This is a genomic window from Actinomadura livida, from assembly GCF_014648675.1.
GTDB lineage: Bacteria > Actinomycetota > Actinomycetes > Streptosporangiales > Streptosporangiaceae > Spirillospora > Spirillospora livida.
Map to the genome: position 1 here is coordinate 56,057 of NZ_BMRO01000021.1, position 55,298 is coordinate 111,354.

A 55,298-nucleotide genomic window follows, 5' to 3' on the forward strand; every position below is an offset into this window, starting at 1 on the left:
CTCCCGCCACCGGGCGCCGCCCGGGGGCCTCCTCCCCGCCGCCGGAGCCGCCGTTCCGCACCGGCCGCGCCGCCAGCGTAACCCCGCCGGGTTCACGTCACCAGCCGCGGCCCGCGAACTTCTGGTCCTCGCCGAGGCCGGCGGCGCTGATGCCGACCATGGCCTCCCCGAGGCCGCGGGAGACCTTGGCGATCACCCCGGGGTCGTCGTGGAAGGTGGTGGCCTTGACGATGGCCTCGGCGCGCTGGGCCGGGTTCCCGGACTTGAAGATCCCGGAGCCGACGAAGACGCCCTCGGCGCCGAGCTGCATCATCATGGCCGCGTCGGCGGGGGTCGCGATGCCGCCCGCGGTGAACAGCACGACCGGCAGCTTGCCGGCGACCGCGACCTCCTTGACGAGCTCGTAGGGGGCCTGGAGCTCCTTCGCGGCGACGTACAGCTCGTCCTCCGGGAGGTTCTGGAGGCGGCGGATCTGCTGCCGGATCTGGCGCATGTGGGTGGTGGCGTTGGACACGTCGCCGGTCCCGGCCTCGCCCTTGGAGCGGATCATGGCCGCGCCCTCGGTGATGCGGCGCAGCGCCTCGCCGAGGTTGGTGGCGCCGCAGACGAACGGGACGGTGAAGGCCCACTTGTCGATGTGGTTGTCGTAGTCGGCCGGGGTGAGGACCTCGGACTCGTCGACGTAGTCGACGCCCAGTGCCTGCAGCACCTGCGCCTCGACGAAGTGGCCGATGCGGGCCTTGGCCATGACCGGGATGGACACCGCGCTGATGATCCCGTCGATCATGTCGGGGTCGCTCATCCGGGAGATGCCGCCCTCGGCGCGGATGTCGGCGGGCACCCGCTCCAGGGCCATGACGGCGACCGCGCCCGCGTCTTCGGCGATCTTCGCCTGCTCGGGCGTGACGACGTCCATGATCACGCCGCCCTTGAGCATCTCCGCCATGCCGCGCTTGACGCGGGCGGTCCCGGTCTCGGGAGTGGCGTTCTCAGGGGCGGGACTGGAAGTGGACACGGGTTTTCCTCACATGGAAGTACGACAAGTCCGTTCCATGGTATTGCCTGCTAGGGCGCCCGCTCGACACGCCATAGTGTCAACGCGGGCGGGCCTTCACTTACAGAGTGGTGGTTGACGCGGCACCGGGCCGCCGCGGCGCCGTGCCGCCCCCCGCCTCTAGGGCGTGTAGGGCTTGCCGTCGTTGACGAGCACGACCCAGACCTGGCCCCGCGCGAACGTCATCGGCTCGCCCTCGGCCGTCGTGAAGGTGGTCCCCTTCTTCTCCGACGACCTCGACCACTTGGCCCTGTACGACTTGCCGTCGCGGAGGACGAGGGCGCGGCCCGTCCCGGTGGTGTGGATCAGCGGCGTGTAGCTGCCGAGGAAGTCGTGGAACTTCGAGCGGGTGGTCTTGGCGTACTGGATGACGACCGTCTGGCCGCCCAGGCGCCCGCCCTCGGCGGCGCGGTCCGGGCTGCCGCCGAAGCTGGCGAGCCACCGCTTCTGCTTCTTCGACCAGGTGAACCCCATGCTGGCCGACGGCCACCGCGCGGTGAAGCTCCTCGTGGCCTTGCCGCCCGCCGGGGCGTCCCCGAACCGGAAGCCGATGTCGCGCGGGCCGCCGGCCTTCGGCGCCCTCTTCAGCAGGACCTTCGGGTCGGCGTAGAGGTTGTACGGGATCGGCTTGCCTCCGGCCCGGAAGTAGGCGTTCCCGGCGTTCTCCTGGGAGATGTCGTACACCGGCGCCTTGCGGACGTGCTTCTTCATCTTGCTCTGGACGCCGGAGAACGCGAAGGCGGGCCTGCCGAACTGCGGCAGGATGTGCAGGTCGGAGATGCGGGCGCTGCGGACGGGCCCGACCCGCTTCGGCAGCTCGGTCGAGTAGACCGCCATCAGCCGGGTCTCGCCGCCCTCGACCTGCTCGACGTAGACGATGTCGGCCGCCTTCACCCCGCTCTGCGGCAGCGCGGGCCGGGTGTTCTCGATCTTGACGGCGAGGACCGGGTTGTCCAGCCCCTTCCGCTCGCCGGTGAACGGGTGCGTCGCGGGCGTGGGCGTCGCGCTCGGCGACGGCGTGCCCGTGCTGCGCGGCGGCGGCGCCGTTCGCGGCGCGTCGGAGTCGGAGCAGGACACCAGCCCGGCGCCGAGGACGAGGGCACCGAGCACCGCGGCCGCACGGCCGCCGGCGCCGGTGTCCCTGGCGGATCGCACGATGGGCCCTCCCTTGACGGCTCTGCCCGAGGGTAGCGAACACGACCGGATGCGCCCGCCCGTCCAGCGGTACGGCCGACGGGCCCGGATGTGATCAATCCGCGGGACCCGCTCGCGGCCGACGGGGCCCCGGCGGCCGGTCAGATTTCGGGCGGGTCGTCGTCGATCTCGAAGAAGTCGGGCAGCGGGGCGCGCCCGGCGAGCGGCAGGACGCGGATGAGCAGCTTGCGGCGGGCGATCCGCGCCTGCGAGACGGCGTCGTTGTAGAAGCGCCGGGCGTAGGCGACCTTCGCCGCGGCGGCGGACAGCTCGTCCAGCACCCCCTCGCCGGCTCCGCTGTCGGCGAGCGCGCCCGCGAAGCCGGGCTGGTCGAAGACCGCGCGCAGCGCCCGCGACAGGTCGCTCTCGGCGAACTCGCGGTGGTCGGCGCCGGCGGTCCGGGCCTCGTGGGCGGCGGTGGCCAGCACCAGGCTGGTGGCCGGGTCCAGCAGGCGGGAGGCGGCGAGCTCCAGTGTCGCCGCGGCCCGCCGGACCAGCGCCGCGTCCAGCGCGGCGCGGGCGGTCTCCACGCGGACGTGCAGCCGGTCGAGCCTGGTGGCGCGCCATGACACGTACACGCCGACCAGGAAGACGACGGCGACCCAGAACAGGACGTCGATGATCCAGTCGTACATCCGGCGGTCTCCTAGGCCCCGTCGCGGAACACGGCCGGGCCGGACTCGACGACGCCGGCGCTCTCGAACGCGACCGTCTCGTACACGCGGAGCACGTCGCGGGCCACGGACGACCAGTCGTAGGCGCGGACGGCGGCGCGGGCCTCCGCGGACAGCTGCTTGCGGCGCGCCGGGTCGTCGAGCAGCTCTGCGGCCGCCGCCGCGAGGGCCTCGTGGTCGCCGACGGGGAACAGCGCGCCGGCGCGTCCCCCGCGCAGCACCCGGTCGAACGCCTCGATGTCGCTGGCCAGGATGGGCGCGCCCGCCGCCATGGCCTCGGCGAGCACGATGCCGAAGCTCTCGCCGCCGAGGTTGGGCGCGACGAACACGTCCACCGAGTGGTAGGCGCGGACCTTGTCCTCCTCGCTGACCATGCCGAGGGCGACGACCCGGTCGCGCAGGTCCCGGGAGACGCGGGACACCACGTCGTCGGCGTCGCCGGGCCCGGCCAGCAGCAGCCGGAGGCCGGGGCGCCGCCGCCCGAGGACCTCGAACGCGCGCAGCAGCACGTGCAGGCCCTTGCGGGGCTCGTCCATCCGGCCGAGGAAACCGAGCGCCTCCCCGCCGGCGGGCCCCTGCGGGACTCCCCCGGCCGGGGCGCCGCGGCCGGGCCAGCCGGGCAGCGGGTCGGCCATCGCGTACCGCTCGGTCGCGACCCCGTTGGGGATCAGCACGGCGTCGCCGCCGAGGTGCTCGACCAGGGTGGTGCGCGCCGCCTCCGACACCGCGATCCGGCCGGTGATCTTCTCCAGCGCGCTCTGCAGGATCGGCGCGGTCACCGACACCACGCGCGACTTCTCGTAGGACGCGTGGAAGGTGCCGACGATCGGGCCGTCCGCGGCCCAGCAGGCCAGCAGGCCGAGCGACGGCGCGGCGGGCTCGTGGACGTGCAGGACGTCGAAGCGGCCGTCGTTGATCCAGCGGCGGACGCGCCCGGCCGACAGGAACCCGAACGCCAGCCGCGCCACCGAGCCGTTGTAGGGCACGGGGACGGCGCGTCCGGCGGACACGACGTAGGGCGGCAGCTCGGCGTCGTCGTCCGCGGGCGTGATCACCGACACGTGGTGGCCGAGGGCGATCAGCGCCTCGGCGAGGTCGCCGATGTGCTGCTGGACGCCCCCGGGGACGTCCCACGTGTAGGGGCAGACGATGCCGATCCTCATCCGGTGCCGTCCGCGATGTCGTCCACCCAGACCTTCTGCAGCATGTGCCAGTCCTCCGGGTGCGCGGCGATGCCCGCCTCGAAGACGCGTGCGAGCTCCTGGGTCATGGCCTGGATCTTCTCCTGTCTGCCGCCCTCACCAGGAACCGGTACCTCCTCGTGGACGCGCGCCGCCCAGTACTCCCCCTCGTACCAGAGTGTCACGGGGATGAGGGCGGCGCCGGTCTGCAGGGCCAGCGCGGCGGACACCGCGGGCATCCGGGCGGTGGCCCCGAAGAACTCCACGTCGATGCCGCTCTCGGTCAGGTCGCGGTCGACGACGAGGCACACCGGCCGGCCGGCGCGGAGGCGCTGCGCCATCCGCCCGTACGCGGAGGCGCCCTTGTGGGCGAGGACCTCCATGCCGAGCCCTTCCCGGAATTCGACGAACCGGTCGAAGAGCGACTCGGGCTTGAGCCGCTCGGCGACGGTGGTGAACGGGTACCCGCGGTGGACGAGCCATGCGCCCGCGTGCTCGTAGTTGCCCATGTGGGGCAGGGCCAGGATGACGCCGCGCCCGGCATCGAGGTTGGTGAAGATCTTCTTCTCGCCGGTCACCCGCATCCGGCCGAGGATCCGCGCCCGGCTGTACTCGGGCAGCCGGAACACCTCCAGCCAGTAGCGGAAGTACGACCGCAGGACCTTCTTGCTGAGGACGCGGACCTCGTCGTCGACGGCGTCCTTGCCGAGGACGCGGCAGAGGTTCTTCTCCAACTGCCGCACACCGGTGCCGTGGCGGTGCCAGGTGCGGTCGGCGAGGGCGGTGAACGCGAGCCGCGCGGCGGGCTCGGGCATCTTGCGGACGATCGTCCAGCCCGCGCCGTACGCGGCGTCCATCACCTCGTCCCGCAGGCCCGTGCGGTCCGCGCCGCGCGGGGACCGGCCGCCCGCGCGGCGCCCGGGCGCGGCGGGGTCGCTCATGGAGCCGGCTCCGGCGCGGCCTCGGCTCCGTCCTTCGCCTGGGCGTAGACGGCGGCGAACCGCTGCGCGACCGTGACCGTGCTCAGCGCGGCGAGGACCCACAGCGCGATGGCGAGGATGTAGGGGACGCCGAGCCCGTGGAACCCGGCGGCCACCAGCGCGACGATCAGCCGTTCGGCGCGTTCGGCGATGCCCACGTCGCAGGTGTAGCCGAGCCCCTCGGCGCGGGCCTTGGCGTAGGACACCACGACCCCGGCGACGAGGCAGTACAGGGCGACGCCGGCGAGCGGCTCCTGCCCGTCCCGGGACAGCCCGATCATCAGCCCGGCGAAGATCGCGGCGTCGGCGACCCGGTCCATCGTGGAGTCCAGGAACGCGCCGAACTTCGAGATCTTCCCGGTGACGCGGGCGACCGCGCCGTCCAGCATGTCGAACAGCACGAACGCGGTGATGACCAGCGTGCCCCAGAAGAACTCGCCGCGGGGGAACAGCGCGAGCGCGCCGGTTGCGACGCCCAGCGTCCCGATGACCGTGATGGCGTTGGGCGAGAGCCTGGTCCGCGCGACCACGTGTCCGACCGGGGTGAGGACGCGCCCCAGCGCGGGCCTGATTCTGTTGAGCATCGCCGTCCGTTCTCGTGAATCTTCGGGGAGTGGGCTTCCGCGGGCCGCCGCGCAGCGCGCCCATCGTAGTGCGGAGGCGTCCCGTGCAGGGTCCTCGGCGTGGTCAGGGCCGGTCCGGCCGCCGTGCGCCGCGCACCGATCGCGGTTGTTTGCCCTTCACCCCTTGTGATCCCGCCCATCCCGGGAAAAGGTGGTGATACGGGTGTGACGTCGGTCACGCACGTTGGACGAGGTCGGACGCCGCACTCGGACGCAGGGCCGGGCCGCCCGCATGGCCGGGCCCCAACGCACGCGGGCCTCCGCGCGGAGACCCGTCCGAGGAGGTAGTCATGGCGGACAAGGGAGGCCACCCGGGAGGCCACGGCAGGGCACCGGAGGCCGGCGGGTGCGACAGGGTGCGCAACGTCGCGCTGGTCGGCCATTCCGGAGCCGGGAAGACCACGCTGGTGGAGGCGCTGCTCGCCGCCACCGGCACGGTGCAGCGGGCGGGACGCGTCGAGGACGGGACGACCGTCAGCGACTACGACGAGGTCGAGGTGCGCCAGCAGCGCTCGGTGAACCTGTCCCTCGCCCCGTTCGCCCACGACGGCATGAAGATCAACCTCATCGACACCCCGGGGTACGCCGACTTCGTCGGCGACCTGCGCGCCGGGCTGCGCGGCGCCGACGCGGCGCTGTTCGTGATCTCGGCGGTGGACGGCATCGACGGCCTGACCCGGATGCTCTGGGACGAGTGCGCCGCCGTGCGGATGCCCCGCGCGGTCGTCATCACCAAGATCGACCAGCAGCGCGGCGACTTCGACGACGTGGTCATGACCTGCCAGGACGTCTTCGGAGAGGGCGTCGCGCCGCTGTACTTCCCGGCGGGCGGCGGGGACGGGCCGCACGGCCTCATCGGGCTGCTGACCCAGCGCTGCTTCGACTACTCCACCGGGCGGCGGACGGAGTGCGACCCAGACCCGCAGTACCTGGACCAGATCGCCGAGCAGCGCGCCACGCTGATCGAGGGCATCATCCAGGAGAGCGAGGACGAGACCCTCATGGAGAGGTACCTCTCCGGCGAGGACCTCGACGTCAAGGCCCTCATCGGGGACCTGGAGACCGCGGTGGCGCGCGGCAGCTTCTACCCCGTCCTGGCGACATCGGTCCCGCACGGCGACCATCCGGGCCCGGTCATCGGCATGCCGGAGCTCCTCGAGGTCATCACCCAGGCGTTCCCCTCGCCCCTCGAACACGGCATCCCGACCGTGACCCCGGTCAAGGGCGGGCCGCCGAGGGAGGTCGCCTGCGACCCGGACGGGCCGCTGGTCGCCGAGGTGATCAAGACGATGTCCGACCCGTACGTCGGACGGATCTCGCTGGTGCGGGTGTTCTCCGGGACGCTCCGCCCGGACATGACGGTGCACGTCTCCGGGCACGGCCTGGAGGACCGCGGGCACGAGGACCACGACGTCGACGAGCGGGTCGGCGCGCTGACCTCGCCGCTGGGCAAGGCGCAGCGCACCGCGTCGTCCTGCATCGCCGGCGACATCTGCGCGGTGGCGAAGCTGACCCGCGCCGAGACCGGCGACACCCTGTCCGACCCGTCCGCGCCGGTGGTGATGACGCCCTGGACGATGCCGGACCCGCTGCTCCCGGTGGCGATCCGCGCCAAGTCCAAGGCCGACGAGGACAAGCTCGGCCAGGCGCTCGGCCGGCTCGTCGCCGAGGACCCGACGCTGCGGCTGGAGAACAACTCCGAGACGCGTCAGCTGGTGCTGTGGTGCATGGGCGAGGCCCACGCCGACGTGCTGATCGAGCGGCTCCGGACCCGGTACGGCGTCGAGGTCGAGCGGATCGAGATGCGGGTCCCGCTGCGGGAGACGTTCGGCGGCAGGGCCAAGGGGCTCGGGCGCCACGTCAAGCAGAGCGGCGGCCACGGCCAGTACGGCATCTGCCACATCGACGTCGAGCCGCTGCCGTCCGGTGAGGGCTTCGACTTCGTCGACAAGATCGTCGGCGGGGTGGTGCCGCGGCAGTTCATCCCGTCGGTCGAGAAGGGCGTCCGGCAGCAGATGGCGCGCGGCGTGTCCGCCGGGTACCCGCTGGTCGACATCAGGGTCACCCTGCACGACGGCAAGGCCCACTCGGTCGACTCGTCCGACATGGCGTTCCAGGCCGCCGGTGCGCTCGCGCTCAAGGACGCGGCTGGCCAGGTGCCGATCCTGCTGCTGGAGCCGGTCGACGAGGTGGACGTGCTGATCGCCGACGAGTACGTGGGCCCGATCATGTCCGATCTGACGTCGCGGCGCGGCCGGGTGCAGGGCTCCCAGGCGGTGCCCGGCGGCCGCACCATGATCAAGGCGGAGGTCCCGCAGCTGGAGATCATCCGGTACGCGATCGACCTGCGCTCCATGTCGCAGGGCACGGGCACGTTCAGCCGCTCGTTCCTGCGCTACGAGCCGCTCCCGACCCATCTGGCCGACAAGGTCGCCGCCGAGTCCAGGGAGACCTGACGGCTGCCTCCGGCGCGTTCAGGGCCCCGTCCGCTCGCCGGGCGGGGCCCTCGCGCGTCAGCCGTGGCCGCCGGGGCGGCCCGCGGGCGGGAGCGCGCACGCCGCCGTCCCGCCCGGCAGCCGGTGCCGGTTCCGCGCGATCAGCCGGTAGGCGGCCTGCGCGGCCCAGCTGGCCGGCGCCACCCGCATGACCACCCCGAGCGCCCGCCAGGGGCCGCCTGCGGCGGTGAGCAGCCGCCCCACGGCCTCAGCGCCGCCGCTGACCCGCCCGGCGCGGTCGATCCACAGGACCTCGTGCTCGGCCCGCTCGGCCGTGGTGCCCAACTCGCCGAGGTCGGCGTACTGGAAGGCGACGATCTCCGCGCGTGCGGGCACGTACCGCTCGATGAAGCGGACCGAGGACGTGCAGAAGCCGCAGTCGCCGTCGTACACGAGCACCGGCCGCCCTCCCGCCGCCCTCTTCGCCGGGGGGCCGGTCATGAGGCCGGCCAGGCGTCGGCGAGCATCTGCCGGGTGTCGCGCAGCAGCTGCGGCAGCACCTTGGTGTGCCCGACGACCGGCATGAAGTTGGTGTCGCCGCCCCAGCGGGGGACGACGTGCTGGTGCAGGTGCGCCGCGATCCCGGCGCCGGCGACCAGCCCGAGGTTCATCCCGACGTTGAAGCCCTGCGCGCCGCTGCACTTGCGCAGCGCCGTGAGGGCGCGCTGGGTGAACGTGGCCAGCTCCAGGTACTCGGCCTCGTCCAGGTCGCCGTAGTCGGCGACGTGCCGGTACGGGACGACCATCAGGTGCCCGGAGTTGTACGGGTAGAGGTTCAGCACCGTGAACACCGACGTGCCGCGGGACACGACGAGCCCCTCCTCGTCGGGCATCCGCGGGATCTCGCAGAACGGGCAGCCGTCGTCCTCGCCCGCTCCCGTCGGCCTGCCCTCGCCCTTGATGTACGCCATCCGGTGCGGGGTCCACAGCCGCTGGAAGTTGTCGGGCGTGCCGGCGCCGCCCCTCTCCTCCTCGTAGCGGGGCGTGCGCTCGCTCCCGGTCGCGGACGCGCCCTCGTCGCGCCCCTGCTGCACCACGGACTCCTCCGGCTCTGCGCTCAAGGCGGCGGTCTCCTTTTGTTCACGTCCTGACCAGCAGCATAGAGAGAGTTTCCCGGCGGCCCGAAGCCGGGATCCCGCCTCGCGCCCGGACGGCGCGGTCCGCGGGACGCGCCCGCCGGCCGGGCCATGCGTGACGTCCCGCGGGTCGCTCCGACACCATGGTCCCGAACCTCACCCCAGGGAGCGATCATGACCGGGCTCGACGAAGGCCGCACCGGGAACGGCGAGCCGGGGCCGGAGGCCGGATCCGCGCCGTTCTTCCCCGGGCCGACCGCCCGCCGCGCGGCGCACTCGGCCGCCCACCGCGGCACGGTGCCGCCGCCGGGGACGCCGCTCCCCGCGCCGCCCGCCGCCGGGCCGGCCGCGGTGCCGATGACGCTGCGGGGCTCGCCGTCCGACATCACCACCGGGGTGGAGGGGCGCGTCACGATCGCGGACGAGGTGGTCGGGAAGATCGCCGCGCTGGCCGCGCTGGAGGTGGCCGGCGTCGCCGCCCTGATCGCCCGGCCCGGCCCGGCCGGCGAGGGCGGCCCAGCGCCCGGTGGAGGACCGGGTGCAGGACAGGCCGCAGGCCGGGGCGGCACGGGCGTCCACGTCGATCCGGACGAGGACGAGGTGACGCTCGACCTCGCCATCGCGGTCGAGTACGGCTGCGTGATCCGCGACGTGGCCGACGCGGTCAAGGCCAACGTGGCCAGGGTCGCGGGCCTGATGCTGGGGTCGCGGGTCGCGGCGGTCAACGTGTCGGTCGGCGACGTCCGCAAGCCCGCCGGCCCGCACCGCTGATCCGCGTCACCCGACGCGTGCGTAGCACGTCTGCATGTTCACCCCGACGGAGACGGTGGTGACCTTGACGCGCTCGACGAGGGCCGGTGACACGCCCCGGAAGTGGAACGTGTGGGGCCGCCCGCCCGGGACGGTGGCCTGCTGGGACTCCGGCGCCCGCCCCTGCAGCACGAGCTCGGCCCGGATCGCTCCACTGGAGGCCACGGTGATGACGACGTCGATACCGGTTCCCGTGGCGCGGTAGGACGCCGTGCCGTCCGGGCACCACGTCAATTCCCCCGTGCCGCCCTGGCCGGGAAGCGCGGGCCCGCCGCCCTGGCCGCCGCCGTCCTGCGGCCCGCCCGGAGCGGGCAGGCCGCTCCCGTCCTGCTGTGGCGCCGGCCCGGTCGGCGCCCCGGGCAGGACCGGGTCCCCCGGGACACCGGCCGGCCCGCCGGGCGATGCGGTCTGGCTGGGCGAGCTCTGGGCGCCCGCGCCGTCGGCGCCCTTCCCGTCGTCGATCAGCGGAATGAGCAGGACGACCACGGCCGCGGCCACCAGCAGCACCGTGCCGGCATAGCCGGCGATCCGGGCCGGGAGGGAGCGGGAATGCCGCGCCGGTCTTCTGGCCCTCATGTCCGCCGTCTCCCCGTTCGTGGCACGTGAGCGTTGAGGTTACCAACTCCGGGCATGTCCGACTCACGTCCCGCAGACGTCGGCCGGGGCCACGAGGCGCCGGGTCAGGGCACCGAGGTCGCGGGCGACCGCCTCCGGCTCCTGCAGGGGGGCGACGACGTGGCTGATCGTCACCCGCAACAGCGTCTCCACCAGCACGCTCCTGACACCGGCGGGGACGGCGGGCCAGGTCCGGTCCGCGTAGGAACCGAACATGGCGATCACCTCCGTGAGGAAGACGAACCCCAGCGCGGACTGCACCGCCGCCGGGAGGTCGTCCAGGTGCTGGTCCAGGCGTTCCTGGACCCCGCCCACGAGCATGTCGATCTCGCGCTCGACGAGGGCGCGGCCCAGCCCGATCTTGTTGCCGAACTCGTTGTAGGCGGGGCGTCTCGTGGCGGTCCTCCCTCTGGTGGCCGACGACGTGTGGGTCACCGGGTACGTCGAGGAGAACGGCGTTCGCAAGGACACTTCGTACCACTGGGACGAATCCACCTGGCGGGAGGACGTCCTGCCCCCGGGCGGCCGCTTCGGAGGCGGGCGGCACCACACCTTCGGCCCGGACGCCGACACCGGCTACTACGCGCCCGACGGCCTCATCGAAGACGGTGCGGGCGGGCTCTGGGCCGTCCCGTCGGCGAACGGCGCCTACAGCGATCCGCGCATCCTGCACTACACGAACGGCTCCTGGCGGCTGGAGCAGACCCTCCCCCACGTGAAGGGCGCGGTCCAGGGGATCACGCGCGTCCCCGGTACGGACTCCGTCTGGGCCGTCGGGTTCAGGGACGGCGGGAACCCGCTGGTCATCTCCGCGGACTGACCGGCCGGGGGTCCCGGCGCCGGGCGCCGGAGCGACCCGGGGCCACGCCACACGGGGGTGGCGTGGCCCCACCGGCGTCCGGCCAGGCCGGTCAGGGCGGTCGGGGCGGTCGGGGGCGGTCAGATCTGCACGCGGGCCTCGATCGCCTGCACGATCTCCTCGACCGCCTCGGCGATCGGGATGCCGTTCCGCTGCTCGCCGCCGCGGTACCGGAACGACACCGCGTCCTTGGCGACGTCGTCGTCCCCCGCGAGCAGCATGTACGGGATCTTCTGCTTCTGCGCGTTGCGGATCTTCTTCTGCATCCGGTCGGCGGAGGTGTCGACCTCGACGCGGACGCCGCGTTCGCGGAGCATCGCGGCGACCTTGTCCAGGTGCGGGACGTGCGCGTCCGCGATGGGGATGCCGACGGCCTGCACCGGCGACAGCCACGGCGGCATCGCGCCCGCGTAGTGCTCCAGCAGCACGCCGAAGAACCGCTCGATCGACCCGAACAGCGCCCGGTGGATCATGACGGGGCGCTGCCGGCTCCCGTCGGCGGCCTGGTACTCCAGCTCGAAGCGCTTGGGCTGGTTGAAGTCGACCTGGATGGTGGACAGCTGCCAGGTGCGGCCGATGGCGTCCCTGGCCTGCACGGAGATCTTCGGGCCGTAGAACGCCGCGCCGCCGGGGTCGGCGACGAGGTCGAGCCCCGACTCGTCCGCGGCCCGGCGCAGCGCCTCGGTCGCCTCCTCCCAGTCGGCGGCGTCGCCGATGAACTTCGGCGAGTCGTCGCGGGTGGACAGCTCCAGGTAGAACTCGCTGAGCCCGTAGTCGCGCAGCAGGTCGAGGACGAAGCCGAGCAGGTTCTTGAGCTCGTCGCCCATCTGCTCCTTGGTGCAGTAGATGTGCGCGTCGTCCTGGGTCATGCCGCGGACGCGGGTGAGGCCGTGCACCACGCCCGACTTCTCGAACCGGTACACCGAGCCGAACTCGAACAGCCGCAGCGGCAGCTCGCGGTAGGATCGCCCGCGCGCCCCGAAGATCAGGTTGTGCATGGGGCAGTTCATCGGCTTGAGGTAGTAGTCGCCGCCGTCGACCTGCATCGGCGGGAACATGTCGTCCTTGTACCAGCCGAGGTGCCCGGAGACCTCGAACAGGTCGCCCTTGGTGATGTGCGGGGTGTTGACGAACTCGTACCCGCCCTCCTCGTGGCGCCTGCGGGAGTAGTCCTCCATCACGCGGCGGACGACGCCGCCCTTGGGGTGGAAGACGGCGAGGCCGCTGCCGATCTCGCTCGGGAACGAGAACAGGTCGAGCTCGGCGCCGAGTCGGCGGTGGTCGCGCTTTTCGGCCTCCTCCAGGAAGCGCAGGTACTCGTCCTGCCGCTCCCGGGACTCCCATGCGGTGCCGTAGATGCGCTGGAGCTGCGGGTTCTTCTCGCTGCCGCGCCAGTACGCGCCGCCGGTGCGCATCAGCTTGAACGCGGGGATGACCCGGGTGGACGGCAGGTGCGGGCCGCGGCACAGGTCCTTCCAGCGCAGCTCGCCGGACTTGGCGTCGAGGTTGTCGTAGATGGTCAGCTCGCCGCCGCCGACCTCGACGCTCGCGCCCTCGGCCGCGTCCTCGGCGGACCCGGAGCCCTTGAGGCCGATCAGCTCCAGCTTGTACGGCTCGCCGGCCAGCTCGGCGCGCGCGTCGTCGTCGGAGACGGGCCGCCGGGAGAACCGCTGCCCCTGCTTGACGATCTCCCGCATCCGCTTCTCGATGCGCTTGAGGTCGTCGGGGGTGAAGGGCTCGGCGACGTCGAAGTCGTAGTAGAAGCCGTTCTCCACCGGCGGGCCGATGCCGAGCTTCGCGTCGGGGAACAGCTCCTGGACGGCCTGCGCCAGCACGTGCGCGGCGGAGTGCCGCATGATCGCCCGGCCGTCGTCGGAGCCGATCTCCACGGGTTCGACGGCGTCCCCGTCGCGCAGCTCGCCGGCGAGGTCGCGCAGCTCGCCGTTCACCCGGGCCGCGATCACGGTGCGGCCGTCGGCGTCGAGGGCCTGACCCGCGGTGGTGCCCGCCGGCACCGCCCGCTCGCTCCCGTCGAGGGTGATGCGCAGCTCCGACACGGTGGACACGGGTACTCCTCGCAGTATTCGGTCAGGACTCGATGGGCTTGGATCAGCGGTTCCCGATGCTATCGACTCGGGATGTGCTCCGGACGCATCCTGCTTCATCGGCCGCTCCTCTCGTCGTGGAGGGCCCGGCGCGGTCCCGGAACGCGGCCTGACATGCGGCAGGGCCCCGGGATCGCTCCCGGGGCCCTGCCGCGTGCAATGTTCAGGACATGCCGCGATCGCGCCGGGAACGACCCGGCGTCGTCGTCTCGAAGACGTGCGGCATGCGTCCATGCTATGCGACCGGCGCGGGCGTCGCACGGATTTACGCGCGGGCCCTCGGCGAGGTGAGCGAGTCCATGTCCTCCAGTTCCCGCCCCTTGGTCTCGGGCACGGCGCGGAGGACGAAGATGATCGCCAGCACGGAGAACGCGGTGTACATCCCGTAGGCGAGGCCGAGGGACACGCCCGAGACGGCCGGGAACGTGGTGGTGATCACGAAGTTCGCGATCCACTGCGCGGAGGCGGCGACGGCGAGGGCGGAGGCGCGGATGAAGTTGTTGAACATCTCGCCGAGCATCACCCAGACGACCGGTCCCCACGTCGCGGCGAACGAGGCGACGAACGTGTTGGCCGCCACCAGCGCGACCGGGCCGGCGACGTCGCCGAGGGCGGGCTCGCCGTCCACGACGGGCGCCGTGGCGAAGCAGACGGCGAGGGTGCCGAGGGAGAGCGCCATGCCGGCCGCGCCGCCGAGCAGCAGGGGGCGCCGCCCGATCCGGTCGATGAGCGCGATCGCGACCAGCGTGAACGCGACGTTGACCAGCGAGTTGATCACCGAGGTGAGCATCGCGTCGCCCTCGGAGAACCCGACCGACTGCCAGAGCGACGTCGAGTAGTAGAAGATCACGTTGATCCCGACGAACTGCTGGAACACCGACAGCAGGAGCCCGACCCAGACGATCGGCAGCAGGCCGAGCCGGGGGCCGCGCAGGTCGCCCAGGCGGACCGGGCGGTCCTCGGCGAGGGAGCGGGAGATCTCCTCGACCTTGGCGTCCACCTCGGAGGGGTCCATGACCCGCCGCAGCACTTCCCGGGCCCGCTCCGGCTGCCGCTTCTTCACCAGGTAGCGGGGCGACTCGGGGATGACCAGGGCGATCACGCCGTAGAGCACGGCGGGGACCAGCTCGCTGGCGAACATCCACCGCCAGGCGGTGCCGCCCAGGGGGAACTCGCCGGAGGCGCCGCCGTCGGACACGCGGGCGATGAGGTAGTCGGCGACCAGCGCCGCGAAGATGCCGAGGACGATCGCCATCTGCTGCAGCGACCCGAGCCGCCCGCGCATCCGGGCGGGGGCGATCTCGGCGATGTAGGCGGGCGCGATCACCGACGCCGCGCCGATGGCGAGCCCGCCGACCAGCCGCCAGACGATGAGGTCGGCGGCGCCGAAGGAGAGGGCGGAGCCGATCGCGCTGATCAGGAAGAGCGCCGACGTGATCAGCATCACCCGCACGCGGCCGATGCGGTCGCCGAGCGGCCCGGCGAACCACGCGCCGGCGGCGCAGCCGAGCAGCGCCGACGACACGACGAACCCGACGACGAAGGCGCTGAGCCCGAAGTCCCCCTCGATCGCGTCGACCGCACCGTTGATGACCGAGGAGTCGAAGCCGAACAGGAAGCCGCCGACGGCGGCGGCGGTGGCGAGGAGGGCGGCGATGGCGGTCGGGTTGGCGGGGCCCCTGCCCGCCGGTTCGCCCTGGGGGTGCGGGGTCCCACCGGCTGCGGTCATGCCCCACCGCTTCCCGGGAGAAAGGGGCTTATGCGGCTTCGCGGTCGCGCGGTGGATCAGTCGCGGACGGCGATCCCGATGACGTGCGGCGACGCCGGGTTGCCGCGGGTATCCGGGAACTCGAAGCGCCGCTCGGTCCGCACGGTGAAGCCGGATCCGGCGATCCACTCGTCCGTCCGGCGGGACACGTGGCATCCGCCGGCGAGGTACGGCCACACGACGTCGGTCCAGCGCTGGAAACGCACCTTCCCGGGCGTGCTCCCGCGGACGTGCTCGTAGTAGCGCAGCTCGCCGCCGGGCCGCAGGACGCGCCTCAGCTCGGCCAGCGCGCGGACCGGGTCGCGCACCGAGCACAGCACGAGCGAGGCCACCGCCACGTCGAAGGACGCGTCGTCGGCGTCGAGGTCCTCCGCGACGCCGGGCCGCACGGTGACGGGGACCGGCGCGCGGGCGGCGAGGGCGGCGGCCCTGGCGCGCAGCCGCGGCTCGGGCTCGACCGCGACGACCTCGGTGACCTCCGGCGGGTAGTGCGCGAAGTTGGCCCCGTACCCCGCGCCCACCTCCAGCACGCGGCCGGACGCCTCGGCGAGCAGCTCGGCGCGGTGCTCGGACCCGCCCGCCTTGGCGGTGGCGGCGTCCAGCCGCGGGTAGAGCCGGGCGAAGATCGGATGCCTCAGGTCGGTCATCAACGCAGTGTCCGCCGCCCCGGGCGATCACCGCAAGATCGCCGCCCGGCGGGGCGCGCCGGGCGGCCTGATACCAGCGGACCGGGCCGGATCTCCCCCGCCGGGGTCAGGCGGTCCGTCACCGGCGCGTTCTAGGCTCCGAGTCAAATGAACGAACCAGACCGCTTCGCGCCGGGGGGCCGCCCCCGGCTGCTCGCCGGGGTCCGCTCGGCGCTCATGCCCGGCGGGGACGACCCCGCCGTCACCCTGCTGCCCGAGCGCAAGGCGCTGCGCATCCCGATCCTGCTGCTCCTGCTCGGGCTCACGATCGGCTTCACGGCCGGGTCCATCGCGATCTCCATCACGCAGGACGGCGTCGACACGAGGCTCGCCTGGCCGCTCGGCGTGCTGCAGGCGACGCCGCTGATGTTCGCGGCGCGCTGGCCGCTCGCCGCGTGGCGGGTCGCCGCGGCGGGCCTGCTCCTGATGGTCTTCGTCCGGCACGGGGAGGGCTTCATGCCCTGGCCGGTCACCGCGATCCTCGCCCTGATCGTCATCCTGTTCTTCACCGGGGTCGGCGCCGACCGGCAGACGACCCTCGGCGTCGGCGCGGTCACCATCACCGGGGTGCTGCTGCCCGCCGTGCTGTTCGGCATGCCGGGCTGGTTCGCCATGATCCTCGCCGGGCTCGCGGCGCTCGCGCTGACCTTCGGCGACGCGGTCGGCGGCCGGCACTCGGCCGTGGAGGAGCTGCGCAGGCGCGAGGAGCAGCACCGGCAGGATCTGGCGCGGCAGGCGGTGCTGGAGGAGCGCGCCCGCATCGCGCGCGAGCTGCACGACGTGGTGGCGCACCACATGTCGGTGATCGCGATGCAGGCGGAGGCCGCCCCCTACAAGATCCCGGACCTGCCGGACGCGGCGCGGCAGACGTTCGGGGTGGTGCGGGACGCCGCGCGGGAGGCCCTCACCGAGACGCGGCGCGTCGTGGGGCTGCTGCGCTCCGACGGCGAGGACGCCGAGCGCACCCCGCAGCCCGGCCTGGAGCGGCTGGACGACCTGGTCGGCGCGGCCCGCCGGTCCGGGCTGTCGGTCGCGGTCGTCGTCACCGGGGTGCCGCGGCCGCTGAACGCCGGGGTCGACCTGTCGGCGTACCGGATCGTCCAGGAGTCGCTGAGCAACGCGTCCCGGTACGCGCCGGGGTCCCGGGTCCACATCGAGGTCAAGTACGGCGCCGAGACGCTGGCGGTGTCGGTGACCGACGACGGCGCGCGCAGCACGCCGGAGGAGTCGCAGGGCGGCGGGCACGGGCTCGTGGGGATGCGCGAGCGCGTGACGATGCTCGGCGGCGGGCTGACCGCCGGCCCGCAGGACGGCGCCGGCTGGTCGGTCGTCGCCGAACTGCCCTACGGCGACCCGGCGTGATCTTCGGCGCCGTAGGGTGTTGCCGTGACGATTCGGGTGCTGATCGCCGACGACCAGGTCATGATCCGCGACGGGCTCGCGGCGCTGCTGTCCTCCGACCCGGGGATCGAGGTGATCGGGCAGGCGGGCAACGGCCGCGAGGCGGTGGAGATGGCCCGGCGGCTCGACCCCGACGTGGTCGTGATGGACATCCGGATGCCGGAGATGGACGGGCTCGCCGCCACCGCCGAGCTGATCGGCGCCCCGGCTGCGGACACCGACCCCGCCGACGTGCGGCCGAAGGTCCTCGTGCTGACCACGTTCGACCTGGACGAGTACGTCTACGAGGCGCTCGGCGCCGGGGCCAGCGGCTTCCTGCTGAAGGACGCCTCCGCCGCCGACCTGGTGAACGGCGTGCGGGTCGTCGCGTCCGGCGACGCGCTGCTCGCCCCGTCGATCACCCGGCGGCTGATCGGCGACTTCGCGCGCCGGCGGCGGCACCAGCGGCCCAGCCCGCAGGCGACCGCGGGGCTGACGCCGCGCGAGCTGGACGTCCTGCGGCTCATCGCGCGCGGGCTCTCCAACGCCGAGATCGCCGCGGAGCTGGTGCTGGCCGAGCAGACGGTGAAGACGCACGTCGGGCACGTGTTGACCAAGCTCGCCCTGCGCGACCGCACGCAGGCCGTCGTGTACGCCTACGAGAACGGTCTCGTGGGCTGACCCCGTCAGGCCCTCTCAGCGCGACGGGTCGAGGACGAGCTTCCCGGTGGTGCGGCGGGCGCGCAGGTCCTCGTGGGCGCGCCTGGCCTCGGTGAGGCCGTACTCGCCGCCCCCGACCGCGCGGAGGCGTCCGTCCGCGACCAGGCCGAACAGCTCGTCGAGGGCGGTCCGCATCACGTCGCCGGGGAGCTGGAAGACGTGCGCCAGCCACATGCCGGCGATCGTGGTGGAGTGGCTCATCAGCGTGGCGGGGCGCACGGGCGACGGCTCCTTCCGCGACGCCATGCCGTAGAAGGCGAGGCGCCCGAACGGGGCGAGTGCGCGCAGGCTGTCGTCGGTGACGGTGCCGCCCGTCATCTCCAGGACGGTGTCCACCCGCCTGCCGCCGTTGGCCTCGATGAGGGCGGCCTTGAGGTCGGGCTCGCCGGGGTCGACCGCGGCGTCGGCGCCGAGTTCGAGGGCGAGGTCGCGCTTGTCGGGCGACGAGGCCGTGGCGATGACGCGCCCCGCGCCCCATGCCTTGGCGAGCTGGACGGCGAGGCTGCCGACGCCGCCGGCGGCGGCGTGCACGACGACGGACTCCCCCGGTGCCAGGTGGACGCTGCGGCGCAGCAGCACCCACGCCGACGCGCCCTGGATGACCATGGCGAGGGCGGTGAGGTCGTCGATGCCCTCCGGGACGTCCCATGCGAGCGCCTCGGGCGCGACGGCCTTCTCGGCGTACCCGCCGGTGCCGACGAGCGCGACGACGCGGCGGCCGTCCGCGGTCGTGCCGACGACCTCGCCGCCGGGGACCAGCGGCAGCGTGGACTCCGACAGGTAGCTGTTCTCGGCCTGGTGGGTGTCGGCGTAGTTGATCCCCGCCCGCGAGACGTCGATGAGGAGGTGGCCCGGCCCGGCCTCGGGGTCGGGCAGCTCGGTGACGGTGAGCACCTCGGGCCCGCCGAACTCGGTGATCTGGATGGCGCGCATGATTCTCCCTGTCCGGTCGGATTTCAGCGCGGGCCGGGGACGCCGCGGAACTTGAAGGGCTCGGCCGGGCGCCCGGGGACCACGTACCAGGCTTCGCCCGCCCCGTCCGCGGCGAGGATGCGCATGAACGCCTCCACGACGTCGGCCACGTCCAGGATGGGGAATCCGGTCTCCTGGAGATGCCCCTTCATCGGGGTGAGGATGTCGGTGTCGGCGAACGAGGGGCACAGCGCGTTCACCCGGACGCCCTCCTCCGCGAGCTTCGGGCCGAGGGCGCGGACCAGCCCGACCACGGCCGCCTTGTTCGCCCCGTAGACGGGGTCGAACGGCGTGGCGGTCAGCGCGGCCATGCTCGCTGTGACGACGATGTCGCCGCCGCCGCGGGCCCGCAGCGCGGGCAGCGCGGCGTGCACGCCGAAGAAGACGCCGTCGAAGTTGATGCCCATGGCCCGCCGGTACGCGGCGAGGTCGAAGTCGTCGCCGACCCCGCCCCCGCCGGCGACGCCGGCGTTCAGGAAGGCCACGTCCAGGCCGCCGAAGCGCTCGACGGCGGCCGCCACGGCGGCCTCGCTCTCGGCGGGCTCGCGGACGTCGCAGCGGACGAAGACGCCGTCCAGCTCCTGCGCGAGCGCCGTCCCGGCGGCCGCGTCGACGTCGGCGAGGACGACCCGGGCACCGTCCCCGGCCAGCCGGCGCGCCACCGCGGCCCCGATGCCGTTCGCTCCGCCCGTGATCAGTGCGACCTTGCCGGTGCCGTCGAAGCCGCGGTCGTCGACTGCCATGGGACTCCCCTCACGGAGTGAAAGTAACTGACTCGTCAGTTACTCTAGCGGAATGGACTTCGGTTTGAGCGAGCGCGCCCAGGACCACCTCGGCCGCCTCCAGGAATTCATGGACTCCCACGTGTATCCGGCGGAGCCGGTGTACGAGGCCCAGCGGGCGGAACTGCGCGCGGCGGGCCGCGAGCACCACCTCCCCCAGATCGTGGAGGACCTCAAAATCGAGGCCCGCAAGCGCGGCCTCTGGAACCTCTTCCTGCCCGACAGCGAGGACCCGGCCCACGGCCTCAGTGTGACGGACTACGCGTCCCTCGCCGAGGTGACCGGCCGGTCCCCCGAGCTGGCGCCCGAGGCCACCAACTGCGCGGCGCCCGACACCGGCAACATGGAGGTCCTGCACCTGTTCGGCACGCCCGAGCAGAAGGAGCGATGGCTCAAGCCGCTGCTGAACGGCGAGATCCGCAGCGCGTTCGCCATGACGGAGCCGGAGGTGGCCAGTTCCGACGCGAGGAACATCTCCACCCGCATCGAGCGGGACGGCGACCACTACGTCATCAACGGCCGCAAGTGGTGGATCACCGGCACCGCCGACCCGCGCTGCAAGGTCATGATCGTGATGGGCAAGACCGACCCGGACGGGCACCCGTACCGGCAGCAGTCGATGGTGCTGGTCCCGGTCGACGCGCCCGGGGTGGAGATCGTCCGGCCGCTGCCCGTGTTCGGCTACCAGGACCAGCACGGCCACTGCGAGATCACCTTCACCGACGTCCGCGTCCCGGTGGAGAACCTCGTCGGCGAGGAGGGCGGCGGCTTCGCCATCGCCCAGGCGCGCCTCGGCCCCGGCCGCATCCACCACTGCATGCGCGCGCTCGGCGCGGCCGAGCGGGCGCTGGAGCTGATGTGCCGGCGCGCCCTGTCCCGCGAGGCGTTCGGCGGGCCGATCGCCCGGCAGGGCGTGGTGCGCGAGCAGATCGCCGAGTCGCGGATGGCGATCGAGCAGGCCCGGCTGCTCACGCTCAAGACCGCCTGGCTGATCGACAAGCACGGCGTGCAGGCCGCCCGGTCCGAGGTCGCGGCGATCAAGGTGATCGCGCCGCGGGTCGCGCTGGAGGTCGTCGACCGGGCGATCCAGGTGCACGGCGGCGCCGGGGTCAGCGGCGACACCCCGCTCGCCGCCATGTGGGCGGGCCTGCGGACGCTGCGCCTCGCCGACGGCCCGGACGAGGTCCACGTCCGCTCCGTCGCCCGCGCCGAACTGGGCAAGTACACCGACGCATGACCGACGGCACGGGGGAGCGCGTGCCCGGCGTACGGCGGCGGATGCCGTACGCCCGGCGGCGCGAGCAGCTGCTCCAGGTGGCTCTGGAGGAGTTCGGCCGCCGCGGCTACCACCTGACGCAGATGGAGCACGTGGCCGCCGCCGCGCAGGTGTCCAAGGCGCTGCTGTACCAGCACTTCACCTCGAAGGAGGAGCTGTTCGCCGAGGTCACCGAGGCGATCGTCGCCGAGCTGACGGCCCGGCTGAACGAGGCCGTGCTGGCCGAGCGCGGCTCGCCGCACGGCATCCGCGCCATGATCCGGGTCCTGTTCGACTACGCCACCGAGGAGCCGGACGCGTGGGCGCTGGTGGTCCGGCACCTCGACAAGCCCGACGACGTCGGGGTGGAGCTGCGCGAGCTGCGGGACCGCCTCGGCGGCGCGTTCGCCGACCTGCTGCTGCGCCGCCGCCGCGCCGACCCGAAGCTGTCCCCGGCGGCGCTGGCGGTGAACGAGCGGCGCGCGCGGCTCCTCGTCCCCCTGATGTACGGGTCGATGCTGTCGATGGTGTCGTGGTGGCTGGAGCATCCCGACACCCCGCGCGACCGCGCCGAGCAGATGGCGATCGAGTTCATCTGGCTCGGCCTCGACCGGCTGCGCACCGGCGAGCGGCTGCCCAGGGAGTAGCCCCCGGCGGGCGGGCACGCGAAAGGCCGGGGACGGCGTGCGTCCCCGGCCTTCTAAGCTCGCCGTGGCCTTAGAGCGGGGAGACGCCCTCGGCCTGCGGGCCCTTCTGGCCCTGCGTGATCTCGAACGAGACGCGCTGGTTCTCGTCCAGGCTGCGGTAGCCGTTGGTGGCGATCGCCGAGTAGTGGACGAACACGTCCGGGCCGCCGCCGTCGGGCGCGATGAACCCGAAGCCCTTCTCGGAGTTGAACCACTTCACGGTGCCTTCGGCCATGGTCTTTCCCTTCGGGTGAAACTCACCGGCCCGCCGGGCGGCGGACCGGGCTGCAAGCGGACTCATCTCACGCCCGCCGGTCACCCGGAGAAAACGCTTCGAGACTGCCTGGCTCCCGGCCGGCCTGACCGGGCGCCATCGTGCAACGCAACCGAACCTACCCGATGCCGGGCCACCCTATGCACCGACACTCCTAAACAAGATCCCGGAGGGCCTCGGCGGCGCGGTGGCAGTCGTGGAAGGTGCAGTACAGCGGGGCGGGCGCGAGGCGCAGGACATCGGGTTCGCGGGCGTCGGCGACCACTCCGCGGTCCTGGGCGAGCCGCCGGACGAGGCCGCCCGCGTCGTCCACCTGCAGCGAGAGCTGGGCGCCGCGGGCGGCCGGGTCGGCCGGGGTGATGATCCGCGCGCGGGTCTCCGCGAGGCGGTCCGCGAGGTAGCCGGTGAGCCGCTCGCTCTTGGCGCGCAGCGCCGCCATCCCGACCCGGTCGAAGATCTCCAGGGACGCCAGCACCGGGGCCAGGGCCATGATCGGCGGATTGGACAGCTGCCACGCGTCGGCGGAGGCCGGGGGCGAGATGTCGGGGTCCATCCGGAACCGGACGGCCGGGTCGGTGCCCCACCAGCCCGCCAGCTTCGGCACGGACGCGTCCCGGACGTGCCGCTCGTGGACGAAGCATCCGGCGACCGCTCCGGGCCCGCTGTTCAGGTACTTGTAGGTGCACCAGGCGGCGAAGTCGACGTCCCAGTCGTGCAGCCGCAGCGGGACGTTCCCGGCGGCGTGCGCGAGGTCCCAGCCGACGGCGGCGCCGGCGGCGCGGCCCGCCTTGGTGATCGCCGGCATGTCCATGAGCTGGCCGGTGAGGTAGTTGACGCCGCCGAGCAGGACGAGTGCGACCGTGTCCCCTTCGCGTCCGAGGAAGGCCACGACGTCCTCGGTGCGCAGGTCGTCCTCGCCGGGGCGCGGCCGCAGCCGCACCACGGCCGCGGCCGGGTCGAGGCCGTGGTGGACCGCCTGGCTGGCGACGGCGTAGGAGTCGGAGGGGAAGGCCGAGTCCTCGATGACGATGCGGGTGCGGTCCCCGGCGGGCCGGTAGAAGCTCGCCATCATCAGGTGCAGGTTGACCGTCAGCGAGTTCATGGCGACGACCTCGTGCGGGAGGGCGCCGACGAGCCGTGCCGCGGGCTCGCGCAGCAGTTCGTGGTAGTCCACCCAGGGCCGGCGGGCCTCCGTGTGGGCCTCCACCGCGAGCCGCGCCCAGTCGTCGAGCTCCTCGCGGAGCCGTCCCGCGACCGCCCTCGGCTGGAGCCCCAGGGAGTTGCCGGCGAAGTAGGCCGCCTCCTCGTACGCCCCGCCGGGGGCGGGCGGGACGAGGAACTCGCCGCGCAGGGTGGGCAGCGGATCGGCGGCGTCGAGCCGCCGCGCCTCGTCCTCGGCCGTCACGGCGTCCCTCCCCGGTTCGTCGTCATCACGGTGCCTCTTCGTTGCCTCTTCAAGGTGTCCGTCTCACGTGGCCGGCATCGTCGCGGCGGGGACCTCGGCCGGCGCGAAGAAGTCCAGCGCGTTGCCGCCGAGGAGCCGAGCGCGTTCGGCGTCGTCCAGCCCGGGGCAGGCCCGGATCGTCGCGCCCGGCTCCTCCTCCCCCAGCGGGAACGGGTAGTCGGTGCCGAGCATCACGCGCTCCACGCCCATCACGTCGATGAGCAGGCGGAGCGCGCGCGGGTCGAACACGGCGGAGTCGACGTGGAACCGGTCGACGTACTCCGACGGCGGGCGCGGCGAGTCGGCGCGGACGATGTCGCGCCGGTGCCAGGCGTTCTCGGCCCGCCCGAGCAGGAAGGCGAAGCTGCCGCCGCCGTGGCAGAAGCACAGCCGCAGCGACGCCGGGATGCGCTCGAACGCGCCGGACAGCATCAGCCCGAGGATGCTCAGCTGCGTCTCGGCGGGCATCCCGGACAGCCACGGCAGCATGTGGCCGCGCATCCGGTCCCCGCCGAGCATGTCCCACGGGTGCGCCAGGACCGGCAGCCCGATCCGGGCGCAGTGCGCGAGGAACCCGGTGATCCCCTCGTCGTCGAGGTTGCGGTCGCCGACGTGGTTGCCGATGTGCACGCCGCGGTGCCCGGCCGCCGCCGCCCGGGACGCGACCTCGCAGGCCAGCGCCGGGTCCTGCAGCGGGACCTGGCACAGCGGCAGCAGCCGGCCGGGGGCCTCCGCGCAGAACGCGAGGACGCGGTCGTTCACCAGGTCGCACCAGTCGGCGGCGCGGGACGGCTCGGCCGCGTACCCGAACATCAGCGGCGTGGACGAGACCGCCTGGACGTCCACGCCCGCGGCGTCCATGTCGGCCAGCCGCCGGGCGGGGTCCCAGAGCGCCTCCCCGACCGGCCGGTACTCCTCGTCGCCGCACATCATCATGCCGGTGCCGGCGCCGTCGACGCGCAGCCACGGCTCCGCCTCGTCGGCGAGCATCCGGCCCTCGTTCCGGCCGAGCCGCGGGAAGACGTGCGTGTGGACGTCGATGACGGTCACGGGATCACCGTCAGACCCGGGGCGCGGTGGCCGGCGTCATCGTCTGCGGCCACTGCTTGCCGGGGTGGACGGCGCCGCAGTTCGGGCACTTGCGGTCGCTGTCGTAGAAGCCCTGGAACGCGGGCGGCAGGTCGTCCACGATCGAGCGGACCTGCAGCTCGGCGCGGTGGACGAGGTGGTGGCACTCGGTGCAGTACCACTCGAACGCCTCCCGCAGCCCCTCCGGCCGCGGGATCTCCACGACGAGGCCGATCGACCCGGCCTCGGGCCGCTGCGGCGAGTGCCGCACGTGCGGCGGCAGCAGGAAGACGTCGCCCTCGTTGATCTGCACGTCCCGCGGCGGGCGGCCCTCCTCCTCCATGACGCGCAGGACCATGTTGCCCTCGAGCTGGTAGAAGAACTCCTCGGTCGGGTCGTCGTGGAAGTCGGTCCGCTGGTTGGGGCCGCCGACCACCATGATGATCAGCCCGGCGTCGTCGAACACCTGCACGTTGCCGACCGGCGGCTTGAGCAGGTCGCGGTGCTCGTCGATCCAGGACTCGAAGTTGAACGGCGTTCCGAACGACAGCTGGGGCAGGGTCATGTTCCGGCCTCCTCGGCGGTTGTGTCGGCGGGCGCGCGGCCCCTGGGGATGTGCGCGACGCACGAGATCTCGATGAGCAGGTGCGGGTGCGGGAGCTGGTGGACGGCGACGGTCGTGCGGGCCGGGCCGGTCTCGTCGAAGTACTCCCCGTACACCTCGTTGTAGCCGCCGAAGTCGTTCATGCTGACCAGGTACGCGGTGACGTCGACGATGTCGGACAGCCCGCCGCCCGCGGCCGCCAGCAGGTCGCGGATGTTGCCGATGACGGCGCGGGTCTGCTCGCGGATGTCGAGGTCGGTGACGCCCATCGCGTCGGCGCTCGCGCCCGCGAACGTCCCGTCGGGGCGGCGGGAGCTCGTCCCGGACACGAACACGAGGTCGCCGGCGCGCCGGGCGTGCGGGAAGCGGCCGCGCGGCGCGGCCTTGCCCTCGACGAGGATCGCGTCGCCCGTCACGTCGTCACCTCCACGCCGCCCAGCCCGGCGCCGGTGACGCGGACGTGCGCGTCCTTCGGCAGCGGGACCGCCGCCGTCGCGGCGCCGGCCAGCACGATCCAGCCCGGTTCGAGGGTCATCCCGGCGCCGAGCGCGAGCCGCGCCGCCGCCCGCAGGGACCGCGCCGGGTCGCCGAGGATCGCGGCCGACGAGCCGGTCTGCACGGGCCGCCCGTCGATCTCCACGAGCAGGCCGACGTTCGACACGTCGCGGGGCGGATGCCAGGCCCCGAAGCCGAACCGCGCGGCGGACGCGTTGTCGGCGATGACGTCGGGGAGCGTGAACTTGAAGTCGCAGTACCGGGAGTCGAGGACCTCGAACCCGACCGCGACGCCGGCCACCGCCGACTCGGCCTCGGCGGGGGAACGGACCTCCCGCCCGATCAGGTAGGCGATCTCCGGCTCGATCCGCGGATGGATGAGGCCGGAGACGTCCACGGACGACTCGGCGAGCATCCGGTCGGTGAGCAGGCCCCAGATGACGTCGTCGACGCCCATCTGCACCATCTTGGCCCGGCTGGTGAAGCCCATCTTCACCCCGGCGAGCCGCTCGCCCCGGCGGCGGCGCAGCTCGATCCCCGCGCGCTGCACGGCGTAGCCGGCCGCCTCGTCGAGCGGCGCCTCGTCGGTGAGCCGCGGGATCGCCCGGACGTCCCGGGCGGCGTCGTCCAGCCGCTCCGCGAGGGCGTGCACGTCCACCATCAGGACTCCTCCCCACCTGACTCGGCACGGCCGAACGCGACGCGCACGTCGCCCAGTCCGTCGATGCGGGCCTCGAACACGTCGCCGGGCGCGGCGGGGACGACCGGGCCGAGCGCGCCGGTCAGCACGGTGTCGCCCGCGCGGAGCGGCCGCCCGACGCGGACGAGGGTGTCGGCGAGCCACAGCGCGGCGTTCAGCGGGTGCCCCAGGCAGGCGGCGCCGTTGCCGGTGGAGACCTGCTCGCCGCGCCGCTCCATCACCATCCCGCAGAGCCGCAGGTCGACGTCCGCGAGCGGGACGGGGCGGCTGCCCAGCGCGTACATGCCGGACGAGGCGTTGTCGGCGACGGTGTCGGCGAGGGTGATGTCCCAGTCGCGGACCCGGCTGCCGACGACCTCGATGGCGGGCAGCGCGAACGCGGTCGCGCGGATCACGTCGGCGACGGTGTGCCGCTCGTGGGTGAGGTCGTGCTCCAGGACGAGCGCGACCTCCGCCTCGGCGCGCGGCTGCAGCACCGCGCCCGCGGGGATCTCGTCCCCGTCCGGGACGGCCATGTCGGCGAACAGCATCCCGAAGTCGGGGCTGTCGACGCCGATCTGCGCCTGCACGGCCCGCGACGTCAGGCCGATCTTGCGCCCGGCGAGGCGGCGGCCCTCGGTGAGCCAGCGCTCGGTCAGCCGCTCCTGGACGGCGTAGGCGTCGTCGGCCGTGCCGATCAGGTCGCGGACGGGTTCGCACGGCGTGCCGGAGGCGTAGGCGCCGAGGAGCCGCTCGGCGGCGGCTTCGATGTTCGTTGTCACTGGGCTCGCTCTCAAATCTGGATGCACACGTTGACGGGCTCGGAGAAGAAGTCCAAGGAGTACTCTCCCCCTTCCCGCCCGATCCCGGACGCTTTGACACCGCCGAACGGTGTGCGAAGGTCGCGAAGATTCCAGCAGTTCACCCAGACGATCCCCGTCTCGACGCGCGGCGCCACCCGGTGCGCCCTCGACAGGTCCCGCGTCCACAGCGTCGAGGCGAGCCCGTAGGGGCTGTCGTTGGCGAGCGCCAGGGCCTCGTCCTCGGTGTCGAACGGCGCGACGTGGCAGACCGGCCCGAAGATCTCCTCCCTGACCGTCCGGGCCGTCTCCGGAAGGCCGGTCAGGACGGTCGGCTGCACGTAGAAGCCCTTGTCGCGGTCGTCGCCGAACTCGGGCGCGCCGCCGCCCGCGACGACCTCGGCGCCCTCGTCGCGGGCGAGGCGGTAGTACGACAGGACCTTGTCGCGGTGCTCGGCGGAGATCATCGGCCCGTAGCCGCCGAGGGCCTTCGCGCGCTCGGCCAGCCGTTCGGTGAACTCCTCGAAGACGGGCCGCTCCACGTAGACGCGCTCGGTGCACAGGCAGATCTGCCCGGAGTGGGTGAACGTCGAGCGGACCGTGCCGTCCACGGCCGCGGCGAGGTCGGCGTCGGCGAAGACGAGCGCCGGGTTCTTGCCGCCCAGCTCGAACGACAGGGGCGTGACGTGGTCGGCGGCGTTGCGCATGATCGCGGCGCCGGTGGCGGACTCGCCGGTGAACGCGATGGCGTCCACGCCCGGGTGGCCGGTGAGGAACTCGCCCGCCGCGCCCGCGCCGTGCCCGTGCACGACGTTGAACACGCCGTCCGGCAGCCCGGCGTCGTGGACCACCCGGGCGAGCAGCGTCGCGGTGGACGGCGTCTCCTCGGACGGCTTGAGCACGACGGTGTTGCCGCACGCCAGCGCGGGGGCGATCTTCCAGGTCGACAGGAGCAGCGGCAGGTTCCACGGGGAGACGACCGCCACCACGCCCAGCGGCCGGCGCACCGTGTAGTTGAGCGCCTCGCCCGCCCCGGAGCTCCACCCGGGCACCTGCGTCATGTAGGCGCGCTCGGGACGCCCGTACAGCAGGTCGGCGTAGGCGCGGAAGTTGCCGACCGCCCTCGGGACGTCCACGGTGGACGCGAACTCCCGGGACCTCCCGGTGTCGGCGACCTCCGCCTCGACGAACTCGTCGAACCGCGCCTGGATCCCGTCGGCGACGGTCCGCAGCGCGGCGGCCCGCTCCTGGGCGCCCAGCGCTCCCCACGGCCCCTTCAGCGCGGTCCTCGCCGCGGTCACCGCGTCGTCCACGACCTCCCGCGTGGCCTCGGGGACGGCGCCCAGCTCGGAGCCGTCCGCGGGGGCGATGAGCGGGAAGGGCGCCCCGTCCGTGCGGAAGGTTCCGCCGACGTAGTGTTCGGCCTTCATACCGCGATCCTCCGCCCTCCGAGCTATGCCTGACAAATACCAATCGGCCCGGGAGCTATCACGAAACTGTGATAGCAAGGAGGCATGCGCCAGCTCGACCTGCTCAACGGACGGCTGAAGCTCCGGCACCTCGTCCTCGTCGTCGCGATCGCCGAGCACGGCAGCGTCCTGCGGGCGGCCGAGCACCTGCACCTCGCGCAGCCGGCGGTCACCCGGAGCCTGCGCGAGGTCGAGGGCATCCTCGGGGTGGAGCTGTTCACCCGCGGCCCGCGCGGCGTGACGCCGACCCTGTTCGGGGACGCGTTCACCGAGCACGCCCGCGCCGTCCTCGCCGAGCTGCGCCGCGCGGGCGAGCGGATCACCGGCCTCGCGGACGGCGAGGTCGGCACCGTCACGATCGGCACCCTGCTCGCCGGCTCCAACGTCCTGCTCCCCCGCGCGATCGCCGCGCTGAAGAAGGACAGGCCGGGCATCACGGTGATCGTCCAGGAGGCCACGTTCGACGCCCAGGTCCCCCGCCTGCTGGACGGCGAGATCGACCTGATCCTCGGCCGCCTCAACCCCATCGACGACCTGCACGGCCTCCGGCAGATCACCCTCTACGGCGAGCCGGTCCGCCTGGTCGCACGGCGCGGCCACCCCGCCCGCTCGCTGCCGGACCTCGGCCTTGCCGACCTGCTCGGCTACCCGTGGGTCCTGCCGCTGGAGCAGACCGCGCTGCGCGCGGAGCTGGAGCAGGTGTTCCGCGCGGAGGGCCTCGTCCTGCCGGGCAACCTGGTCGAGTGCACGTCGGTGCTGACCGTCCGGACGCTCGTCCGCGACACCGACATGATCGCGGCCCTCCCCGAGCTCGTCGGCCGCACCGACGCCGACATCGCGCCGCTGCCGGTCCCGCTGGAGACCGTCCGCCGCCAGGTGGGCGTCACCCTCCCCGCGCACCGCGCGCCGACGCCGTCCGCCCGCATCATGCTCGACCACCTGCGCCGGGAGGCTGCCGCGCTCACCGCCTGAGCAGGCCGAGCAGCGCCGCGCCGACCGGTGACGCGGGATCCGCCAGATCGCAGACGACGTCGAAGTGGTCCCGTCCGGGCACCACCAGCAGTTCCCCGGCGCCCCACTGCGGCTGGAACGACCGGGACTGCTCCAGGAACCCCTCGCCGTCGTTCTCCGCGACCACGAAGGCCGCCGGGCACCGGTACTCCGCGGGCAGCAGCGCGGGGCTCAGCGCGGCCGCCCGCTCGACGTCGAGCCGCACGGCCTCGTTCACGTAGACGCGGGTGATGGGACGGATGTCGAACAGCCCGCTGATCGGCATGGCGGCCTTCACCACGTCGCCCGGCAGCCCCAGCGGCTCCTGCCATCCGCCGACCATCGCCATGCCGGTCAGGTGCCCGCCGGCCGAACTGCCGCCGACCACGATGCGCGCCGGATCGAGCCCGTGTTCGCGGCCGTGCCGGTGGATCCACGCGATGGAAGCCCGGACCTGCCGGACGATCTCCTCCAGCGACGCCCTCGGCGCCAGCGTGTAGTCCGGCACGACGGTCGCGACGCCCTGCTCGTAGAGCCCGCGGGCCATGAACGACGACACGTCCCGCGACAGCGCCATCCAGTAGCCGCCGTGCAGGAAGACGAACACGGGCCGCAGCCCCTCGCCGGTGCCCCAGACGTCCAGCCGCTCCCCGCTCGCCTCGTCGTAGACGATCCCGGGATGCCCGGGAAGCCCGGCGACGGCGCGCGCCGACTCGTCCCGGTACCGCGCCATGTGCCGCGCGAAGAGCTCCTCCCCCGCCTTCCGCCGCACGTTGTAGGCGACGTCCAGCTCCTCGTCGCTCAGCTCGCTCCCGGGCCACTCCTCCACCACCACAGCCCTCCTCTGCTCAAGACGACTTCCTTCCGCGGACCGGGCCCCATCGAACACCGGCGGATCACCCGTGCCGGCCGGTCCAGACCGGAATGTCCGACTCGTGGACGGCTCCGTCCGACCCGAAGATCAGAAAGCGGTCGAAGTCGCCCGCGAACCAGCGGTCGTGCGTAACGGCCAGAACGGTCCCCGCGTAGGAGGCCAGGCCCTCCTGCAGGGCCTCGGCACTGGCCAGGTCCAGGTTGTCGGTGTCGTCGTCCAGGAGGAGCAGGTTGACGCGCTCCCCGGCCTGATGGCCGGGGATTCAGCCTGTGCCGCGTGTGCGGCACTTCTGTGGCTTCCTGTTTCACCGGGTCCTGCCCTCTGCTAGGCGGAGGGTCTTACGGTCCCTCCGCAGGCGTTTAGCCTGTCCGCCCGTCCGGCGGCCAGGATGTTGCGCGCGGCGTTGATGTCGCGGTCGTGGACCGCGCCGCACGGGCAAGCCCACTCCCGGACGTTCAGCGGCATGGCTTCGGCGACTGTCCCGCATGCCCCGCAGAGCTTGGAAGAGGGGAACCAGCGGTCCACCCGCGCGAAGGCGCGGCCGGACCGTCCGGCCTTGTACTCCAGCATCCCGACGAACTGGGACCAGCCCGCGTCGCGCACCGACTTGGCCAACCGGGTGCGGGCCAAAGCGCTCACCGCAAGGTCTTCCACGTAGACCGCTTGGTTGTCGCGGACCAGCCGGGTGGAGAGCTTGTGGTGATGGTCCCGTCGCGCATCGGCGACACGGGCGTGCAGTCGCGCGACCTTCGCGACGGCCTTGCGCCGGTTCTGCGATCCCTTCTGCTTGCGGGACAGCGCCTGCTGCGCCTTCCTCAACCGGCGTTCGGCGCGGCGCAGGAACTTCGGAGAGGTGATCTTCCGGCCGTCCGACAGCACCGCGAAATGCGTGAGCCCCAGATCGATCCCGACCTCCGCCGCCACCTCCGGCAACGGCTCGCCGGGCATCTCGACCACGAACGAAGCGAAGTACCGGCCCGCCGCATCGCGGATCACCGTCACCGACGACGGGGCGGACGGCAGGTCCCGGGACCACCGAACCCGCACGTCCCCGATCTTCGGCAGGCACAGTTTCCCGCCCGCCGTGATCCTCCAGCGGGCGTTGCGGGTGAACCGGACCGCCTGCCGTTGGTCCTTGCGCGACCGGAACCGGGGCGGGGAGACCTTCCGGCCCTTCCGCTTCCCCGAGACCGACGCGAAGAAGTTGCGGTACGCGGTGTTCAGGTCCGCCAGGGCCTGCTGGAGCACGACGGCCGAGACCTCGCCCAGCCACGCTCGCTCGCTAGTCTTCTTCGCCTCGGTGATGACCTGCTTGGACAGGTCCCCGTCCGATGGGTAGGGCAGCCCGGCGGCGAGCGCCTCTTCGCGTGCGCGCAGCGCGTCGTTGAACACCACCCGCGCGCACCCGAACGCCCGCGCCAGCGACTGCTGCTGGCCGGGGTTCGGGTAGAGCCGGAACTGATACCTGAGCTGCACACCCCGATCCTACTATTGGTCTATGGCTGATCATGGCGACATCAGAACTGGTAGGCGCTGCGTTTTCGTACTGCACGCACATTTGGTCTTCGTGACCAAGTTCCGGCATCCAGTGTTCACGAGGACACACCTGGAGCGCATGGAGCAGATTATGCGGGACGTGTGCGCGGACTTCGATACTGAACTGGCCGAGTTCAACGGCGAGACCGACCACGTGCACCTACTCGTGAACTTCCCACCCAAGGTCGCCCTGTCCAAACTGGTCAACTCGCTCAAGGGCGTGTCCTCCCGCAGGATGCGTCAGGAGTTCCCCGAACTGGTCCGCCACTACTGGCGGGCGAACAAGCTGTGGTCGGCGTCCTACTTCGCCGGGAGCGTGGGCGGCGCGCCCCTAACCGTGCTGCGGCAGTACATCGAGCAGCAGAACCGGCCGGGTTAGAGCACGCTTGGGCCTGGCGGCCCTCACGGGCGGGACTTCACCCCCGCCCAGAAGGCCGGAGCACTGGCCCGCACACAGGTAGCGCACGACAGCTCCAGGAGGAGGAATTGCAGGCGGGCCTGCTGGCCGCCCGAGAGGAGCTCGAACGGGCGGGCGCCGGCGGGCGCGAGTTCGTAGCGGGCGAGGGCGGCCATGGCGTCGTTGCGGGGGTGAGCGTGTACTCCGACATGACGATCTTCGCGGGTGCACGGGCGTGCAGGTCCGGGCGGGTGTGGGTCTAGACGACATGGCCGGGCACCACCCGGGCGCCGAGGCGGAACGCTCCGCTTGCGGTATTGCGCCTCCTGCCAGCAGGCGCAGGAACTTAACGCGCGGGCGCGTCGGAGGGGAACTCCTCCGTGCCGAGCACCCGCAGCAGCTCCAGGCGCTCGCGGGACTCCTCGTCCGCCGGGGTGAGCACCACCAGCTCCTGCCGCTGGTCGGGGGTGACGAGCGTCTCGCAGTCCATCCGCAGGCTCCCCACCCGCGGATGGACGATGGTCTTGCGGTCGGCGCGCCGCACCGCGACCTCGTGCTCGTCCCAGAGGCGGCGGAAGTCGCCGCTGGCCGCCCGCAGCCGGTCGACCAGCCGCGTGATCTCCGGGTCGCCCGGCCGGCGGCCCGCGACCACGCGCAGATCGGCGACGATCTGGCGGGAGTGCCGCTCCCGGTCGTCCGCCGCGTGGGCGGCGCGGACGTCCGGCTCGGTGAACCAGCGGTACGGGAGGTAGCGCCGGTCGCCGGAGAAGCCGGTGAGGTCCCCCGCCAGCAGGACCGACGTCCGGTTCTGCGCCAGGACCTCCCCCAGTTCGGACAGCACCAGCGCCGGGGTGCCGTCGAGCAGGTCGAGCATGCGGATCAGGCCGGCGCGGGCGAGGCAGGCCGTCCCGTCGGCGGGCACCGGCTGGTGGCCCGCGAGGTGGAACAGGTGGTCGCGCTCGTCGTCGGACAGGCGCAGCGCCCGGGCCAGCGCACCGAGCAGCTGGGTCGACGGCCGGCTGCTGCGGCCCTGCTCGAGGCGGACGACGTAGTCCACGGACATGCCGGCGAGCATCGCGACCTCCTCGCGGCGGAGGCCCGAAGTGCGGCGGCGCGGTCCCTCGGTGAGCCCCGCCTCCGCCGGCCGTACGGCCTCGCGGCGGCGGCGCAGGAAGTCGGCGAGCTCCTCACGTTGCATGACTCCATGGAACCTCGCCGCGAGGCGCGTTATCCAGGGAGCGGCTCTCCCACGATGAACGCTCCGCTTTCGGCCGCCCCCGTTCGGACGCAGGGTCGTGGTGACAGCGAAACGAGGGAGAACGCGATGAAGACACGAACCTTGGGCACGTCGGGGCCGGTCGTTTCCGCCCTGGGGCTGGGTGCGATGGGGATGTCGGACGCCTACGGCCCCACCGACCGGGCGGAGAGCATCGCCACCGTGCACGCCGCGCTGGACGCCGGCGTCACGCTGATCGACACCGGCGACTTCTACGCCATGGGGCACAACGAGCTGCTGCTGGCCGAGGCGCTGCGCGGGCGCGATCGCGACGGCTACCGGCTGAGCGTCAAGTTCGGAATGCTGCGGGGGCCGGGCCCCGGCTTCGGCGGGCACGACGGCCGGCCCGAGGCGGTCAAGAACTTCCTGGCCTACTCGCTGACCCGGCTCGGCACCGACCACATCGACGTCTACCGGCCCGCGCGGCTGGACCCCGACGTGCCGATCGAGGAGACGGTCGGCGCGATCAAGGAGATGATCGACGCCGGGTACGTGCGGCACCTCGGGCTCTCGGAGGTCGACGCGGCGACGGTCCGCCGGGCGCACGCCGTGCATCCGGTCGCCGATCTCCAGATCGAGTACTCGCTGATCTCCCGCGCGGTGGAGGACGACGTCCTGCCCACGCTGCGGGAGCTGGGCATCGGCATGACCGCGTACGGCGTCCTCGGCCGGGGGCTGATCTCAGGGCACTGGTCCACCGACCGCGGCACCGCGGGCGACGGCCGCGCCGCGATGATGCCGCGGTTCTCCGGCGAGAACGTCGCGCACAACCTCACCCTCGTGGAGGCGCTCCGCGGGGTCGCCGACGCGAAGGGATGCACGGTCGCCCAGCTCGCCATCGCCTGGGTGGCGGCGCAGGGTGAGGACATCGTGCCGCTGGTCGGCGCCCGCACCCGGAAACGGCTGGACGAGGCGCTGCCCGCCGTGGACGTGGCCCTCACCGCCGACGACTTGGCCGAGATCGAGAAGGCGGTGCCGCGAGGCGCGGCGCGCGGCGACCGCTACCCGTCGGCGTTCATGGCCAACCTGGGCGCGGGCAACTGAGGACCGGCCCCTGGTGGGGCCCGCGGGCCCACCAGGGAGGACGTCAGCGTCCGCTGAGCTGGACGACCTTCAGGCCGGGGGCCTTGGTGATGTCGTCCTGGCAGAAGCGTCCGGTGGCCCAGCCCTTCTTCGAGAAAAGGCGGGTCTGGTCGGCGTGGTGGGGGGACGTCGGGTCGGCGGACTGGGAGTACGTCATGAGGGTCCGGGTGTCGGGGCAGCGGTCGCCGTCGAAGGAGACCACCTGGACGTAACTCGATCCGGTCCCGACCTCGGTGTACCCCTGGCCGGGCGTCCACCTGGCCTCGATCTTGTTGAGGATCCCGAGGGCCTCCGTGCCGCCACCGACCGGGATCTTCTCGCCGTTGCGGGTGACGTACTGATGGTCGCCGAGGGGCGCGTCAAGAGGGATGCTCGACGTGCGCAGTTCGCCGACCGCGTCGATCAGTGCCTTGCGGGCCGCCCAGGAGGCGGTGTTGAAGTCGCGCGGCGTGTTGACCGGGTCGGAGACGTCGAACGGCGTCTTCCACAGGTCCCAGGCGGCCGTCGCCTTGCGCCAGTAGCGGTCGAACAGGAGGGCGCCGCGGCTGCCGGTGTCGGCGGTCCGGTCCCACTTGGCGAGGACCTCGCAGGGCTCGCCGAGCCGCATCTCGCGGCACATCTTCACGCTGCCCTCGGCGGCGAGTTCACCCGCGATGTTGCGGTTGGCGAAGACGAGGTCCTGCATGTCCGGGCGGGTGAAGCGGCCCTGGCCCAACTGGTCCTGGACGGCGACGAGGCCGCTCCGGGTGCGCAGGGTGCGCTCCGCGTTCTCGTCGCCGATGATGCGGTCGTACCCGTTCAGCGGCTGCCGGGGGTTGGACAGCCAGTAGCTGTCGTTGGAGTTGGTGACGTAGTCGGCGCGGTGCAGCACCGGGTAGCGGTCCGGGGCGAGGATGCCCGGCTGGACGGTGCCGGGGGCCTTGCCCGGCGCGCAGGACGACCGGGTGCCGTCCAGGATCGCCAGACCGGCCTGGCGGAACGTCAGGTGGCCGAGCAGGCTGTTGCAGCGGTCCGCGAACTCGTCGGTGACGTTCGGGAGCACCTGGATCTGCGCGAAGAGGGCCCGCCCCCGCGAGTCCGCGGCGATCGTGTTGACCCAGGGCAGGCCCTGCGTCTGCTTCAGCGCGCGGAGGGCGTCGTCGGTGGTCCGGGCCTTGCTCAGGGCGAGCGAGGTGTTGGCGAGGCGGACGTTGGTGGCGTTCGGGTCGGTGAGGGCGTAGGCGTTCCACGTCGTCCACGGCAGGTCGACGGGCGGGACGGACATGACGATGGGGCCGTAGCGGCTGCGCCACAGCGTCCTCGTCACCCGCTTGAGCGATCCGTCCTGCTGCTTGACCTGGACGGTGACCTGCCGCTTGGTCAGCTTCTCCTTCTTGCCGTCCACGAAGTACGACGTCGGGTCACCGGGCACCAGGCGCAGCTCGGTCAGGCTGAACGGCACGCCGGTGGCGACGGTGTGGCTCCACGCGAAGGTGGAGGTGTGCCCGATGTTGATCGCGGGCGAGCCGAGGAGGCCGGCGCCGCTCACGTCGAGCTTGCCGGGGATCGTCTGGTGCATCTGCCAGAAGCGCCGCCCGTTGTGCCACGGGTAGTGCGGGTTGCCGAGGAGGAGCCCGCGGCCGTTCGCGGTGGCCTGGCTCCCGACGGCGATCGCGTTGCTCCCCATGGCGGCGTCCGCCATCAGGTTCCGGGCCGCCTTCGCGGCCTCCTGCGGCGACTGCGTGCTGCGCCTGACCTCGTTCCCGCCCGGCGGGGCGGCCGCCACGATCTGGTCGGTGCTCCTTCCGGAGGCGCCGAGCATGGCGAGCGCGTAGCCGCGGCGGTGGACGTCCAGCTCGGTGACGGGCCGCAGCCACGCGGCGCCCTTGCACGCCGGGTCTGTGATCTCGCCTTCGCTCAGGAACCGGTTGTACCCGGCCGCCCATCCGCGGCTGATCTCGCGCGCCTCGGCGGCCGGGCCGTAGGGCGCGGGCGCGGCGATCAGCTTCTCCACGATGCCGCTGTCGTTGACGGACGTGAAGAACACGTCGCTGGCCAGGTTGGTCGACGCCGACGACAGCGAGCCGTCCGGGGCGGCCTCGGGTCCGAAGTACTTGGAGCGTTCCCCGCGCAGGGTGACGACGCCCTGCGCGATCAGGCAGAGGTTGTCCTTCGCCGCGGCGTAACCGGTGCCGTAGCCAAGGCCGGCGTAATCCTTCGCCGTGATGTGCGGAATGCCGTACTCGGTGTAGCGGATGGTGGCCGACATGCCGCGTTCCGAGGGCAATTCGGTGGCGGCGAAGGCGGGCACGGGCGCCAAAAGGGCGACGCCGAGGACGGCGGTTCCCGCCACACGCAGGAGAGGTCGCGGCATTGCGGCTCCTTGATCACAGAGGCTCCGCAAAATTCGCATATCCCGACGAATCTGACAAGGCCCCAGTTCAGGTGGCGAGCAGGCCGGCGAGGTCGGCGGCGTGGTCGCCGAGATAGGCGGCGAGCGTCCTGGGGACGAGGTCGACGGACGCCAGCCCGGCCGGCGTGCAGGTCACATGCTCGACGTCGTAGCGCCCGTCGGCCTCGGCGCCGAACTCCGGGCCGTGCCGGCGGGACAGGTCCATCGAGATCAGGCGGCACACGTAGAAGGTGTCGAGGCGGCACCGCCCGGGGCTCAGCTCGCCGGACGCGAAGACCTGCCGGAGGGGGCCCGCGGTGGCGCCCAGCTCCTCGTCCAGCTCGCGCCGCAGCGCCGCCTCGGGCGAGGCGTCGTCGGGCTCGATCTTGCCGCCCGGCGTCGTCCAGTAGACGGGGCGGCCGGGCTTGGTGCGCCGGATCAGCACGAGCGCGTCACCGTCCAGCAGGAGGGCCCGGACGGCGCGCCGCAGCCGGGGGGACTCACTCACGTGTTCGGGCCCTCGCGTGTTCGGGTGGGGAGGGGAAGACCCCGCCATCATCCCGCACCCCGCTCGCCCGCCGGGCGGTTTCGCTTCCGACGCCCGCCCGGAACGGCCGAACCGTACGGCTCGTCCCCCTCGGCGGCCCCTGCGCCGTTACCATCACCAGTGCCAAGATCCTGTTGGCGTGCTCTGTACCGGAACGGCGTGAAATGGATGATGTGGAGGTCCGGCACCTGCCGGGCGACCTGCCGCAGCTCTTCGAGGGCGGCATCGACGGCGCTGCCGCCGGGCGGACGCTGTCGGTGCCGCTGCCCGAGGGCGACCTGGTCTGGCCCGACCCGGGCTATCCGCAGCGGCGGCTGCTCATGCGTCCCGCGTTCTGGCTGAGCGACGAGCCCGTCCACGGCGAGCTGTGGTGCAGGCTCCGCGCCGAGCACCCCCGGTCGGGGCTGTGGCCGCTGCTGATGGACGAGACCGACCAGCCCTGGGCGTCCGGGCAGATCGCGCCCGAGCCGGCGACCGAGATCGGCAACTACCACCCCCACGCGTTCATGTCCGAGGTGTGGGCCGACTGGGCCGAGCAGGCGGACGCGGACGACCACGACGACCTCGCCCCCTTCGGCCGGCACTGCCCCGGGCTCGCCCCGCCCGGCGTCCCGCTGGACGACCCCGGCGCCATGGCCGACCGGTACGCCCGCGCGCTCGCCGCCCGCGGCCTCCCGCTGGGCCTGGTCGCGGTGGACCGCGGCGCCGACGCGCCGGCCGTCGCGGGCTGGCAGGGCGCCCTCAACCACAACGAGTGGACGGCGCCGCTCGCCGCCGTCCTGCGCAGCTGGGAGGACCGGTTCGGCGCGCACGTGGTCGCGCTGGGCTTCAACACGCTGGAGCTGAGTGTCGCCGCGCCCCCGGTCACCACCCGGCACGCCGTCCACGTCGCGGCCGAGCACTGGGCGTTCTGCCCCGACATCCTGTTCCAGGGCCCCGGGACCCTCGCCGGCTACGCCGAGGAGATCCGCGGCAAGACCAACTGGTCCTTCTGGTGGGACTGAGCCGATTGGTGATGAGCGGGTGTTGATGAGGAGGCGCGGGCGCACGCTGCCCGCCGTCATCGCGTTGGCCGTGGGGCTCACGCTGGCGGCCGACGTGACCGTTCTCGTCTCGGGGCACCTGGACGAGGACTCCGGCGCGGACGACCTGGTGTCGGTGGACCAGGGCGCGGCGCCGCTGGCGCCGGCGGTGGCGCCGCTGACCCGCCGCCACACGCCGCACCTGCTGGTCGCCGGGACGTCCTCGCTGCCGCCCCAGGCCGTCGAGCGCACACGGGGCCTCAAGGGCGTCGCCGGGGTCGCCGTCGTGGACGCCGCGCGGGCCCAGGTCGGCGGGCGCCGCATGGGGCTGCTCGGCGTCGACCCGTCGAAGTTCCGGGCGTTCGCGCCGGAGGAGACGGCGGAGTCCGACCAGCTGTGGCGGACGATCGCGGCCGGCGGCCTGGCCGTGTCGTTCGAGCACGGCCAGGACGGGGCGCTGCCGCTGGGCGCGGTCGTCCCGGCGGGCAGCAGCGAGCGCTCCGGCCGGGTGCGCGTCGGCGCCTACGCCACGATGGGCATCGGGGACGTCGACGCGGTCGTGTCCCGCGAGCGGGCCAGGGAGCTCGGCCTGCCGGTGGGCAACGCCCTGATCATCAGCGCCCCGAAGGCCGACGCCGGGAAGCTGACCGCGCGGCTGAAGAAGATCCTCCCGCGCGGCACGAAGGTGGCGGCGCTCGCACCGGCGCGGTCCGCGCGGCGGCAGCCCGCCGGGCAGGGCGGCCGCGTGCGGCTGACCGGGCGGCCCGACGGGGTGACGGGCGACTCGACCCCGATCACCGGCAACCGGATGACGCCCACCATGCGGGCGCTGGTGCTGGAGATCGCCCGGCTGTTCGGCCCCTTCCCGGTCATCGGCTGCTACCGCGACAACGCCGACGCGCAGGACCACGGGCACGGCCGGGCCTGCGACTTCATGGCGAGCACCGGCGGCCGCATGCCGAGCGCCGGTGCGATGCGGCACGGCGACCAGATCGCGCAGTACGCCGTCCAGCACGCGCGGCGCCTCGGGGTCTCCTACGTCATCTGGAAGCAGCACATCTGGAACGTGCGGGGCGGGGGCTGGCGCCCGATGGCGGACCGCGGGAGCCTCACGCAGAACCACTACGACCACGTGCACATCTCGGTGCTGCGCTAGCCGCCCCGCGCCCGGCCGCGCCCGCGGGGGTCAGGGCAGTTCCTGCTCGCACCAGACGACCTTGCCCCCGGCGGTGCGGCGCACGCCCCAGCGCTGCGCCAGCCGGCCCACGACGTGCAGGCCCCGGCCCGACTCGGTCATCCCGTCCTCGTCGTCGTGGTGGCGGATGCGGGGCCGGCCGTCGGAGGAGTCGAAGACCTCGCAGACCAGGCCGCCCTCGCGCACGAGCCGCAGCGTGATCCGGCCGCCCGCGTGCCGGATCGCGTTGGTGACCAGCTCCGACACCAGCAGCATCGTCGAGTGGGCCATGTCGTCGAGGTCCCAGCGGGCGAGCCGGTCGCGGACGAGGCCGCGGGCCCGGCGGACCGCGGCGGGCTCGGCGGGCAGCTCCCAGGTGGCGTGGTGGTCGGCGGGGATGCGCGCCAGCCGGGCCACGAGCATCGCGATGTCGTCGCGGTGCTGGTCGTCGTAGACGCCGTCCAGCGCCGCCTGGCACAGGTCCTCCAGCGGCCGGGCGGCGGCGCCCGGCCCGAAGGTGGCCTGCAGGCGGGCGAGGCCGTCGTCGATGTCGCGGGCCCGGTTCTCCACGAGCCCGTCGGTGTAGAGGAACAGGAGCGTCCCGTCCTCGACGGTGAACTCGCGGCTGACGATGGGGCCGTCGCCGCCGACGCCGAGCGGCGGCGCGGGCGGCACCGGCAGGTACTCCGAGTCGGCGCCGGGCGGGGCGAGCAGCGGCGGCAGGTGCCCGGCGCTGGCGACCTCGCACCGGCCGCTGACCGCGTCGTAGACGACGTAGGCGCAGGTGGCGAAGTGCGGTTCCCGCTCGCCGAGCGTCCGCATCAGCGAGTCGAGCCGCTCCAGGGCCTCGGCGGGCGGCAGCTCCAGCCCGGCGAGGGTGTGGATGGCGGTGCGGAGCCGCCCCATCGTGACGGCGGCCTTCACGCCGTGCCCGGCGACGTCCCCGACCACCAGCGCGACCCGCGCGCCCGGCAGCGCGATCGACTCGTACCAGTCGCCGCCCACCTCGATCAGCCGGCTGCCCGGCAGGTAGCGGTGGTGCACCTCGACCGGGGACGGCGCGGACAGCCCGGTCGGCAGCAGGCTGCGCTGCAGGGTGAGGGCGGTGGCGCGCTCCCGCGAGTACTGCCGCGCGCTCTCGATGAAGATGGACGCCCGGTTGGCGAAGTCCATCCCGATCTCGACGTCGTAGGCGTCGAACGGGCGGTGCGCGGCGTTGCGGGTGCAGGTGAAAAAGCCGAGGACCCCCGCCGCCGACGTGATCGGCAGCAGCAGCATGGAGGCGCCCTTGAGCAGGTCCGCGACCGGCGGCCGGCGCCAGGCCGCCGCGAGGTGGGCGGCGCCGTCGCGGCCGAGGGAGCGCAGTACGGGCTCGCCGGACCCCATGCACAGCGCGTGCGGGGTGCCCTCCGGGTAGACGAGGGACTCGCCGGTGGGGAACGTCGCGTCCCAGGCCGGGTCGTCGTCGTCGAACCCGATCGCCATCCGGCGCATCTGCGGGCCGTCGGGGCCGTCCGGCGGCTCGTCGGCGTCGATGTGCCGCTCCAGCAGGAGCAGGGCGCCGGAGTTGCAGAAGTGCGGGACGAGCACGTCCATCAGGCCGCGCGCCAGCATCTCCAGGTCGAGGGTGGAGCCGATCCGCGGGAGCGCGTCGTCCAGCAGGGCCCGGCGGATCACGGCCGGGTCGACGAACCGGTCGGCGAGCGGCACCGGCACCCGGACGACGGCGAGGGCGACGACGTCGGGCTCGCCGCCGTTCATCGGGTGGACGGTGACGACGGCGTCGAGCATGCCGCCCTCGGGGTTGTCCACGGCGAGCATCGCGGTCCGCTCCCGGCCGGCCTTGATGGCCTCCAGCAGCGGATCCCGCGCGCCGGGGATCACCTCGTCCAGGTCGGCACCGCGCAGGTCGTCGCCGTTCGGGGCGAGAACTGCGGCGGCGTTACGGTCGAACTGGAGTATTTTCCCCGACGAATCCATGCCGAGAATCAGAATTCGGGTGGACGACTCCATCGCTCGATTATGGGACATCGCGGGCCCGCGTGCGGCCGATACGGCAGGGGAAACCGTCCGGGAATTCCGTCGCTCGCGTTCCGGCCTGGCGGTCATCCGGAAATCGCTCGTCCACGGGAACTCTCCGGTCAGGAATCGCCGAAGACCTGTGGCGGCGGGACGGGGGCGACGATCTCCTCGCCGTCGCGCAGCGGCGCCGCGCCCCCGCAGAAGGCGGCGAGGTCGCCGCCCTCCAGCAGCCGGGCCCGCGCGATGCCGCCCGCCGCGCGGCGGGTCAGCTCCGCCACCGGCAGCGGCTCCGGGGACCCCGCCACGATGAGGTTGCCGAACCGGCGGCCCCGCAGCACGCCCGGGTCGGCCATGAGCAGCGCGTGCTCGAACACCGAACGCACCGTGGCGGCGACCCTGCGGGCGAAGGGCAGCCGGAAGCCGTCGGCGACGTTGGCCATGTAGACGCCGCCGGGCCGCAGCACCCGCGCGGCGTCCAGCACGAACTCGCGGGTCGCGAGCTCGGCGGGCATGGACGCCTCGGCGAACGCGTCCATCACGACGAGGTCGTCGGAGTCGTCGGCGAGCGCGGCGATGCCCGAGCGGCCGTCGGTGATCCGGATCCGCAGGCCCGGGATGCCCTTGACGGGCAGCTGCTCGCGGACGAGGCGCACCAGTTCCGCGTCCGGCTCCAGGACGATCTGCCGGGACCCCGGCCTGGTCGCGGCGATGTAGCGGGGCAGCGTGCAGCCGGCGCCGCCGATGTGGACGGCGTCGAACGCCTCGCCGTCCACCCCGAGGGCGTCGACCACGTCGCCCATGAGCCGCATGTACTCGAAGTCGAGGTAGGTCGGGTCGGACAGGTTCACGTACGACTGGGGCACGCCGCCGACGAGCAGCATCCAGCCGCCGTCGCGGTCGGCGTCGCGGAGGAGCTCGGCCTCCCCGCCGTCGACCCGGTAGACGTTCGGCCGGGGTTCACGCCTGCCCTTACGCGCCATGGCCCCACCCTACGGAACCCCCTGCGGAGTGCCCGCCGAACGTCAGGTCCGCTCGGTGAGGGCGTCCTCGCCCGCGAAGTGGCAGGCGCTGGGGTGCGCGGAACCGTCCCGCTCCTCCAGCCGGGGCTCCTGCTCGGCGCACACGTCCCGGGCCTTCCAGCAGCGGGTCCGGAACCGGCAGCCGGACGGCGGGTCGAGCGGCGACGGCGGCTCCCCCTCCAGCCGGATCTGGCCCGTCCAGCCGGGCGCGTCCGGGTCGGGCACGGGCACGGCCGACAGCAGCGCCTGCGTGTACGGGTGGGTCGGGTGCTCGTAGATCTCGGTCTCGTCGCCCGTCTCTACGACCTTGCCCAGGTACATGACGGCGACGCGGTCGGAGATGTGCCGGACGGCGGCGAGGTCGTGCGCGATGAACACCTGCGCCAGGCCCAGCTCCCGCCGGAGGTCGGCGAGCAGGTTCATCACCTGCGCCTGGACGGAGACGTCGAGCGCCGATACGGGCTCGTCGCACACGAGCACGTCGGGGCGCAGCGCCAGGGCGCGGGCGATCCCGACGCGCTGGCGCTGCCCGCCGGAGAACTGGTGCGGGTACCGGTCGACGTGGCCGGGGTCCAGGCCGACGAACTCCAGCAGCTCCCGCACCCGCGCGCGCCGCTCGCGCTTCGGCGCGACCTCCGGGTGGATCGCGAACGGCTCGCCCACGATGTCCCCGACCGTCATCCGCGGGTTGAGCGACGAGTAGGGGTCCTGCAGGACGATCTGGATGCGGCGGCGCAGCGCCCGCAGCTCGGGTTTCGGCAGCGCGAACACGTCGCGGCCGTCGAAGCGGACCGTCCCGGCCGTGGGGCGTTCCGCGGCGAGCAGCAGCCGCGCCAGCGTCGACTTCCCGCAGCCGGACTCGCCGACGACGCCGAGGGTCTCGCCCCGGCGCAGCTCAAGGTCGACGCCGTCCACGGCCTTGACCTGGCCGACCGTGCGTTTCAGCACGATCCCGCGGGTCACCGGGTAGTGCTTGACGAGCCCCTCCACCCGCAGGATCGGGGCCTCTGCCGGATCAGGCACCGTGCACCTCCTCGGCGAAGTGGCAGGCGGCGGCGTGGCCGGGCGCGACGGTGGCGAGCGGCGGCGTCTCCGCCGCGCAGACCGCCTCCGCGCGCGGGCAGCGCGGCCGGAACGGGCAGCCGGGCGGCAGCGCGGCCGGGTCCGGCGGCGCCCCCTTGATCGGGACGAGCGGCCCGCCGCGCCGGTCGAGCCGCGGCACCGACGTCAGCAGCCCGCGCGTGTAGGGGTGGGCGGGCCGCGCGTACAGCTCCCGGGCGGGCGCCTGCTCGGCGACCGACCCGGCGTACATGACGACGATCCGGTCGGCGACGCCGGCGACGACGCCGAGGTCGTGGGTGATCAGGACCATGCCCATGCCCAGTTCCTCCTGGAGCCCGGCGAGCAGGCGCATGATCTGCGCCTGGACGGTCACGTCGAGGGCGGTGGTGGGCTCGTCGGCGATCAGGACGTCCGGCTCCAGCGCCAGCGCCATCGCGATCATGGCCCGCTGCCGCATGCCGCCGGAGAACTGGTGCGGGTGGTCGCCGAACCGCCGCGCCGCCGACGGGATCCGCACCCGCTCCATCAGTTCGACCGCCCGGTCCCGGGCCTCGCGGCGGCCGAGCCCGCGGTGCACCCGGTACATCTCGCGGATCTGGTCGCCGACGGTGAACACCGGGTTCAGCGCGGTCAGCGCGTCCTGGAAGATCATCGAGATGCGCTCGCCGCGGTACTCGCGGCGGCGCCGCTCCGGCAGTCCCAGCAGCTCCTCGCCGCGCAGCCGCACCGAGCCCCGCTCGATCCGGGCGGGCGGGACGTCGAGGATGCCCATGACGGCCTGCGCCGCGACGCTCTTGCCGGACCCCGACTCGCCGAGGACCGCGACCGTCTCCCCCTCCGCGAGGGTGTAGGACAGCCCGTTCACGGCGTGCACGTCCCGGCCGCGCACCCGGAAGCGGACGTGCAGGTCGTCGACGGCCAGCAGCGGCTCCGCCGGGCGCGGCGCCGGGACCGCCTCGGCCGCCAGGCCCGCGGCCGTGTCACGTTCTCCGGTCATCGCTCACCGCAGCTTCGGGTCGAGGGCGTCGCGGACGGCGTCGCCGAGCAGCAGGAAGCTCAGCACCGTGGCCGACAGGAACGCCGCGGGGAAGATCAGCAGATGCGGGTGGACCATGAAGGCGTCCTTGGCCTGGCCGAGCTGGAGGCCCCAGGAGACCTGCGGGTACTGCAGGCCGACGCCGAGGAAGTCCAGCGTCGCCTCCCCCACGATGACGTTGCCGACGTTGAGGGTGGCGACCACGATCACCGGGGCGATCGCGTTCGGCAGGATGTGCCGGGCCATGACCCGGCGGTCGGACGCGCCGAGCAGCCGCGCGGCCTGCACGTAGTCGGCGTCGCGGACGGAGATGACCTGCCCCCGCATGATGCGGATCATCGTCGTCCAGCCGAGCAGCACCAGCACCAGCGTCATCGCGCCGATGCCGTGCCCGGGGAACGCGACGAGGATCACCGTGCCGCCCAGCACGAACGGCAGCCCGAAGAACACGTCGGTCAGCCGGGAGACCAGCGCGTCGAGGACGCCGCCGTAGTAGCCCGACAGCATCCCGAACACCACCGCGATCAGCAGCGCGAACAGCGTCACCGCGACGCCGATGAGCAGCGTGGGCCGGGCGCCGTGCACCACGTGCGCGTAGTAGTCGCAGCCGGCGAGGTCGGTGCCGAACCAGTGCTCGCCGGACGGGCCGAGCTTGGACAGGTTCGGGTCGCACCCCTCGTTGGCCGCGGTGCCGGTGAACAGGCCCGGACGGGTGGCCATCACCGCGACCACGGCCAGGACCGCCACCGAGGCCCAGAAGATCCAGCGGCGCCGCAGGTCGCGCCACGCGTCGCCCCACAGCGACGCCCGGCCGACCTCGCCGCCCGCCGCCGCGGTGACCTCGGCCTGCGCCTCCTTCGTCGTCATCCCCGGCCCCCTACTCGTACCTGATCCGCGGGTCCAGGACCCCGTACAGCAGGTCCACGACCAGGTTGACCAGCAGGAAGATCAGCACCAGCACGGTGACCGCGCCGACCACGACCGGCCCCTCCTTGAGCTGGATCGACTGGAACACCTGCTGCCCGACGCCCGGCAGGTTGAAGATCCCCTCGGTCACGATCGCGCCGCCCATCAGGTTCCCGAAGTCGACGCCGAGGTAGGTCACCACGGGGATCAGCGAGTTGCGCAGCGTGTGCCGGCCGATGACCCGCGCCTTCGACAGCCCCTTCGCCCGCGCGGTCCGGACGTAGTCGGCCCGGAGGTTCTCCGCCAGGCTCGTGCGGGTCAGCCGCGCCACGTACGACAGGCCGAGCGAGCCGAGCACGATGCCGGGCAGCAGGTAGCTCATCGGCCACCCGTCCTCGGTCCCGGCCGTCGGGAAGATCTGCCAGTGCAGCCCGAACACGATCTGCGCGATGTAGCCGAGGACGAACACCGGCACCGCGATCACCAGGGTCGTCCCGCCGAGGACGAGGGTGTCGGCGAGCCTGCCGCGCCGCAGGCCCGCCCACACGCCGAGCGCGATCCCGATGACCAGCTCGAAGAGCCAGGCGGTGAGCGCGAGCCGCGCGGTCACCGCCCAGCGCCCGCCGAGCATCTCCGACACGCTCTGGCCGGTGTAGTTCTCGCCCAGGTCGCCCTGGGCGAGGCCCCACATGTACTTCGCGTACTGCACCAGCAGCGGATCGTTCAGGTTGTACCGGTCCCGGAGCGTCCGCAGGACGTTCTCCGGGACCGGCTTGTCCCCGGCGAGCGCCTGGATCGGGTCTCCCGGCAGCGCGAACACCATCGCGTAGATGAGGAGCGTGGTGCCGAAGAAGACCGGGACCGCCTGGAGGAGCCGCCGGACGACGTAACGCCACATCGGGGGCTACTTCACCGTCACTTCGTGGGCGAGCAGACCCGTCGCGTACGGCGTGACGGTGACGTTGCCGACGTTGTCGGAGTGCCCTCCCTGGCGGGCCCACGTCCACAGCGGGATCATCGGCATCTCCTCGATGGCGATGTCCTCCGCCCGGTTGTAGAGCCCGATGGCCTTCTGCTGGTCCGCCGTGCGGTTCGCCTCGGCGATGAGCTCGTCGAACTCCTCGCTCTTCCAGCCCATGCGGTTGTTGTCCGAGCCCCACATGTTCTCGAGGTAGTTCTGCGGGCTCGGGTAGTCGGCCTCCCAGTTCTGCCGGTACGGGCCCTTCTCCTCGCGGGCGCGCAGCATGGAGAAGTAGTCGGACGCGGGGACCTGCCGGAACTCGATCTCCTGGATGCCGAGGTTGTCGCGCAGGGAGTTCGCGACGATCCGCATCCATTGCGCGTAGGTCGGCTGCGCGTTGGAGAAGTACAGCTCCAGCGTCCCCTCGAACCCGCCGGCCTTGTCGAACAGCTCCTTCGCCTTGGCCGGGTCGTAGGTGCACAACTCGCCGCAGGCGTTGTCGCGGTGGCCGGGGATGATCGACGGCAGCAGCGAGTCGGCCGGGAAGTAGGCGCCGTTGTAGACCGCCTTGTTGATGCCCTCCCTGTCGATGACCATCGAGATGGCCCTGCGCAGGTCCGGCTCGGCGAAGCGCTTGTCGAACAGGGGGAAGCCGAGGTAGTCGATCGTGCCCATCTCGCCGGTGATGAACCGGTCGCCGAACACCTTCTCGGCCTCGGGCACCTTTCCTGACGGGATGGTCTGGAGCACGTCGAGGCTGCCCGCACGCAGGTCGGTGTAGGCGGTGTCGGCGCTGGAGTAGCTCTTCCAGGTGACGCCCTTGTTCTTGGGCTTGCGCGGCCCGGTGTAGCCGGGGAACGCGACGAGCTTGATCTGCTTGTTGCGCTCCCACTCCCCGTCCATCATGTACGGGCCGTTGCCGATCGGGCGCTCGTCGAACGCCTTGGGGTCCTTGAGCCCGGCCTTCGGCATCGGCGCGTACGCCGGGTAGGTGAGCAGCAGCGGGAACTGGCTGAACGGGTGGTTGAGCGTGACCTCGAGGGTGTTCTCGTCGACGACCTCGACCCCGGACAGCGTGTCGGCCTCCGGTTCGGCGTTCTCGTCCTCGGGGTTCATCGCCCCGTACCCCTCGATGTGGGAGAAGTAGTCGTTGGCGCCCATGCCGTTCGGCCCGTAGGCGGCGTGGTTCCACGCGTCGGCGAAGCTCTGCGCGGTCACGGCCTCGTCGTTGTGGAACTTCTGGCCCGGCTTGACCTTGATCGTCCAGACCTTCTGGTCGTCCGAGGCGACCGATTCGGCGGCGAGCGGGACGGCCCGGCCCTCGCGGTCCAGCGTCATCAGGTTGTCGAAGAGCTCGCTGATCACGTCGAAGGAATAGCTGCTGGTCGTGTTGGCGGGCATCAGGTGGTCGGGTTCGGAATGGCCCGCGGTGAACGTGCCGTCACTCGCGCCGGCGTCACCGCCGCCGCCGCAGGCGGACAGCCCGAGCGAGGCCGCCAGCACCACCGCGGCCATCCCCCTCGCCCGCCCGGACACACCCCTTGCGCGCACACCCCTTACGGCACCCCTCTGGCTTCGCATCGTCCTCCCACCCGTCGCTGCCTCGCGCCGCGGGTGCTTGGCCACCCGCCGCACCTAGATTGCTCGCAGGGTCGTACTCTCGGTGACGCTTTGGATACGGGGCTCACGGAGTCGAGACCGGATCGAGACATCTTGATCATCATTGACAGGGGCGGGCGTGGGGGAAGAATGAGGTCGCGTTGCAGGAGCGGCGTCCGGGGGTGAAGGTGCGCGACGACCGGGGCGGCGGTGACGACGGCGGGGCCGCGGCCGACGCGGCGGCGATCTGCGCCGACCTGATCCGCTTCGACACCACCAACCGGGGCGAGGGCGTGGCACGTCCGGAACGGCCGGCCGCCGAGCACGTCGCCGCGCTCCTGGACGAGGCGGGCGCCGAGGCGAAGATCGTGGAGTCCGCGCCCGGCCGCGCGAGCGTCCTGGCCCGCGTCCCCGGCGCCGATCCCGGCCATCCCGCGTTCCTGGTCCACGGCCACCTGGACGTGGTGCCCGCCGACCCGGCGGAGTGGACCGTTCCCCCTTTCTCGGGCGAGGTCCGCGACGGATGCGTGTGGGGACGCGGCGCCATCGACATGAAGGGCAGCCTCGCGATGACCCTCGCCGTCGTCCGGCGGCGGCTGCGCGAGGGGCGGCGGACGCGCGGCGACCTCGTCCTGGCGTTCCTGGCCGACGAGGAGTGCACCGGCGAGCACGGCTCCCGGTACGTCGCGCGCGAGCACCGCGGATTCTTCGACGGGTGCGCCGAGGCGATCAGCGAGTCCGGCGGCTTCAGCGTGGACGCGGGCGCCGCGCGCGTCTACCCCATCGCGACCGGGGAGCGCGGCACGGCGTGGATGCGGCTCACGGCGCGCGGCACCGCCGGGCACGGGTCCAAGCCCGCGCCCGACAACGCCGTCGCCGAGATCGCGCACGCCGTGTCCCGGCTGGCCGCCCACGAGTGGCCCGTCCGGCTGACCCCCGGCGTCCGGGCGCTGCTGGACGGCCTCGCGGACGCGCTCGGCACCGCCGTCGACCACGACCGGCTGGACGAGGAGGCGGTGCGCCTCGGAGCGGCCGGCCGCCTGTTCGCCGGGACGATCCGCAACTCGGCCAACCCGACCCGCCTCGACGCCGGCTACAAGGTGAACGTCGTGCCGGGCACGGCGACCGCGCAGGTCGACGGGCGCTACCTGCCGGGGACCGGCGACGAGTTCCTCGCCACCGTCGACCGGCTGCTCGGCCCGAAGGTCGCCCGCGCGTTCCTCAACCACGAGGAGGCGCCGGCCGCCGACCCGGCCGGGCCGACGTTCGCCGCGCTGGCGGACGCGCTCCGCGCCGAGGACCCGGCCGCCCGCCCCGTCCCGTACGTCATGGCGGGCGGCACCGACGCGAAGGCGTTCCACCGGATCGGCATCGCGAGCTACGGCTTCGCCCCCCTGCGCCTCGGGCCGGGCCTGGACTACCTCGGCATGTTCCACGGCGTGGACGAGCGGGTGCCGCTCGACGGGCTCGCCTTCGGCACCCGGGTGCTGGACCGGTTCCTCGACACCCGCTGAAACCCCGGGCGCGGGCGGGCGGATCAGGTGGGTAGGGATCAGGCGTGGACTTCTCCAGCGCGGCCGGCGAGCTGTACGGCGTCCCGCCGTCCGGGTTCGTGGCGACGAGGAAGCGGCTGGCCCAGGAGGCGAAGGACGCGGGCGACCGGGCCCTCGCCAAGCGGATCGGGGAGCTGCGCCGCCCGACGCTGTCGGCGTGGGCGGTGAACCTCCTCGCCCGCTCGGCCGCGGAGGACCTGGAGCGCCTGCTGGACGTCGGTGCCGAGATCCGCGCGGCCTGGGGCTCCGGCGGCGGGCTCGGGGACCTGGAGCAGCGGCGCGCGCGGCTCGTGGGCTCGCTGGTGCGAACGGCGGCGGATCTCGCCGCCGAGGCGGGCGGCCCGCTGCGCGAGCAGGCCCTCCGCGAGGTGGAGGACACGCTCCAGGCCGCCACCGTGGACGCGGACATCGCCGACGGGGTCCGTGCGGGACGCCTCTCCCAGCCGCGCAGCCACACGGGCTTCGTCCCCGCCGGGTTCCCCATGGCGCCCCAGAACGGCCAGGAGGGCGCCAAGCCCAAGGCCGAGGAGAAGAAGGCCGAGGAGAAGCCGCCCGCCAAGGCGCCCGCCCGGGAGAAGCCGGCAATGGAGCCCGCCGAGGCGGAGGAGCCGGTCAAGGCGAAGGGGCGGGGCCGGTCGAACGTCACGCGGACGAGCGCGGCGCGGGCGCGGCGGGCGGAGACGCTGCGCAGGCGCGCCGAGGCCGCGGACCGCAGGCTCGCCGAGCGGCGGGAGCGGGCCGAGGCGGCGAGCCGGGAGGCCGAGGAGGCGTCCGCCGAGGTCGGGCGGCTGCGCCACGAGCTGGACCGGGCGATCGCCGGACGCGACGCGGCGGTGCGCCGGGCCGAGCGCGCCGCGCAGCACCGCGCCCGGGCCGAGGAGGAGGCGCGGGAAGCCCGCGAGGCCGCGCGGGAGGCCCGCCGCGCCGCCGACCGTGACGCACGGCACGGCTGACCGCCACCCCAGATGCCAGGGGGACCACCGGCATCGAGTACGTTCGATTGGAACGAGATTCCAGAATCGCCGGGACGGCGGCCGAGACGGCGACGGCGAGATGACGACAGGGGGGCGCGCGGTGACGGCACCGGCCGTGCAACAGCAGACCGACTGGACGGAACCGGGCGCGCATCCCGTGGCGCCGGGGGTGCACCGCATCCCGCTGCCGCTGCCGATCCCGTCGCTGCACGCGGTCAACGTCTACGTCATCGAGGACTCCGCCGGACTCGTCGTCGTGGACTCCGGCTGGGCGATGGACGACACGCGGACGACTCTGGAGCGCGGCCTCCGCACGATCGGCCACGGGCTGGACGACGTCGCGCAATTCCTCGTCACGCACGCGCACTGGGACCACTACTCGCAGGCCCTCGCGCTGCGCGAGTCGTTCGGGACGCGGGTGCGGATCGGGCGCGGCGAGCAGGCCTCGATCGAGGCGTTCGACGTGAGCCGGGGCCTGCACCCCCGGCAGGTGGAGATGCTGCGCCGCTGCGGCGCGCCCGGCCTCGCCGACGAGATCGCGAACCTGCCGATGGACAGGTCCGAACGGGACATCCCGCACACCCGCCCCGACGGGTGGCTGGACGACGGGGAGCGCATCGGCCTCACCGGCCGCGGGCTGGACGTCTTCGCCACACCGGGCCACACGCGCGGCCACGTCGTGCTGCGGGACGCCGCCGCGGGACTGCTGTTCGCCGGCGACCACGTCCTGCCGCACATCACCCCGTCGATCGGGCTGGAGACCGAGCCCGAGCGCAAGCCGCTGCGCAGCTACCTGGAGTCGCTGCGGCTCGTCCGGGACATGCCCGACACGCTGCTGCTGCCCGCGCACGGCCCGGTGACGCCGAGCGTGCACACCCGGGTCGACCAGCTGCTGGAGCACCACGCCGAGCGGCTCGACGCCGCCGCCGCGGAGGTCCGGGCGGGGCACACGACGGCCTTCGAGGTCGCCGCCGCGCTGCCGTGGACGCGCAGGAGGCGCACCCTGGAAGACCTGGACGCCTTCAGCCGCATGCTGGCCGTCCTGGAGATCGAGGCCCACCTGGACGTCCTGGCCGACAGGGGCGTCCTGGACGCCCACGACGAGTCGGGAGTCCGCCGCTACGCCGTGCGGCGCTGACCGCCCCGTCCGGAACGGGGACGGCGGGAGCGATGAGTTTCCGCGGCCCCGCGGGTCTGCATCGGATGAACCACCGATGGACCGATTCGGACGGAGGACATACCGATGGCGCTCCCCGAAGTCGTCTCTCGCGAAGAGTGGACGGCCGCACGCAAAAGGCTGCTCGCCAAGGAGAAGGAGCTCACCCGCGCACGCGACGCGCTGAACACTGAGCGGCGCCGCCTGCCGATGGTGCGGGTCGAGAAGGACTACGTCTTCGAGGGCCCGGACGGCAAGGCGAGCCTGCTCGACCTGTTCCACGGCCGCCGCCAGCTCATCATGGGGCACACGATGTGGGACCCCGAATGGGACCGCGCCTGCCGGAGCTGCTCGTCGGGACTCGCCGAGATCTCGGTCGGCCATCTGCGGCACCTGAACGAGCGCGACACCACCTACGTGGCGGTCTCGCGGGCCCCGTACACGAAGATTGCGCCGTTCAAGGCGGAGATGGGCTGGGTGTTCCCCTGGTACTCCTCGTACGGCAGCGACTTCAACTACGACTACCACGTCACGATCGACGGGTCCGTGGCACCGGAGGAGTACAACTACCGGCCCCTGCCGCCGGAGGGCGACCGCCCGATGGAGCTGCCCGGCACGAGCTGCTTCCTGCGGGACGGCGACACCGTCTACCACACCTACTCGATGTTCGCCCGCGGCGCGGAGCAGGTCGGCGGCGCCTACTACTTCCTGGACCTGACGGCCCTCGGCCGGCAGGAGGATTGGGAGGAGCCGAAGGGCCGCGGCTCGGGCGGCATGCCGGCGGGCAGCAGGCTGCCCTACCCCGACGAGTACGACGACGAGTACTCCTCCTGAGAAACGCCGCCCCTTCCCCATGGGCGTCCGCCCCGTGCCCGCGGTCAGCCGTGCGCATGGCGGACCGGGCGTCCGGCGCGGCGGCCCGTGACCGTGCCGCGGCCTCGCGGAGAGGCCGCGGCGCGGTCATCGGCGCCCGAACCGGGCGTGCCCCGGGGCGCGGCCGACGGGTGAGATGCCGCCGGTTAGGCTGATCCTCCGGTTCCCTCCCGGAAGGAGCGGCGATGACGCTCGTCCCCGAGTCCGCGACGATCACCTCCCCCGAGGAGCTGCGCGAGATCCTCGGCGCGCCGATGCCGCGGGCGGTCGCCAAAGAGCGGGTGAGGCTGCACGCGCGGGACCGCGACTGGCTCGCCCGCTCGCCGTTCTGCCTGATCGCCACCAGTGACGCGGACGGCAACTGCGACGTCTCCCCCAAGGGCGACCCGCCCGGGTTCGTGCACGTCATCGACGACACGACGATCGCCGTCCCGGAACGGCCCGGCAACCGCCGCGCCGACGGCTACCTGAACGTCCTGGGCAACCCGCACGCGGGGCTGATCTTCCTCGTCCCCGGCCGCGGCGAGACGCTGCGCGTCAACGGCCGGGCGAGCCTCGTCCGCGACGCGCCGTTCTTCGACGAGATGGTCGTCAACGGGCACCGCCCGTCGCTCGCGCTGGTCGTGGAGATCGAGCAGATCTTCTTCCACTGCGCGAAGGCGCTCATGCGCTCCAAGCTGTGGAAGCCCGGCACGTGGGAGCCGGACGCGCTTCCTTCGCACGCCCGCATCGTCGCCGACCTGCGGTACGCGAAGGAGAGCGTGGAGGAACTGGAGCGGTACTACTCCGAGGACAACTACGCGAAGAAGCTGTACCAGGGCTGACAGAAGCACACCCGCCGGGCGGCCTCAGGCAGATACGGGTCGACCCCCGCGCATCCGCGCGGGGGTCGCTGGCCGGGCGGCCCCGTCAGCCGCTCTTGCGGCGGAACTGCCGCTGATGGTCGGCACGGTCATGCGTGCCGCGCACCTTGGGGCCGTTCCTGCCCGCCGAGCCGGCGTTCTTGCCCCCCGCGCCGCGCTTGCGCTCCAGGGCCTCCCGGAACCTGCGCTTCACATCGTCCTCGCCGTCCTCCGGCGCTCCTGGCGAGTCGGCCATGCGGACCTCCAGCTCTTGTAGGGACACCCCCAGCCTCACATAAGCCGCGGCGACCGGCCATGCTGACCCCCGCCGGAAGATCAGCCAGGGGATATTTCGTCATCGACCGGTCACTACGGAAGGATCTCTCCTAAGTTTGTGCGGGTGGAGCCCCAGACGTCGCACGCAGAGACCGCGCCCGCACATCCGCCGCTGGAGTCGCTCGCCGTCCAGCCGCTGGTCAACCGGGACTACGAGTCCCGCCCCGCCCTCTTCTACGAGCGCCTCCGCGCCGAGTACGGACCGGTCGCCCCGGTGGACGTCCTCGGCGTGCCGGCGTGGCTCGTGATCGGCTACCCGCAGACCCTCGACATCCTGCGCGACACGCGGGGCATCTGGAGCAAGCGTCTCGACTCCTGGCGGGCGCGCCGGGAGGGCCGCGTCCCCGCCGACTGGCCGCTGCTCCCGGCCTTCGAGATCGACAACTCGGTGTTCCGCGACGGCCCCGACCTCACCCGGCTCCGCGGCGCCTGGAGCGAGGGACTGCGCCCCTTCCAGGACCGCACGCGCACGCAGGCGAAGGAGCTGGAGCGGGCCATCCGGCGGTACGCCGACGAGCTGATCACCGTGCTGTCGGAGAACGGCGGCCGGACCGGGTGGACCGACCTGTCGGCGCAGTACGCCCGGCCGCTGCCGCTGATGATCGTGGGCCGGCTGCTCGGCGCCGAGCCCGGCCGCGGCGACGACATCATCATGGACATGTGGCGGATGCTGGACGCCGGGCCGGACGCCGCCGAGGCGGCCGGGCGGCTGACCGCCGAGGTCGCCGCCATCTGCCAGGCCAAGCTGACCGCCCCCGGCGAGGACCTGCCGTCCTACATGATCGCCGCGGTGCCCGACCTGACCGTCGACGAGCTCACCCGCGAGATGACCATGCTCATCGGGCTGGTCGGCGACTACACCGGGACGCTGGTCTGCAACACGATCGCCGAGGTGATCGCCGGGGACACCGGGGTGCGCGACAGCATCTCCGCCGGGATGC

55 protein-coding genes and 1 pseudogene (1 of these 56 cut by a window edge) are annotated in these 55,298 nt (G+C 73.1%); 19 read left to right on the plus strand and 37 right to left on the minus strand.

Annotation, left to right across the window (positions count from 1 at the left end):
* Positions 1-97: 97 nt before the first annotated feature.
* The 6 genes from pdxS to pgsA all read right to left on the minus strand — a co-directional run bounded on the left by pdxS (position 98) and on the right by pgsA (position 5,667).
* Positions 98-1,015 carry a pyridoxal 5'-phosphate synthase lyase subunit PdxS gene (gene pdxS, locus IEZ03_RS34025; RefSeq protein ID WP_132043630.1) on the minus strand — a complete coding sequence of 306 codons (918 nt, stop codon included), beginning with the start codon at positions 1,013-1,015 and terminating at the stop codon, positions 98-100.
* 159 nt (positions 1,016-1,174) lie between these two features.
* Positions 1,175-2,209, minus strand: a complete 1,035-nt coding sequence (locus IEZ03_RS34030) for a DUF3048 domain-containing protein (RefSeq protein ID WP_184885103.1) — start codon at positions 2,207-2,209, stop codon at positions 1,175-1,177.
* 140 nt (positions 2,210-2,349) lie between these two features.
* The gene (locus tag IEZ03_RS34035; RefSeq protein WP_184885105.1) at positions 2,350-2,883 is read right to left on the minus strand and encodes a hypothetical protein; all 534 of its coding nucleotides are present in this window, start codon (positions 2,881-2,883) and stop codon (positions 2,350-2,352) included.
* An 11-nt stretch (positions 2,884-2,894) separates the two neighbouring features.
* A complete protein-coding gene (locus IEZ03_RS34040) occupies positions 2,895-4,085 on the minus strand; it encodes a glycosyltransferase family 4 protein (RefSeq protein ID WP_184885106.1) in 1,191 nt (396 codons plus the stop codon).
* Positions 4,082-4,960 (minus strand): phosphatidylinositol mannoside acyltransferase, encoded by an 879-nt coding sequence (locus tag IEZ03_RS34045; RefSeq protein ID WP_229808753.1) that lies wholly within the window; start codon positions 4,958-4,960, stop codon positions 4,082-4,084. The genes IEZ03_RS34040 and IEZ03_RS34045 overlap by 4 nt, the downstream gene beginning before the upstream one ends.
* 80 nt (positions 4,961-5,040) lie before the next feature.
* The gene (gene pgsA, locus IEZ03_RS34050; RefSeq protein ID WP_184885110.1) at positions 5,041-5,667 is read right to left on the minus strand and encodes a phosphatidylinositol phosphate synthase; all 627 of its coding nucleotides are present in this window, start codon (positions 5,665-5,667) and stop codon (positions 5,041-5,043) included.
* A gap of 329 nt (positions 5,668-5,996) precedes the next feature.
* Between pgsA and IEZ03_RS34055 the strand changes: the two genes are divergently transcribed.
* Complete coding sequence (locus IEZ03_RS34055; RefSeq protein WP_184885112.1) at positions 5,997-8,162, plus strand: elongation factor G-like protein EF-G2; 2,166 nt, start codon at positions 5,997-5,999, stop codon at positions 8,160-8,162.
* Positions 8,163-8,219: 57 nt separating this feature from the next.
* Here IEZ03_RS34055 and IEZ03_RS34060 read toward each other — a convergent pair whose 3' ends face one another.
* Both IEZ03_RS34060 and IEZ03_RS34065 read right to left on the minus strand, forming a co-directional pair.
* Complete coding sequence (locus IEZ03_RS34060; RefSeq protein ID WP_229808749.1) at positions 8,220-8,600, minus strand: thiol-disulfide oxidoreductase DCC family protein; 381 nt, start codon at positions 8,598-8,600, stop codon at positions 8,220-8,222.
* A gap of 38 nt (positions 8,601-8,638) precedes the next feature.
* Entirely contained in the window at positions 8,639-9,262 is a 624-nt protein-coding gene (locus IEZ03_RS34065) for an HIT family protein (RefSeq protein WP_373293723.1), read from the minus strand.
* Positions 9,263-9,451: 189 nt separating this feature from the next.
* On the opposite strand from IEZ03_RS34065, the gene IEZ03_RS34070 reads away from it, so the two are divergent.
* The gene (locus IEZ03_RS34070; protein WP_184885115.1) at positions 9,452-10,048 is read left to right on the plus strand and encodes an Asp23/Gls24 family envelope stress response protein; all 597 of its coding nucleotides are present in this window, start codon (positions 9,452-9,454) and stop codon (positions 10,046-10,048) included.
* A 6-nt stretch (positions 10,049-10,054) separates the two neighbouring features.
* On the opposite strand, the gene IEZ03_RS34075 is transcribed toward IEZ03_RS34070, so the two are convergent.
* Both IEZ03_RS34075 and IEZ03_RS34080 read right to left on the minus strand, forming a co-directional pair.
* Positions 10,055-10,663 carry a hypothetical protein gene (locus IEZ03_RS34075; protein ID WP_184885117.1) on the minus strand — a complete coding sequence of 203 codons (609 nt, stop codon included), beginning with the start codon at positions 10,661-10,663 and terminating at the stop codon, positions 10,055-10,057.
* 63 nt (positions 10,664-10,726) lie between these two features.
* Entirely contained in the window at positions 10,727-11,137 is a 411-nt protein-coding gene (locus IEZ03_RS34080) for a hypothetical protein (protein WP_184885119.1), read from the minus strand.
* Here IEZ03_RS34080 and IEZ03_RS34085 point away from each other — a divergent pair.
* Positions 11,115-11,522, plus strand: coding sequence for a hypothetical protein (locus IEZ03_RS34085; protein ID WP_184885120.1), 408 nt, complete (start codon positions 11,115-11,117; stop codon positions 11,520-11,522). The two genes, IEZ03_RS34080 and IEZ03_RS34085, sit on opposite strands and share 23 nt — an antisense overlap.
* Before the next feature lie 119 nt (positions 11,523-11,641).
* On the opposite strand, the gene thrS is transcribed toward IEZ03_RS34085, so the two are convergent.
* The 3 genes from thrS to IEZ03_RS34100 form a co-directional block, all read right to left on the minus strand.
* Positions 11,642-13,627: a threonine--tRNA ligase gene (gene thrS / locus IEZ03_RS34090; RefSeq protein WP_184885121.1), complete on the minus strand. Its 1,986-nt coding sequence runs from the start codon at positions 13,625-13,627 to the stop codon at positions 11,642-11,644.
* Between the two features lie 304 nt (positions 13,628-13,931).
* Positions 13,932-15,395, minus strand: coding sequence for a sugar porter family MFS transporter (locus tag IEZ03_RS34095; RefSeq protein ID WP_184885122.1), 1,464 nt, complete (start codon positions 15,393-15,395; stop codon positions 13,932-13,934).
* A gap of 56 nt (positions 15,396-15,451) precedes the next feature.
* Entirely contained in the window at positions 15,452-16,081 is a 630-nt protein-coding gene (locus tag IEZ03_RS34100; RefSeq protein ID WP_184885123.1) for a class I SAM-dependent methyltransferase, read from the minus strand.
* A 147-nt stretch (positions 16,082-16,228) separates the two neighbouring features.
* On the opposite strand from IEZ03_RS34100, the gene IEZ03_RS34105 reads away from it, so the two are divergent.
* Positions 16,229-17,482 (plus strand): sensor histidine kinase, encoded by a 1,254-nt coding sequence (locus tag IEZ03_RS34105; protein ID WP_184885124.1) that lies wholly within the window; start codon positions 16,229-16,231, stop codon positions 17,480-17,482.
* A 24-nt stretch (positions 17,483-17,506) separates the two neighbouring features.
* Positions 17,507-18,181: a response regulator gene (locus IEZ03_RS34110; protein ID WP_184885125.1), complete on the plus strand. Its 675-nt coding sequence runs from the start codon at positions 17,507-17,509 to the stop codon at positions 18,179-18,181.
* A 15-nt stretch (positions 18,182-18,196) separates the two neighbouring features.
* On the opposite strand, the gene IEZ03_RS34115 is transcribed toward IEZ03_RS34110, so the two are convergent.
* Together IEZ03_RS34115 and IEZ03_RS34120 are read right to left on the minus strand one after the other, a co-directional pair.
* On the minus strand, positions 18,197-19,153 hold the full coding sequence (locus IEZ03_RS34115) for a quinone oxidoreductase family protein (protein WP_184885126.1): 957 nt from the start codon (positions 19,151-19,153) through the stop codon (positions 18,197-18,199).
* Between the two features lie 23 nt (positions 19,154-19,176).
* On the minus strand, positions 19,177-19,935 hold the full coding sequence (locus IEZ03_RS34120; RefSeq protein ID WP_184885129.1) for an SDR family oxidoreductase: 759 nt from the start codon (positions 19,933-19,935) through the stop codon (positions 19,177-19,179).
* Between the two features lie 52 nt (positions 19,936-19,987).
* Between IEZ03_RS34120 and IEZ03_RS34125 the strand changes: the two genes are divergently transcribed.
* The gene (locus IEZ03_RS34125; RefSeq protein ID WP_184885132.1) at positions 19,988-21,211 is read left to right on the plus strand and encodes an acyl-CoA dehydrogenase family protein; all 1,224 of its coding nucleotides are present in this window, start codon (positions 19,988-19,990) and stop codon (positions 21,209-21,211) included.
* Positions 21,208-21,876, plus strand: a complete 669-nt coding sequence (locus IEZ03_RS34130; RefSeq protein WP_184885134.1) for a TetR/AcrR family transcriptional regulator — start codon at positions 21,208-21,210, stop codon at positions 21,874-21,876. Before IEZ03_RS34125 ends, IEZ03_RS34130 begins: the two co-directional genes overlap by 4 nt.
* A 70-nt stretch (positions 21,877-21,946) precedes the next feature.
* Here the strand turns inward: IEZ03_RS34130 and IEZ03_RS34135 are convergent, their stop codons facing one another.
* The 8 genes from IEZ03_RS34135 to IEZ03_RS34170 all read right to left on the minus strand — a co-directional run bounded on the left by IEZ03_RS34135 (position 21,947) and on the right by IEZ03_RS34170 (position 28,709).
* Positions 21,947-22,150 carry a cold-shock protein gene (locus IEZ03_RS34135; protein WP_131974991.1) on the minus strand — a complete coding sequence of 68 codons (204 nt, stop codon included), beginning with the start codon at positions 22,148-22,150 and terminating at the stop codon, positions 21,947-21,949.
* Positions 22,151-22,343: 193 nt separating this feature from the next.
* Entirely contained in the window at positions 22,344-23,594 is a 1,251-nt protein-coding gene (gene kynU / locus IEZ03_RS34140) for a kynureninase (RefSeq protein ID WP_184885136.1), read from the minus strand.
* Between the two features lie 63 nt (positions 23,595-23,657).
* On the minus strand, positions 23,658-24,683 hold the full coding sequence (locus IEZ03_RS34145; protein ID WP_184885138.1) for an amidohydrolase family protein: 1,026 nt from the start codon (positions 24,681-24,683) through the stop codon (positions 23,658-23,660).
* Between the two features lie 10 nt (positions 24,684-24,693).
* Positions 24,694-25,266, minus strand: coding sequence for a 3-hydroxyanthranilate 3,4-dioxygenase (locus tag IEZ03_RS34150; protein ID WP_184885140.1), 573 nt, complete (start codon positions 25,264-25,266; stop codon positions 24,694-24,696).
* Positions 25,263-25,721 carry a RidA family protein gene (locus tag IEZ03_RS34155; protein WP_229808750.1) on the minus strand — a complete coding sequence of 153 codons (459 nt, stop codon included), beginning with the start codon at positions 25,719-25,721 and terminating at the stop codon, positions 25,263-25,265. Before IEZ03_RS34155 ends, IEZ03_RS34150 begins: the two co-directional genes overlap by 4 nt.
* A complete protein-coding gene (locus tag IEZ03_RS34160) occupies positions 25,718-26,461 on the minus strand; it encodes a 2-keto-4-pentenoate hydratase (protein ID WP_184885147.1) in 744 nt (247 codons plus the stop codon). The genes IEZ03_RS34155 and IEZ03_RS34160 overlap by 4 nt, the downstream gene beginning before the upstream one ends.
* Positions 26,461-27,261 (minus strand): 2-keto-4-pentenoate hydratase, encoded by an 801-nt coding sequence (locus tag IEZ03_RS34165; protein WP_308428017.1) that lies wholly within the window; start codon positions 27,259-27,261, stop codon positions 26,461-26,463. Before IEZ03_RS34165 ends, IEZ03_RS34160 begins: the two co-directional genes overlap by 1 nt.
* Before the next feature lie 11 nt (positions 27,262-27,272).
* Positions 27,273-28,709 carry a 2-hydroxymuconic semialdehyde dehydrogenase gene (locus IEZ03_RS34170; protein ID WP_184885156.1) on the minus strand — a complete coding sequence of 479 codons (1,437 nt, stop codon included), beginning with the start codon at positions 28,707-28,709 and terminating at the stop codon, positions 27,273-27,275.
* Positions 28,710-28,793: 84 nt separating this feature from the next.
* Here IEZ03_RS34170 and IEZ03_RS34175 point away from each other — a divergent pair, with 84 nt between their 5' ends.
* Entirely contained in the window at positions 28,794-29,720 is a 927-nt protein-coding gene (locus IEZ03_RS34175) for a LysR substrate-binding domain-containing protein (RefSeq protein WP_184885158.1), read from the plus strand.
* Here the strand turns inward: IEZ03_RS34175 and IEZ03_RS34180 are convergent.
* From IEZ03_RS34180 to IEZ03_RS34185, 3 genes and pseudogenes are all read right to left on the minus strand, one after another.
* Complete coding sequence (locus IEZ03_RS34180; protein WP_229808751.1) at positions 29,710-30,570, minus strand: alpha/beta hydrolase; 861 nt, start codon at positions 30,568-30,570, stop codon at positions 29,710-29,712. The genes IEZ03_RS34175 and IEZ03_RS34180 overlap by 11 nt on opposite strands.
* A gap of 64 nt (positions 30,571-30,634) precedes the next feature.
* Positions 30,635-30,841, minus strand: a pseudogene (locus IEZ03_RS38345) (ABC transporter ATP-binding protein); the annotation flags it as partial.
* Between the two features lie 95 nt (positions 30,842-30,936).
* A complete protein-coding gene (locus IEZ03_RS34185; protein WP_184885160.1) occupies positions 30,937-32,088 on the minus strand; it encodes an RNA-guided endonuclease InsQ/TnpB family protein in 1,152 nt (383 codons plus the stop codon).
* Between the two features lie 22 nt (positions 32,089-32,110).
* On the opposite strand from IEZ03_RS34185, the gene tnpA reads away from it, so the two are divergent.
* Both tnpA and IEZ03_RS34195 read left to right on the plus strand, forming a co-directional pair.
* Positions 32,111-32,527 carry an IS200/IS605 family transposase gene (gene tnpA, locus IEZ03_RS34190; protein ID WP_184885163.1) on the plus strand — a complete coding sequence of 139 codons (417 nt, stop codon included), beginning with the start codon at positions 32,111-32,113 and terminating at the stop codon, positions 32,525-32,527.
* Positions 32,528-32,634: 107 nt separating this feature from the next.
* Complete coding sequence (locus IEZ03_RS34195; RefSeq protein ID WP_184885165.1) at positions 32,635-32,808, plus strand: hypothetical protein; 174 nt, start codon at positions 32,635-32,637, stop codon at positions 32,806-32,808.
* A gap of 83 nt (positions 32,809-32,891) precedes the next feature.
* On the opposite strand, the gene IEZ03_RS34200 is transcribed toward IEZ03_RS34195, so the two are convergent.
* Positions 32,892-33,743, minus strand: a complete 852-nt coding sequence (locus IEZ03_RS34200; RefSeq protein ID WP_184885167.1) for a helix-turn-helix transcriptional regulator — start codon at positions 33,741-33,743, stop codon at positions 32,892-32,894.
* A gap of 126 nt (positions 33,744-33,869) precedes the next feature.
* Between IEZ03_RS34200 and IEZ03_RS34205 the strand changes: the two genes are divergently transcribed.
* The gene (locus IEZ03_RS34205; RefSeq protein WP_184885169.1) at positions 33,870-34,865 is read left to right on the plus strand and encodes an aldo/keto reductase; all 996 of its coding nucleotides are present in this window, start codon (positions 33,870-33,872) and stop codon (positions 34,863-34,865) included.
* 43 nt (positions 34,866-34,908) lie between these two features.
* On the opposite strand, the gene IEZ03_RS34210 is transcribed toward IEZ03_RS34205, so the two are convergent.
* Both IEZ03_RS34210 and IEZ03_RS34215 read right to left on the minus strand, forming a co-directional pair.
* On the minus strand, positions 34,909-37,257 hold the full coding sequence (locus IEZ03_RS34210) for a penicillin acylase family protein (RefSeq protein WP_184885171.1): 2,349 nt from the start codon (positions 37,255-37,257) through the stop codon (positions 34,909-34,911).
* 67 nt (positions 37,258-37,324) lie between these two features.
* Positions 37,325-37,783 carry an NUDIX domain-containing protein gene (locus IEZ03_RS34215; RefSeq protein WP_221480750.1) on the minus strand — a complete coding sequence of 153 codons (459 nt, stop codon included), beginning with the start codon at positions 37,781-37,783 and terminating at the stop codon, positions 37,325-37,327.
* A gap of 203 nt (positions 37,784-37,986) precedes the next feature.
* On the opposite strand from IEZ03_RS34215, the gene IEZ03_RS34220 reads away from it, so the two are divergent.
* Positions 37,987-38,826 (plus strand): DUF4253 domain-containing protein, encoded by an 840-nt coding sequence (locus IEZ03_RS34220; protein ID WP_184885175.1) that lies wholly within the window; start codon positions 37,987-37,989, stop codon positions 38,824-38,826.
* Positions 38,827-38,851: 25 nt separating this feature from the next.
* Positions 38,852-40,000 (plus strand): VldE C-terminal domain-containing protein, encoded by a 1,149-nt coding sequence (locus IEZ03_RS34225; protein ID WP_184885177.1) that lies wholly within the window; start codon positions 38,852-38,854, stop codon positions 39,998-40,000.
* A gap of 30 nt (positions 40,001-40,030) precedes the next feature.
* Here IEZ03_RS34225 and IEZ03_RS34230 read toward each other — a convergent pair whose 3' ends face one another.
* The 7 genes from IEZ03_RS34230 to IEZ03_RS34260 all read right to left on the minus strand — a co-directional run bounded on the left by IEZ03_RS34230 (position 40,031) and on the right by IEZ03_RS34260 (position 48,539).
* Positions 40,031-41,998 (minus strand): ATP-binding SpoIIE family protein phosphatase, encoded by a 1,968-nt coding sequence (locus IEZ03_RS34230; RefSeq protein WP_184885179.1) that lies wholly within the window; start codon positions 41,996-41,998, stop codon positions 40,031-40,033.
* A gap of 161 nt (positions 41,999-42,159) precedes the next feature.
* Positions 42,160-43,020 carry a spermidine synthase gene (locus tag IEZ03_RS34235; RefSeq protein WP_184885181.1) on the minus strand — a complete coding sequence of 287 codons (861 nt, stop codon included), beginning with the start codon at positions 43,018-43,020 and terminating at the stop codon, positions 42,160-42,162.
* A 42-nt stretch (positions 43,021-43,062) separates the two neighbouring features.
* Positions 43,063-44,082: an ABC transporter ATP-binding protein gene (locus tag IEZ03_RS34240; protein WP_184885183.1), complete on the minus strand. Its 1,020-nt coding sequence runs from the start codon at positions 44,080-44,082 to the stop codon at positions 43,063-43,065.
* The gene (locus IEZ03_RS34245; protein WP_184885185.1) at positions 44,075-45,118 is read right to left on the minus strand and encodes an ABC transporter ATP-binding protein; all 1,044 of its coding nucleotides are present in this window, start codon (positions 45,116-45,118) and stop codon (positions 44,075-44,077) included. Before IEZ03_RS34245 ends, IEZ03_RS34240 begins: the two co-directional genes overlap by 8 nt.
* Before the next feature lie 3 nt (positions 45,119-45,121).
* Positions 45,122-46,024 carry an ABC transporter permease gene (locus IEZ03_RS34250; protein WP_184885187.1) on the minus strand — a complete coding sequence of 301 codons (903 nt, stop codon included), beginning with the start codon at positions 46,022-46,024 and terminating at the stop codon, positions 45,122-45,124.
* 10 nt (positions 46,025-46,034) lie between these two features.
* Positions 46,035-46,961 carry an ABC transporter permease gene (locus IEZ03_RS34255; RefSeq protein ID WP_184885189.1) on the minus strand — a complete coding sequence of 309 codons (927 nt, stop codon included), beginning with the start codon at positions 46,959-46,961 and terminating at the stop codon, positions 46,035-46,037.
* 6 nt (positions 46,962-46,967) lie between these two features.
* Entirely contained in the window at positions 46,968-48,539 is a 1,572-nt protein-coding gene (locus IEZ03_RS34260) for a peptide ABC transporter substrate-binding protein (protein WP_184885191.1), read from the minus strand.
* A gap of 272 nt (positions 48,540-48,811) precedes the next feature.
* On the opposite strand from IEZ03_RS34260, the gene IEZ03_RS34265 reads away from it, so the two are divergent.
* The 5 genes from IEZ03_RS34265 to IEZ03_RS34285 all read left to right on the plus strand — a co-directional run bounded on the left by IEZ03_RS34265 (position 48,812) and on the right by IEZ03_RS34285 (position 54,003).
* On the plus strand, positions 48,812-50,137 hold the full coding sequence (locus tag IEZ03_RS34265; protein WP_184890684.1) for a M20/M25/M40 family metallo-hydrolase: 1,326 nt from the start codon (positions 48,812-48,814) through the stop codon (positions 50,135-50,137).
* A 44-nt stretch (positions 50,138-50,181) separates the two neighbouring features.
* Positions 50,182-51,129 carry a hypothetical protein gene (locus tag IEZ03_RS34270; RefSeq protein WP_184885194.1) on the plus strand — a complete coding sequence of 316 codons (948 nt, stop codon included), beginning with the start codon at positions 50,182-50,184 and terminating at the stop codon, positions 51,127-51,129.
* A gap of 136 nt (positions 51,130-51,265) precedes the next feature.
* Positions 51,266-52,288, plus strand: coding sequence for an MBL fold metallo-hydrolase (locus IEZ03_RS34275; protein ID WP_229808752.1), 1,023 nt, complete (start codon positions 51,266-51,268; stop codon positions 52,286-52,288).
* Positions 52,289-52,393: 105 nt separating this feature from the next.
* Complete coding sequence (locus tag IEZ03_RS34280; protein WP_184885199.1) at positions 52,394-53,140, plus strand: DUF899 domain-containing protein; 747 nt, start codon at positions 52,394-52,396, stop codon at positions 53,138-53,140.
* A gap of 224 nt (positions 53,141-53,364) precedes the next feature.
* Positions 53,365-54,003, plus strand: coding sequence for a pyridoxamine 5'-phosphate oxidase family protein (locus IEZ03_RS34285; RefSeq protein ID WP_184885201.1), 639 nt, complete (start codon positions 53,365-53,367; stop codon positions 54,001-54,003).
* Positions 54,004-54,088: 85 nt separating this feature from the next.
* On the opposite strand, the gene IEZ03_RS34290 is transcribed toward IEZ03_RS34285, so the two are convergent.
* Positions 54,089-54,277: a DUF5302 domain-containing protein gene (locus tag IEZ03_RS34290; protein ID WP_132043545.1), complete on the minus strand. Its 189-nt coding sequence runs from the start codon at positions 54,275-54,277 to the stop codon at positions 54,089-54,091.
* A gap of 144 nt (positions 54,278-54,421) precedes the next feature.
* Here IEZ03_RS34290 and IEZ03_RS34295 point away from each other — a divergent pair, with 144 nt between their 5' ends.
* Positions 54,422-55,298, plus strand: partial view of a cytochrome P450 gene (locus tag IEZ03_RS34295; RefSeq protein ID WP_184885204.1) — the 5' portion only. It continues 539 nt past the right edge of the window; 877 of the gene's 1,416 nt are visible here — the first part of the coding sequence; its start codon is at positions 54,422-54,424; its stop codon lies off the right edge, out of view.

What these genes read in the sequence shown, in the direction of transcription:
- IEZ03_RS34045 (WP_229808753.1), bottom strand. Translation starts at nt 4,960, where the DNA reads ATGGACGCCGCGTACGGCGCGGGCTGGACGATCGTCCGCAAGATGCCC.
- IEZ03_RS34175 (WP_184885158.1), top strand. Translation starts at nt 28,794, where the DNA reads ATGCGCCAGCTCGACCTGCTCAACGGACGGCTGAAGCTCCGGCACCTC.
- IEZ03_RS34285 (WP_184885201.1), top strand. Translation starts at nt 53,365, where the DNA reads ATGACGCTCGTCCCCGAGTCCGCGACGATCACCTCCCCCGAGGAGCTG.
- IEZ03_RS34160 (WP_184885147.1), bottom strand. Translation starts at nt 26,461, where the DNA reads ATGGTGGACGTGCACGCCCTCGCGGAGCGGCTGGACGACGCCGCCCGG.
- IEZ03_RS34210 (WP_184885171.1), bottom strand. Translation starts at nt 37,257, where the DNA reads ATGCCGCGACCTCTCCTGCGTGTGGCGGGAACCGCCGTCCTCGGCGTC.
- IEZ03_RS34055 (WP_184885112.1), top strand. Translation starts at nt 5,997, where the DNA reads ATGGCGGACAAGGGAGGCCACCCGGGAGGCCACGGCAGGGCACCGGAG.
- IEZ03_RS34100 (WP_184885123.1), bottom strand. Translation starts at nt 16,081, where the DNA reads ATGACCGACCTGAGGCATCCGATCTTCGCCCGGCTCTACCCGCGGCTG.
- IEZ03_RS34230 (WP_184885179.1), bottom strand. Translation starts at nt 41,998, where the DNA reads ATGGATTCGTCGGGGAAAATACTCCAGTTCGACCGTAACGCCGCCGCA.
- IEZ03_RS34205 (WP_184885169.1), top strand. Translation starts at nt 33,870, where the DNA reads ATGAAGACACGAACCTTGGGCACGTCGGGGCCGGTCGTTTCCGCCCTG.
- IEZ03_RS34255 (WP_184885189.1), bottom strand. Translation starts at nt 46,961, where the DNA reads ATGTGGCGTTACGTCGTCCGGCGGCTCCTCCAGGCGGTCCCGGTCTTC.
- IEZ03_RS34095 (WP_184885122.1), bottom strand. Translation starts at nt 15,395, where the DNA reads ATGACCGCAGCCGGTGGGACCCCGCACCCCCAGGGCGAACCGGCGGGC.
- IEZ03_RS34130 (WP_184885134.1), top strand. Translation starts at nt 21,208, where the DNA reads ATGACCGACGGCACGGGGGAGCGCGTGCCCGGCGTACGGCGGCGGATG.
- IEZ03_RS34120 (WP_184885129.1), bottom strand. Translation starts at nt 19,935, where the DNA reads ATGGCAGTCGACGACCGCGGCTTCGACGGCACCGGCAAGGTCGCACTG.
- IEZ03_RS34150 (WP_184885140.1), bottom strand. Translation starts at nt 25,266, where the DNA reads ATGACCCTGCCCCAGCTGTCGTTCGGAACGCCGTTCAACTTCGAGTCC.
- IEZ03_RS34280 (WP_184885199.1), top strand. Translation starts at nt 52,394, where the DNA reads ATGGCGCTCCCCGAAGTCGTCTCTCGCGAAGAGTGGACGGCCGCACGC.
- IEZ03_RS34170 (WP_184885156.1), bottom strand. Translation starts at nt 28,709, where the DNA reads ATGAAGGCCGAACACTACGTCGGCGGAACCTTCCGCACGGACGGGGCG.
- IEZ03_RS34040 (WP_184885106.1), bottom strand. Translation starts at nt 4,085, where the DNA reads ATGAGGATCGGCATCGTCTGCCCCTACACGTGGGACGTCCCCGGGGGC.
- IEZ03_RS34245 (WP_184885185.1), bottom strand. Translation starts at nt 45,118, where the DNA reads ATGACCGGAGAACGTGACACGGCCGCGGGCCTGGCGGCCGAGGCGGTC.
- IEZ03_RS34225 (WP_184885177.1), top strand. Translation starts at nt 38,852, where the DNA reads ATGAGGAGGCGCGGGCGCACGCTGCCCGCCGTCATCGCGTTGGCCGTG.
- IEZ03_RS34220 (WP_184885175.1), top strand. Translation starts at nt 37,987, where the DNA reads ATGGATGATGTGGAGGTCCGGCACCTGCCGGGCGACCTGCCGCAGCTC.
- IEZ03_RS34235 (WP_184885181.1), bottom strand. Translation starts at nt 43,020, where the DNA reads ATGGCGCGTAAGGGCAGGCGTGAACCCCGGCCGAACGTCTACCGGGTC.
- IEZ03_RS34070 (WP_184885115.1), top strand. Translation starts at nt 9,452, where the DNA reads ATGACCGGGCTCGACGAAGGCCGCACCGGGAACGGCGAGCCGGGGCCG.
- IEZ03_RS34290 (WP_132043545.1), bottom strand. Translation starts at nt 54,277, where the DNA reads ATGGCCGACTCGCCAGGAGCGCCGGAGGACGGCGAGGACGATGTGAAG.
- IEZ03_RS34260 (WP_184885191.1), bottom strand. Translation starts at nt 48,539, where the DNA reads ATGGCCGCGGTGGTGCTGGCGGCCTCGCTCGGGCTGTCCGCCTGCGGC.
- pgsA (WP_184885110.1), bottom strand. Translation starts at nt 5,667, where the DNA reads ATGCTCAACAGAATCAGGCCCGCGCTGGGGCGCGTCCTCACCCCGGTC.
- tnpA (WP_184885163.1), top strand. Translation starts at nt 32,111, where the DNA reads ATGGCTGATCATGGCGACATCAGAACTGGTAGGCGCTGCGTTTTCGTA.
- IEZ03_RS34035 (WP_184885105.1), bottom strand. Translation starts at nt 2,883, where the DNA reads ATGTACGACTGGATCATCGACGTCCTGTTCTGGGTCGCCGTCGTCTTC.
- IEZ03_RS34135 (WP_131974991.1), bottom strand. Translation starts at nt 22,150, where the DNA reads ATGGCCGAAGGCACCGTGAAGTGGTTCAACTCCGAGAAGGGCTTCGGG.
- IEZ03_RS34200 (WP_184885167.1), bottom strand. Translation starts at nt 33,743, where the DNA reads ATGCAACGTGAGGAGCTCGCCGACTTCCTGCGCCGCCGCCGCGAGGCC.
- IEZ03_RS34125 (WP_184885132.1), top strand. Translation starts at nt 19,988, where the DNA reads ATGGACTTCGGTTTGAGCGAGCGCGCCCAGGACCACCTCGGCCGCCTC.
- IEZ03_RS34075 (WP_184885117.1), bottom strand. Translation starts at nt 10,663, where the DNA reads ATGAGGGCCAGAAGACCGGCGCGGCATTCCCGCTCCCTCCCGGCCCGG.
- IEZ03_RS34115 (WP_184885126.1), bottom strand. Translation starts at nt 19,153, where the DNA reads ATGCGCGCCATCCAGATCACCGAGTTCGGCGGGCCCGAGGTGCTCACC.
- IEZ03_RS34105 (WP_184885124.1), top strand. Translation starts at nt 16,229, where the DNA reads ATGAACGAACCAGACCGCTTCGCGCCGGGGGGCCGCCCCCGGCTGCTC.
- IEZ03_RS34250 (WP_184885187.1), bottom strand. Translation starts at nt 46,024, where the DNA reads ATGACGACGAAGGAGGCGCAGGCCGAGGTCACCGCGGCGGCGGGCGGC.